The organism is Streptomyces canus, from assembly GCF_030816965.1.
In the GTDB taxonomy this organism is placed as follows: Bacteria; Actinomycetota; Actinomycetes; order Streptomycetales; family Streptomycetaceae; genus Streptomyces; species Streptomyces canus_E.
The window spans coordinates 7,705,774-7,763,444 of the sequence record NZ_JAUSYQ010000002.1 but is presented as its reverse complement, the minus strand read 5'-3'; the positions used below and the strand labels follow the sequence as shown (position 1 = coordinate 7,763,444).

The 57,671-nt window shown below is 71.7% G+C and carries 46 protein-coding genes and 5 pseudogenes (2 of these 51 only partly in view); 29 read left to right on the top strand and 22 right to left on the bottom strand.

Annotation, left to right across the window (positions count from 1 at the left end; all coding sequences use genetic code 11):
• Positions 1-416, top strand: the 3' portion of a protein-coding gene (locus QF027_RS36625) for a DUF6114 domain-containing protein (protein WP_307079440.1). It extends 130 nt beyond the left edge of the window; the window shows 416 of its 546 coding nt (coding positions 131-546); its start codon lies off the left edge, out of view; the stop codon is at positions 414-416.
• Positions 417-511: 95 nt separating this feature from the next.
• Here the strand turns inward: QF027_RS36625 and QF027_RS36620 are convergent, their stop codons facing one another.
• Complete coding sequence (locus QF027_RS36620; RefSeq protein WP_307079438.1) at positions 512-1,243, bottom strand: Type 1 glutamine amidotransferase-like domain-containing protein; 732 nt, start codon at positions 1,241-1,243, stop codon at positions 512-514.
• 103 nt (positions 1,244-1,346) lie between these two features.
• Between QF027_RS36620 and QF027_RS36615 the strand changes: the two genes are divergently transcribed.
• A complete protein-coding gene (locus tag QF027_RS36615) occupies positions 1,347-1,499 on the top strand; it encodes an AsnC family protein (protein ID WP_373432453.1) in 153 nt (50 codons plus the stop codon).
• On the opposite strand, the gene QF027_RS36610 is transcribed toward QF027_RS36615, so the two are convergent.
• A complete protein-coding gene (locus QF027_RS36610) occupies positions 1,462-1,680 on the bottom strand; it encodes a hypothetical protein (protein ID WP_307079436.1) in 219 nt (72 codons plus the stop codon). The two genes, QF027_RS36615 and QF027_RS36610, sit on opposite strands and share 38 nt — an antisense overlap.
• Positions 1,681-1,713: 33 nt before the next feature.
• Between QF027_RS36610 and QF027_RS36605 the strand changes: the two are divergent.
• The 6 genes and pseudogenes from QF027_RS36605 to QF027_RS36580 form a co-directional block, all read left to right on the top strand.
• A pseudogene (locus QF027_RS36605) lies at positions 1,714-1,890 on the top strand (SAM-dependent methyltransferase); the annotation flags it as partial.
• A 253-nt stretch (positions 1,891-2,143) separates the two neighbouring features.
• Positions 2,144-3,160 carry a substrate-binding domain-containing protein gene (locus QF027_RS36600; RefSeq protein WP_306974996.1) on the top strand — a complete coding sequence of 339 codons (1,017 nt, stop codon included), beginning with the start codon at positions 2,144-2,146 and terminating at the stop codon, positions 3,158-3,160.
• 69 nt (positions 3,161-3,229) lie between these two features.
• Positions 3,230-5,395, top strand: a pseudogene (locus QF027_RS49750) (nitrate- and nitrite sensing domain-containing protein); the annotation flags it as partial.
• A 1,195-nt stretch (positions 5,396-6,590) separates the two neighbouring features.
• Positions 6,591-7,013: a roadblock/LC7 domain-containing protein gene (locus QF027_RS36590; RefSeq protein WP_030313681.1), complete on the top strand. Its 423-nt coding sequence runs from the start codon at positions 6,591-6,593 to the stop codon at positions 7,011-7,013.
• A gap of 1 nt (position 7,014) precedes the next feature.
• Positions 7,015-7,374, top strand: coding sequence for a DUF742 domain-containing protein (locus QF027_RS36585; protein WP_307079433.1), 360 nt, complete (start codon positions 7,015-7,017; stop codon positions 7,372-7,374).
• The gene (locus tag QF027_RS36580) at positions 7,361-7,954 is read left to right on the top strand and encodes a GTP-binding protein (protein ID WP_306975005.1); all 594 of its coding nucleotides are present in this window, start codon (positions 7,361-7,363) and stop codon (positions 7,952-7,954) included. The genes QF027_RS36585 and QF027_RS36580 overlap by 14 nt, the downstream gene beginning before the upstream one ends.
• Before the next feature lie 7 nt (positions 7,955-7,961).
• On the opposite strand, the gene QF027_RS36575 is transcribed toward QF027_RS36580, so the two are convergent.
• Together QF027_RS36575 and QF027_RS36570 are read right to left on the bottom strand one after the other, a co-directional pair.
• Complete coding sequence (locus QF027_RS36575; protein WP_307079431.1) at positions 7,962-9,470, bottom strand: M81 family metallopeptidase; 1,509 nt, start codon at positions 9,468-9,470, stop codon at positions 7,962-7,964.
• Positions 9,471-9,522: 52 nt separating this feature from the next.
• Entirely contained in the window at positions 9,523-10,716 is a 1,194-nt protein-coding gene (locus QF027_RS36570) for an ROK family transcriptional regulator (RefSeq protein ID WP_307079429.1), read from the bottom strand.
• A gap of 181 nt (positions 10,717-10,897) precedes the next feature.
• Between QF027_RS36570 and QF027_RS36565 the strand changes: the two genes are divergently transcribed.
• Genes QF027_RS36565 through QF027_RS36545 form a run of 5 tightly spaced genes read left to right on the top strand, consistent with a single transcriptional unit; the run spans position 10,898 to position 16,998 of the window.
• Positions 10,898-12,643: a peptide ABC transporter substrate-binding protein gene (locus QF027_RS36565; protein ID WP_307079427.1), complete on the top strand. Its 1,746-nt coding sequence runs from the start codon at positions 10,898-10,900 to the stop codon at positions 12,641-12,643.
• Positions 12,643-13,602, top strand: coding sequence for an ABC transporter permease (locus QF027_RS36560; RefSeq protein WP_307079425.1), 960 nt, complete (start codon positions 12,643-12,645; stop codon positions 13,600-13,602). Before QF027_RS36565 ends, QF027_RS36560 begins: the two co-directional genes overlap by 1 nt.
• Before the next feature lie 11 nt (positions 13,603-13,613).
• Positions 13,614-14,483, top strand: coding sequence for an ABC transporter permease (locus tag QF027_RS36555; RefSeq protein ID WP_306986493.1), 870 nt, complete (start codon positions 13,614-13,616; stop codon positions 14,481-14,483).
• Positions 14,480-16,099 (top strand): dipeptide ABC transporter ATP-binding protein, encoded by a 1,620-nt coding sequence (locus QF027_RS36550; RefSeq protein WP_307079423.1) that lies wholly within the window; start codon positions 14,480-14,482, stop codon positions 16,097-16,099. The genes QF027_RS36555 and QF027_RS36550 overlap by 4 nt, the downstream gene beginning before the upstream one ends.
• Positions 16,096-16,998 (top strand): ROK family protein, encoded by a 903-nt coding sequence (locus QF027_RS36545; protein ID WP_307079421.1) that lies wholly within the window; start codon positions 16,096-16,098, stop codon positions 16,996-16,998. The genes QF027_RS36550 and QF027_RS36545 overlap by 4 nt, the downstream gene beginning before the upstream one ends.
• A gap of 133 nt (positions 16,999-17,131) precedes the next feature.
• Here QF027_RS36545 and QF027_RS36540 read toward each other — a convergent pair whose 3' ends face one another.
• A complete protein-coding gene (locus tag QF027_RS36540; RefSeq protein WP_307079419.1) occupies positions 17,132-18,097 on the bottom strand; it encodes an ABC transporter substrate-binding protein in 966 nt (321 codons plus the stop codon).
• Positions 18,098-18,463: 366 nt separating this feature from the next.
• Here QF027_RS36540 and QF027_RS36535 point away from each other — a divergent pair, with 366 nt between their 5' ends.
• The 4 genes from QF027_RS36535 to QF027_RS36520 are packed head-to-tail and all read left to right on the top strand — an operon-like array spanning position 18,464 to position 22,727.
• Positions 18,464-21,229, top strand: a complete 2,766-nt coding sequence (locus QF027_RS36535; RefSeq protein ID WP_307079416.1) for an ATP-binding protein — start codon at positions 18,464-18,466, stop codon at positions 21,227-21,229.
• Complete coding sequence (locus tag QF027_RS36530; protein ID WP_057611113.1) at positions 21,226-21,702, top strand: roadblock/LC7 domain-containing protein; 477 nt, start codon at positions 21,226-21,228, stop codon at positions 21,700-21,702. Before QF027_RS36535 ends, QF027_RS36530 begins: the two co-directional genes overlap by 4 nt.
• A 19-nt stretch (positions 21,703-21,721) precedes the next feature.
• A complete protein-coding gene (locus QF027_RS36525) occupies positions 21,722-22,138 on the top strand; it encodes a DUF742 domain-containing protein (RefSeq protein ID WP_306975023.1) in 417 nt (138 codons plus the stop codon).
• Positions 22,125-22,727 (top strand): GTP-binding protein, encoded by a 603-nt coding sequence (locus tag QF027_RS36520; protein ID WP_306975025.1) that lies wholly within the window; start codon positions 22,125-22,127, stop codon positions 22,725-22,727. Before QF027_RS36525 ends, QF027_RS36520 begins: the two co-directional genes overlap by 14 nt.
• A gap of 37 nt (positions 22,728-22,764) precedes the next feature.
• Here QF027_RS36520 and QF027_RS36515 read toward each other — a convergent pair whose 3' ends face one another.
• The 4 genes from QF027_RS36515 to QF027_RS36500 form a co-directional block, all read right to left on the bottom strand.
• A complete protein-coding gene (locus QF027_RS36515; protein ID WP_306975027.1) occupies positions 22,765-23,433 on the bottom strand; it encodes an ABC transporter permease in 669 nt (222 codons plus the stop codon).
• A complete protein-coding gene (locus QF027_RS36510) occupies positions 23,430-24,119 on the bottom strand; it encodes an ABC transporter permease (protein ID WP_306975029.1) in 690 nt (229 codons plus the stop codon). Before QF027_RS36510 ends, QF027_RS36515 begins: the two co-directional genes overlap by 4 nt.
• Positions 24,119-25,261, bottom strand: coding sequence for an ABC transporter ATP-binding protein (locus tag QF027_RS36505; protein ID WP_306975031.1), 1,143 nt, complete (start codon positions 25,259-25,261; stop codon positions 24,119-24,121). Before QF027_RS36505 ends, QF027_RS36510 begins: the two co-directional genes overlap by 1 nt.
• 86 nt (positions 25,262-25,347) lie before the next feature.
• On the bottom strand, positions 25,348-25,752 hold the full coding sequence (locus QF027_RS36500; protein ID WP_307079414.1) for a hypothetical protein: 405 nt from the start codon (positions 25,750-25,752) through the stop codon (positions 25,348-25,350).
• 230 nt (positions 25,753-25,982) lie between these two features.
• On the opposite strand from QF027_RS36500, the gene QF027_RS36495 reads away from it, so the two are divergent.
• Positions 25,983-28,061 (top strand): ArnT family glycosyltransferase, encoded by a 2,079-nt coding sequence (locus QF027_RS36495; protein ID WP_307079412.1) that lies wholly within the window; start codon positions 25,983-25,985, stop codon positions 28,059-28,061.
• A 72-nt stretch (positions 28,062-28,133) separates the two neighbouring features.
• Here QF027_RS36495 and QF027_RS36490 read toward each other — a convergent pair whose 3' ends face one another.
• Genes QF027_RS36490 through QF027_RS36480 form a run of 3 tightly spaced genes read right to left on the bottom strand, consistent with a single transcriptional unit; the run spans position 28,134 to position 30,925 of the window.
• Positions 28,134-28,859, bottom strand: a complete 726-nt coding sequence (locus QF027_RS36490) for an FAD:protein FMN transferase (RefSeq protein WP_307079410.1) — start codon at positions 28,857-28,859, stop codon at positions 28,134-28,136.
• Between the two features lie 10 nt (positions 28,860-28,869).
• On the bottom strand, positions 28,870-29,574 hold the full coding sequence (locus tag QF027_RS36485) for an FMN-binding protein (RefSeq protein ID WP_307079408.1): 705 nt from the start codon (positions 29,572-29,574) through the stop codon (positions 28,870-28,872).
• A gap of 10 nt (positions 29,575-29,584) precedes the next feature.
• Complete coding sequence (locus QF027_RS36480) at positions 29,585-30,925, bottom strand: ferredoxin reductase family protein (protein WP_307079405.1); 1,341 nt, start codon at positions 30,923-30,925, stop codon at positions 29,585-29,587.
• Between the two features lie 153 nt (positions 30,926-31,078).
• On the opposite strand from QF027_RS36480, the gene QF027_RS36475 reads away from it, so the two are divergent.
• The 3 genes from QF027_RS36475 (at position 31,079) to QF027_RS36465 (ending at position 34,294) form a co-directional block, all read left to right on the top strand.
• Entirely contained in the window at positions 31,079-31,768 is a 690-nt protein-coding gene (locus QF027_RS36475) for a response regulator transcription factor (RefSeq protein WP_307079403.1), read from the top strand.
• Positions 31,765-33,222, top strand: a complete 1,458-nt coding sequence (locus QF027_RS36470; protein ID WP_307079401.1) for a sensor histidine kinase — start codon at positions 31,765-31,767, stop codon at positions 33,220-33,222. Before QF027_RS36475 ends, QF027_RS36470 begins: the two co-directional genes overlap by 4 nt.
• Before the next feature lie 70 nt (positions 33,223-33,292).
• A complete protein-coding gene (locus QF027_RS36465; RefSeq protein ID WP_306975047.1) occupies positions 33,293-34,294 on the top strand; it encodes an NAD-dependent epimerase/dehydratase family protein in 1,002 nt (333 codons plus the stop codon).
• 92 nt (positions 34,295-34,386) lie between these two features.
• Here QF027_RS36465 and QF027_RS36460 read toward each other — a convergent pair whose 3' ends face one another.
• Together QF027_RS36460 and QF027_RS36455 are read right to left on the bottom strand one after the other, a co-directional pair.
• Complete coding sequence (locus tag QF027_RS36460; RefSeq protein ID WP_306975049.1) at positions 34,387-35,499, bottom strand: sensor histidine kinase; 1,113 nt, start codon at positions 35,497-35,499, stop codon at positions 34,387-34,389.
• Between the two features lie 3 nt (positions 35,500-35,502).
• Complete coding sequence (locus QF027_RS36455; RefSeq protein WP_307079399.1) at positions 35,503-36,216, bottom strand: response regulator transcription factor; 714 nt, start codon at positions 36,214-36,216, stop codon at positions 35,503-35,505.
• A gap of 103 nt (positions 36,217-36,319) precedes the next feature.
• Here QF027_RS36455 and QF027_RS36450 point away from each other — a divergent pair, with 103 nt between their 5' ends.
• The 3 genes and pseudogenes from QF027_RS36450 to QF027_RS36440 form a co-directional block, all read left to right on the top strand.
• Positions 36,320-37,030: a glycosyltransferase family 2 protein gene (locus tag QF027_RS36450; RefSeq protein ID WP_306975054.1), complete on the top strand. Its 711-nt coding sequence runs from the start codon at positions 36,320-36,322 to the stop codon at positions 37,028-37,030.
• Positions 37,027-37,635 (top strand): TIGR04282 family arsenosugar biosynthesis glycosyltransferase, encoded by a 609-nt coding sequence (locus QF027_RS36445; RefSeq protein ID WP_307079397.1) that lies wholly within the window; start codon positions 37,027-37,029, stop codon positions 37,633-37,635. Before QF027_RS36450 ends, QF027_RS36445 begins: the two co-directional genes overlap by 4 nt.
• A pseudogene (locus QF027_RS36440) lies at positions 37,632-38,471 on the top strand (methyltransferase domain-containing protein); the annotation flags it as partial. The gene QF027_RS36445 and the pseudogene QF027_RS36440, both read left to right, overlap by 4 nt.
• A 176-nt stretch (positions 38,472-38,647) precedes the next feature.
• On the opposite strand, the gene QF027_RS36435 reads toward QF027_RS36440, so the two are convergent.
• Together QF027_RS36435 and QF027_RS36430 are read right to left on the bottom strand one after the other, a co-directional pair.
• Positions 38,648-39,085, bottom strand: a complete 438-nt coding sequence (locus QF027_RS36435; protein WP_307079395.1) for a hypothetical protein — start codon at positions 39,083-39,085, stop codon at positions 38,648-38,650.
• Positions 39,085-40,311, bottom strand: coding sequence for a molybdopterin-dependent oxidoreductase (locus QF027_RS36430; protein WP_307079393.1), 1,227 nt, complete (start codon positions 40,309-40,311; stop codon positions 39,085-39,087). The genes QF027_RS36435 and QF027_RS36430 overlap by 1 nt, the downstream gene beginning before the upstream one ends.
• 114 nt (positions 40,312-40,425) lie before the next feature.
• Between QF027_RS36430 and QF027_RS36425 the strand changes: the two genes are divergently transcribed.
• The gene (locus QF027_RS36425) at positions 40,426-41,748 is read left to right on the top strand and encodes a hypothetical protein (protein ID WP_307079391.1); all 1,323 of its coding nucleotides are present in this window, start codon (positions 40,426-40,428) and stop codon (positions 41,746-41,748) included.
• Here QF027_RS36425 and QF027_RS36420 read toward each other — a convergent pair.
• The 5 genes and pseudogenes from QF027_RS36420 to QF027_RS36400 all read right to left on the bottom strand — a co-directional run bounded on the left by QF027_RS36420 (position 41,735) and on the right by QF027_RS36400 (position 50,741).
• Positions 41,735-44,617 (bottom strand): SpoIIE family protein phosphatase, encoded by a 2,883-nt coding sequence (locus QF027_RS36420; protein ID WP_307079389.1) that lies wholly within the window; start codon positions 44,615-44,617, stop codon positions 41,735-41,737. The genes QF027_RS36425 and QF027_RS36420 overlap by 14 nt on opposite strands.
• Before the next feature lie 200 nt (positions 44,618-44,817).
• Entirely contained in the window at positions 44,818-45,954 is a 1,137-nt protein-coding gene (locus QF027_RS36415; RefSeq protein ID WP_307079387.1) for a C40 family peptidase, read from the bottom strand.
• Positions 45,955-46,078: 124 nt separating this feature from the next.
• A complete protein-coding gene (locus QF027_RS36410; RefSeq protein WP_306975069.1) occupies positions 46,079-46,630 on the bottom strand; it encodes an RNA polymerase sigma factor in 552 nt (183 codons plus the stop codon).
• Between the two features lie 86 nt (positions 46,631-46,716).
• Positions 46,717-47,384, bottom strand: a pseudogene (locus tag QF027_RS36405) (M15 family metallopeptidase).
• A 129-nt stretch (positions 47,385-47,513) separates the two neighbouring features.
• Positions 47,514-50,741, bottom strand: a complete 3,228-nt coding sequence (locus QF027_RS36400) for an AfsR/SARP family transcriptional regulator (protein ID WP_307079383.1) — start codon at positions 50,739-50,741, stop codon at positions 47,514-47,516.
• Between the two features lie 572 nt (positions 50,742-51,313).
• Here QF027_RS36400 and QF027_RS36395 point away from each other — a divergent pair.
• Together QF027_RS36395 and QF027_RS36390 are read left to right on the top strand one after the other, a co-directional pair.
• On the top strand, positions 51,314-52,354 hold the full coding sequence (locus tag QF027_RS36395) for a lysylphosphatidylglycerol synthase transmembrane domain-containing protein (protein ID WP_307079381.1): 1,041 nt from the start codon (positions 51,314-51,316) through the stop codon (positions 52,352-52,354).
• Positions 52,355-52,402: 48 nt separating this feature from the next.
• Positions 52,403-55,462: a beta-N-acetylglucosaminidase domain-containing protein gene (locus QF027_RS36390; RefSeq protein ID WP_307079379.1), complete on the top strand. Its 3,060-nt coding sequence runs from the start codon at positions 52,403-52,405 to the stop codon at positions 55,460-55,462.
• Positions 55,463-55,531: 69 nt separating this feature from the next.
• On the opposite strand, the gene QF027_RS36385 is transcribed toward QF027_RS36390, so the two are convergent.
• Positions 55,532-56,296, bottom strand: coding sequence for an SIS domain-containing protein (locus QF027_RS36385; RefSeq protein WP_306975080.1), 765 nt, complete (start codon positions 56,294-56,296; stop codon positions 55,532-55,534).
• A 119-nt stretch (positions 56,297-56,415) separates the two neighbouring features.
• Here QF027_RS36385 and QF027_RS36380 point away from each other — a divergent pair, with 119 nt between their 5' ends.
• Positions 56,416-57,300, top strand: coding sequence for a MurR/RpiR family transcriptional regulator (locus tag QF027_RS36380; RefSeq protein WP_306975082.1), 885 nt, complete (start codon positions 56,416-56,418; stop codon positions 57,298-57,300).
• A gap of 110 nt (positions 57,301-57,410) precedes the next feature.
• Positions 57,411-57,671, top strand: a pseudogene (locus QF027_RS36375) (NEW3 domain-containing protein); it runs 3,955 nt beyond the window's last position.

Sequence of the window (57,671 nt, the reverse complement as noted above, 5' to 3'; positions counted from 1 at the left end):
GGGCATGGATCCTGCTCACCATGAAGGCCTCGGTGAAGGTCGTCCTGCATGTGGGGATGCAGGGAGTGGCGGGCTACCTCCTGCCGACCCTGATGGTGCTGCTGGGGCTGCTGATCCTCTTCAGCCCCGACCAGCGCCTGTTCTACTCGATCACCGGCGTCCTGATCTCCATGGGCACCTGGGTCACCTCGAACCTGGGCGGCTTCATGGTCGGCCTCCTGCTGGGGGTCGCGGGGAGCGTCCTGACCTTCGGCTGGCTGCCCGACCAGGACCCGCGGGTGAGCCGCCGCGAGCGGCGCGAGCGGGGCCGGGAGGCGGAGCGGTCCGCTACCGGTACCGACCCGGGGCAGCCCGGTCCCGCGGCAGCCACGGCGCAGGCCGGGATGGTCTCCGGTACACCGCAGGCCACCCAGTAGCCGGGTGCGCACAGACCGCGCCCGTCCGTGGGATCAGGCACCTCCGCGGGAACGCACCCGCCCTCCCGGGGCCCGGACCGTGCAGGAACCGCCCGTCAGACGCCGGGCAGCCTGCGCGGTTCGACGCGTTCCTCGACCGCCGTCCCGCCGTCGCGACGTACGACGTAGGCGCCCTTTCCGGGCACCTCGGTGACGGCCTCGACGAGTTCGGTGCCGCGGTAGACCAGTCCCACGCCGTCGTCCGTGCAGTGGGTGGTGGGCAGGGTGCCGTCCGCGACGAGCCGGTGGACCAGGGGGCGACGGCCCGGGTCGCTGTCGTAGTGCACGCCGTTCCCGTACGGCAGGAAGCCCAACGCGTCGGTGAGCGGGCGGAGTTCGGGGCCGTACGAGTCGGTGGTGCCGCCCTCGAACCAGCACAGGGAGCCCGCGCTGACCCCGCTGAGCACCACCCCGGCCTCCCAGGCCCTGCGCAGGACGCGGTCGATCCCGTGCACCCGCCACACGGCGAGCAGGTTCGCCACCGAGCCGCCCATGACCCACACCACGTCCTGCTCCAGGACGGTGCCCTCGGCGTCGTCCAGGTTGGGCATGGGGAAGAGCTGGAGCGGGGTGAGGTCGAAGCCGGCCACCCGGGCCGCCTCGTGCATTCGTGCCGTGAAGTGTTCGGCGTCCCCGATGGCCGTGCCGACGTACATCACGCGCGGCCTGCGGCCGTGGGCGCCCGACAGATCCACGGCGTGGTGCACCAGCGCGTGGAACGACACCATGGTGCGACCACCGGTGCGGTGTCCTCCGGAGGTGGCGACGATGGTCGGTTCTGGGGCCATTCACATGATCATAGCCAGCGCCGCGCGAGGACAGGGGCGAGGACGGGGGCATGCTCGATGACCTCGACCGCGGTCTGATCCACGCGCTGACGTCGACGGGCGAGTGCCGTTCCGTCGGGTCGCCTCGGTGCTGGGCGTCTCGGCACAGACGGTCGCGCGGCGGTACCGGCGGCTGTGCGCGGACTCCGGACTGCGGGTGGTGGGTCGTGGACGAACCCTCACCAGGCGCGTCTCACCCAGTGGTTGGTACGGCTGACGGTGGCCGCCCGGTCGGCCCGGGACATCGAGAAGGCGAGGGTGAAGAGGCCGGCGCCGCAGCCGACGGCGGTCAGCGTGATGGGCAGGGCCCACGGATACGCGCCCGGCGTCGCCGCGTGGTGGACAGCCACGCTCGCGCACAGGCCTGCCAGCAGGACCCCCAGCCCCGCGTGCATCACGCGGCGCCCCCATCGCCGTACCAGATGCGCCCGCGGGGCATGCCGATGCGGCTGCGCACCTTCGCCGAGGCCGCGGAGATCTTCACGGGACTGGACGGCGTGGAGCCGGGCATCGTCCAGGTGCACACGTGGCATCCGGACGGCTCGGGCACCGAGGTGATCCGTGACGCGGACATCGCGATGTACGGGGTGGTGGGGCGCAAGCCGTGAAGCGGGTGACGAGGCGGGGAATGACACGGGGCCGTGAACGCCACCCCGCTACCGCCACCTCCTCCTGCCCGCCAGACGTGAAGATCATTACGATGCGGAACCGAGAAGCCACTACAAGGGGCTGATCACTTGACTACCGGCGGTCACACGCGGTTGGCTCCTGGCCAGTGAAGGTTAAACCGGCCGGCGCACCCGCGTTCCGGCCACCCCTTCGCGATCCGCCTGCTCGGCCGCACAGCGAGGTGCCGCACCCATGAACACTCCTCCCCCACCTCGGACTCCCTCGAGATCCCTGCGCGTGGCCGCCCTGACCTCCGTAGCCCTCCTCCTGCTCGCCGGCTGCTCCGGCGCCGGCGGCGACTCCGCACTCGAGTCGGGCAGGGGCGTGGCCGAGGGGGCGGACGCCGCGGGGCTGAAGGTCGCTCTGATCACCCACGGCGGCGAGGGTGACGCCTACTGGGAGCTCGTACGGAAGGGGGCCGAGGCCGCCGCCGCGAAGGACGGTGTCGATCTGACCTACGCGAACGACTCCGACCCGGTCGGCCAGGCCCAGCTGGTGCGCGACGCGATCAGCGACCGGGTCGACGGCATCGCGGTCACCCTGGCCAAGCCGGCCGCGATGAAGGCACCGGTGGCCGCGGCGCGGGCGGCGGACATCCCGGTGGTGGGCCTCAACTCCGGAATCGACGCCTGGAAGTCGCAGGGGCTGCTGGAGTACTTCGGCCAGGACGAGAGCGTGGCGGGCGCGGCCGTCGGGGACAAGCTGAACGGCCTGAAGGTCAAGCACGCGCTGTGCGTCATCCACGAGCGGGGCAACGTCGCCCTGGAGGCGCGCTGCGCCGGTGTGAAGAAGACGTTCCGCGGCGAGACCGAGAACCTGTACGTGGAGGGCACCGACCCCGAGGCCGTGGACACCGTGCTCACGGCCCGGCTGCGCCAGGACCCCGACATCGACGAAGTCGTCACCCTCGGCGCGCAGTTCGCTCTGGACGCCGTGGGATCGGTGAAGGCGGCCGGCAGCAAGGCCCAGGTCGCCACCTTCGACCTCAACAACGACCTGGTCAAGGCGATCCGCACCGGGGACGTACAGTTCGCGGTGGACCAGCAGCCGTATCTGCAGGGCTACCTCGCCGTGGACTCCCTGTGGCTGTACCGGACCAACGGCAACATCAGCGGGGGCGGTGTGGCTCCCGTCCTCACCGGGCCCGCGTTCGTCACCCGGACGAACGTCGCCGCGGTCGCGAAGTTCGCCGCGGCCGGCACGAGGTGACATCACTTCGGAACGACAACTCGCCTCCGATCACCCCACTCCGCTCTCCCTGACCGCCCAAGGACGACCATGCCCGACCGGAAAGGTACCCGGCGCCGCCTCGGCTCCATACGTCTCTCCCTCATCATGCTGGCGCTGGTGCCCAGCGTCACCCTCGCCGCCATGTGGGGCGTGACGACCACGCAGGTGTTCTCGGAGGGCCTACGGCTGCGCTCGCAGACCGATCTCAGCCGGTCGACCGGCGCGATGGGTACCGAGGCCACGCTCGCGCTGCAGGGGGAACGAGCGTTGTCCGCCGCCTGGCTGGCCAAGGTGCCCGGTTCCCGGGCCGCCCTGGACGAGAAGCGCGCAGCCACGGACGCGGCGGTCGCCAAGCTCGTCCGGCGGTCCGACGAGATCCAGCGGGCGCCCGCGCGCATCGCCGACCAGCTGTACTCGGTCCTCGGCTCGGTGGGCAGCCTGGAGTACTACCGCGACCAGGTGGACCACCCCACCGACATCACCGCCCAGCAGGCGCTCGACCAGTACACGTCGATCATCGACGACCAGATACACGCCTTCCAGCAGCTCTCGCAGGTCGACGACGGCGACCTCACCTCGCAGGCCGGGCCGCTCGTCGCCATCGAACACGCGGCCGAGCTGACCTCGCAGGAGGATGTGGCGCTCACCCTGGCCTGGCCGTCCGGGCATCTCGACGAACAGGCCTGGGAGCAGTTCGTCCAGCTGGTGAACACGCGCCGGTGGCTCGTCGAGGACCAGATCGTGCCCGCGCTGAGCGGCTCCGCGAAGACGCAGACCGAGCGGATCCTGGCGAGCGCGGACTGGCGGGCCCTGACCGCCGTCGAGGACCAGGTGCTCGCCGCGCGTCCGGCCGCCGGGACGGGGCAGGTGGCCCTGCCGGACCTGCGGAAGCGGTGGACGCCGGCGATGGACAAGGTGTCCGTCCGCTACACCGCGCTGATCCGGCAGCAGACGTCCGGGCTGCTCTCCCGCAGCGCGGACAAGGCGCACGAGCAGCTGCTGACGGCGGCCTCGCTCAGTGCCGGCGGGCTCATCGCGCTGCTGCTGTGCCTCGTCATGTCCTGGCGGATCACCCGTTCGCTGTCCCGGCGGCTGCGCGGCCTGCGGGAGGCCACACTGAGCCTGGCCCAGGAGCGGCTGCCGGACGTGGTCGCACGGCTGGACCGGGGCGAGAAAGTCGATGTGGACCGGGCCGCACCGGAGTTGGACTACGGCTCGGACGAACTGGGGCAGGTGGCCAAGGCGTTCAACGCGGCGCAGCGTACGGCCGTGGTGACCGCCGTCGAACTCGCCGACACCCGGCGTGGATTCCAGAAGGTGATCCTCGGGATCGCGCGGCAGAGCCAGAACCTGGTCAACCTCCAGCTCAGCCGGCTGGACACGCTGGAGCGCGAGCACCAGGACCCGGACGTGCTGTCGGGGCTGTACGAACTGGACTCCACGGCCAGCCAGTTGCGGCGGTACGAGGAGAACCTGGTCATCATCAGCGGCGGGCAGCCGCGGCGCAGCTGGACCGAGCCGGTCGCGCTGATCGACATCCTGCGCAGTGCGGTGGGTGAGGTCGCCGAGTACCAGCGGGTGGAGGTGCACACGGAGGAGGAGGTCTGTCTGGCCCCGCCCGCGGTCGCGGACGTGATCCACCTCCTGGCCGAGCTCATCGAGAACGCCACGCTGTACTCCCCCGCGCCGAGTCTCGTCTCGGTACGGGCGGGGATGGTCGCCAAGGGCCTTGCCGTCGAGGTCGAGGACCGGGGCCTTGGTATGTCGGAGGATGAGTACGCCTCCCTCAACGCCCACTTGGCCGAAGCCCCCAAGTTCGACGTCGTCGCCCTCGCCGACGACCTCCGCCTGGGCATGTTCGTCATCGCCCGCCTCGCCAACCGCCACGGCGTCCAGGTGACGCTGCGGTCCTCGCCGTACGGCGGAACGACGGCGATCGTGCTGATCCCGCACGAGATCGTCGTACGGGAGGAGAGCGAGCCGGAGAACCTGGTCCGAGCCGTCGCTCCAGCCGCTTCGGGGGCCTGGGCCGGTGTCGGGGCCATGGCGGGGCCGGGCCATGCGGAGAGTCCGTCCGACGGAGACCGACCGAGGGACTCCGGGAACGCCAGGCCCCTGGCACGTACGGGGCTTGGGTCGGATGCAAGGGGGCCGGCGAGCACAGCACGCGCGACGGGGGCGGCGAAGGCGGGAGACCTGGCTGGTGCACCGGGGGCGGCGGGCGCGGGTGACCCGGCCGGTGCTTCGGGGCCGGCTGAAGCGGGAGACCCGACCGGCGCGTCGGGGCCCGCAGAAGCGGGAGACCCAGTTGACGCACCGGGGTCGGCGGACGCGGCAGACCCTGCTCGGGTTCCGGGAGCCGCAGGCGCGGGAGACCCAACCGGTGCGTCGGGGCCCGCAGAAGCGGGAGACCGGGCTCCTGCACCGGGGGCGGCGGACGCCGGAGGCTCGACCGGTGCCTCGGCCACCACGGGCCCGGGAGACCCGACCGGCGTGTCGAGGGCCAGGGACGCGAGAGGTTCGGCTCGTACGACGGGGTCGACGGACGCGGGAGACCCCGTTCGACCAACGGGAGCCGCGGACGCGGAAGACCCGACCCGTGCCTCGGCCGCCACAGGCCCGGGAGACCCGGCCGGCGTGTCGAGGGCCCGGGACGCGAGAGCTTCGGCGGCCGGGGCTGGTGCACAAGACGCTGCCGCCCCGGCGAACACACCAGGACCCACCTCCGCGGGAACTTCCGCGGCCGCGGCCGGCGCACGAGGCGCGGCAGCCCCGGCGAGTTCGTCGGGATCCATGAGTGCGTCGCGTCCGGTGGGCGCCGCCCGCCCGGACGGGCTCGCGCCTCTCCCCCGGCGGGTGCCGCAGACCAGTCTGGCTGTCGAGCTGAGGGAGGACGCCCCGGTCGTCGGCGAGCAGGAGGACGCCGAGGAGTTCACCGCGGACCGCGCGGCCTCCTCGCTCGCCGGATTCCAGCTCGGGACGCTCCGCGCCCGGGACGAGGACGAGGTCCTCGACACCCTGGAGAACACGACCAGGACCGGGACCGACCCGCTCGGCACCCCCGTGGACGGATTTCCCGGCGCTCGGGCGAACTCTGGCCCCGCCGGGGAAACACCCCCCACCGACCGGAACAGTCTGCCCAGTGCTTCCGGCAACCCGGACGCCGCCAAGGACGCTCCCGCCGACGACCCCCTGCGTGGTAGCCCCGAAAAAACGGCCCCCGCCGACCACAACCACCACCCCGCCACCCCAAAGACCCCGGACGCCGCCCAGCACCCCCCCGCCGACGCCCCCCCGCCCGGCACCCCCGAAGAAACGGCCCCCGCCGAGGCCGTACCCACCGGTGCCCCGCAGGACGCGGCCGTCGCCGCTCGTAGTCCCCGTACCGATCGCTCATGAAGGACACGCCATGACACGCCCCACCCCCGCCACGCACACCCAGCTGGACCAGCTGCTGACCGGACTCGTGGAGCGGGTCGCCGACGTGACGCAGGCTGTCGTGCTCTCGGAGGACGGGCTGGTCGTCAGCAAGTCCACCGGGTTCCTGCGCGACGACGCCGAGCGGCTGGCGGCGACCGCGTCCGGTCTGATGAGCCTGAGCAAGGGCGTCAGCATGGACTTCCGGGGCGGCCCGGTGCGCCAGGCCCTCATCGAGATGGCCAACAGTTTCCTGATCCTCACCTCCGCGGGGCCCGGCGCCCACCTCGTCGTGCTCACCGGACCGAACGCCGACGTCGGTGTCGTGGCGTACCAGATGAACATGCTGGTGAAGAAGATCGGCGAGCACCTCAGCGCGGCACCACGGGCCGGCATCGGCCCCACCGGCGGGTGAGGTGACCGACAGCGACGCGGCGGCCAGACTGGTGCGACCGTTCGCCCTGACCGGCGGAAGGACGCGGCCCAGCCGTGCCGATTTCACCCTCATCACCACGGTGACCGCGGTGGATCCGCCACCGGAACTCGCCCCGCGCCCGCAGGCCGAGCAGACCCGCATCCTGCGCCGGTGCGTCCGCCCCGTCGCCGTGGCGGAGCTGGCCGCGCTGCTCGACCTCCCGGTCAGCGTGGTCGTGATCATGCTCTGCGATCTGCTGGAGGCGGGCCTCATCACCGCGCACCCGCCACGTCCCGTCTCGCCCCGCACCCCGGACCTGGACCTGTTGCAGAAAGTGAGGGAAGGCCTTGGTCGGCTCTGACCCGCTCGCCACCGAGACAGCCGGTACTCCCACCGCACCCGACACCGTCAAGATCCTCATCGCCGGGGGCTTCGGAGTCGGCAAGACCACCATGGTCGGGTCGGTCAGCGAGATCGCCCCGCTGCGCACGGAAGAACCCCTCACCGTCGCGGGCCTGGGCGTCGACGACCTCGCCGGGATCGAGCAGAAGCGGGCCACCACCGTGGCCATGGACTTCGGCCGGATCACCATCAGTGACGAACTCGTGCTCTATCTCTTCGGCACCCCGGGCCAGCAGCGGTTCTGGTTCATGTGGAACGACCTCGCCGTCGGCGCCCTGGGCGCGGTCGTCCTCATCGACGTCCGGCGCCCGGAGTCGAGCTTCGCCGCGGTGGACTTCTTCGAACACCGGCGCATCCCCTTCGTCGTCGCCGTGAACGGCTTCGAGGGCCGGCACCCGTACCCGGCCGAGGACATCAGGGAGTCCCTCGCCCTCCCGGAGGGCGTCCCGGTGGTGTTGTGCGATGCGCGGCGACGCGAGTCGTCCCGGGACGTGCTGATCGCCCTCCTGGACCTGCTGATCGCCGCGGCCGTCGAGTAGCGGCAGCTCACTCGTCCGGACCGGTCAACTCCTCGTCCGAGGACGGGATCAGCCGAGCTCTGAGGTCCGGGTCGGGCATCTCGCGGTCGAAGGGGAACATCGGCCGGCGGATACGCCGGTGGCCGAGGCGCGGCAGGTCCTGGTCGACGCCGCCCGGGGTGAGGGCCATCTTCCAGTCGGCGGCCATCGCGAACAGCTCGGGCTCCAGATACCCGATCTTGACGAGGACGAGGTCCGCCTCGCGCGGCGCCAACTCCAGGTCGGTGAAGTCGTGTTCACAGTGGTACGGCTTTCTCAGGCGCGTCAGGATCACATACACGCTTCCCACCCGCAGCACCGCCTCGGTCACCGCGTGCTGGTCACCGTGCCGGATCGCGTGGACCACACCGGTCAGGGTGAGCGGGCCCGCGTGACGGTCGTCGACCTCGGCACCGGCGGTCACGGTGACCGTGGCCCCGACGCCGGCCTGCACGGCCGTGTCGACGGCGGCCGGGCCCGGGAGCGAGGCGTAGATGACCACCGGGCCCGAGGGCTCCTGGAACTCCGGGCGGGCCAATACCTGTTGGAGCCCCCATGTGACGTCACCGGCGCCGCCCGCTGTCGGGTTGTCACCGGTGTCGCTGATGAAGTACGGCCGCTTCCGCGAGGCCAGCGCCGTGTCCAGACACTCCTCGAGCGTGCCGGTCGGGGCGACGAAGTCGAAGTCGTGGCGGGCCTTCCAGAAGCCGCGGGCGAGCCGTTCGGCACCGGTCGTCACCGCGTCCGCGGAGGAGCCCGTGACGACGATCGCGGCCCGGTTGCGGGGCTCGTCCGCCCACGCGTAGCCGACCCAGATCGCCGCGTCCGTCACTCCGTCGGTCCCCTCCACCTCCGCCACGGCGGCGTAGACGCTCTTCGCCGGCTCGATCCGGGTGGAGGTCTGCTCGCCTGCCAGGAGTACGGGGACCGGGATCCAGGCCTTGACCGGGCGGGGAGCGCCGCTCGTGAGGTGGTTCACGAGGTTGCGGGCGGCCCGCTCCTTCGTCTCCGTCGCGTCCTCGTGCGGGGCCATGCGGTAACAGGTGATCAGGTCGGTGCGGTGGGCGAGTTCCCGCGAGACGTTGCCGTGCAGGTCCATGGAGGCCGAGATGATCGTTTCGGGACCGGTGATCTCCCTTATGCGGCGCAGGAGTTCGGCTTCCGCGTCGTCCACGCCCTCCACGGTCATCGCGCCGTGGATGTCGTACCAGAGGCCGTCGATGGGGCCGATCTCCTTCAGCCTGTCCAGGAGTTCGGCGGTGAGGTCGGCGTAGGCGCGGGCCGTCACCGTGCCGCCGGGCAGCGATGTGCCGACGAGGGCGCCTCGCCAGGTGGCGGCCTGGCGCAGTCGCTGACCCGGGGCGAGGAAGGGGTAGCGGGTGAGGATGTCGTCGCCGCGTCGGGGGTGGAAGGCGGGGGCTTCGGTGCGGGCTGGGGAGAACGTCGAGGATTCGATGCCGAGGCCTGCGATGGCAATTACGGGGCGGGATGAAGGCACGGTTGCTCCAGGTCCGTTGTTGTCTGCGAGTTCGTCGTGGCTGGTCGGGCCCCTACAAGCCGCCGGTGACCGTCTGCATCGCCTGCGCCAGTGCCCGCTGCAGCGCGAACTGGCCCGCCCCCGCCAAGCCGGCATCGGCGCCCAACGACGTCCGCTCGATCACCAGGTGCTGGGTCACCAGCGGATGGCAGCCTTCGTACAGCTGGCTTCGCACGGCCGCGACGAACGGCTCCAGCGTGGAGAGGATGCCGCCCAGGTACACGGCGTCGGGGTTGAAGAAGTTGACGTTGGCGGCGAGGACCTGGCCGAGGTAGCGGCCGGCCTGGCGGACCGCGCGGGTCGCTTCGGGGTCGGCGTCGAGAGCGAGGCGTACGACGTCCTCGGTGCTCGCCACCGGCAGGCCCCGTTCCCGCAGGATCCTGACCAGTGCCGCGCCGGAGGCGACCGTCTCCAGGCAGCCCGTGTTGCCGCAGGAGCACGGGGTGTCCTGGGCGGCCTCGACGCGGACGTGGGTGATCTCCCCGGCCCCTCCGGTCGCGCCCCGGTACAGCCGCCCGTCCGCGATGACGCCCGCCCCGATCCCGGAGCCCACCTTCACCATGATCGACTGCCGGTGCTCGACGGGCCGGACACTGTGCTCGCCCACGGCCATGCAGTTGGCGTCGTTCTCGACGGCCACCGGGACGGCGAAGCGCTCCTCGAACCAGTCCCGTACGGGGAAGCGGTTCCAGCCGGGCATGCGCGCCGGAAGGGTGACGAGGCCGGGATCCACGTCGACCGGGCCCGGCAGGCACAGACCGACGCCCCGCAGCTTCTCCCGGCCGTGCCGGTCGATGAGCGTCTGGAGCGTGTCCGCCAGGCCGGGCAGCGCGGCCTCGGGCCCGTCCGCCGTGGCGAACGGCACGGTCGACACGTCGGTGAGGCCGCCCCCGGGGTGCACGACCCCGACATGCGCGTGCTTTCCGCCGAGGTCGGCCGCGACCGCGTATCCGTCGCTGCCGCCGAGCCGCAGCACCTTGCGCGGCCGCCCGCCGGTGGAGGACCGGGTGCCTTCCTCGGCGACCAGGCCGTGCGCCAGCAACTGTCCGACCGCGAAGGACACGGTCGAGGGCGCGGCGCCGAGCAGAGCGGCGAGTTCCGTACGGGTCGACGCCTGCCCGGAGGCGAGGAGTTCGAGGACGCCCTCGGCCAGCGAGGAGAAGCCGGAGCCGTGCCGTCGATGCGGTGGCGGACTTTTTTCAAGCATGGTCGAAGTTACTCCCGAATTCGACGGCCCAGGCGTCGAGCGTAGGCCCGAAAACCCTCTCCGTGCTTTTTCCAGAACAGCAGAAACAGGCTTTTTACAGCGGCAAGCCTATTTCTTCCAACGGAGGGGGCGTTCACTTGCCCCACCCCCGCTTCCATCTCCCTGGTCCCAGGAGCACGCCATGCCCCCTGCCCGCTCGAGACTCCTCGCCGGTGCCGCCGCCCTCAGCGCGGGCACCCTGCTGCTCACCGCCTGTTCGGGGTCGAGCGGCACGTCGTCGTCCGCGCACGACACGATCAACTACGCGCTGCCCGCGAACTTCACCCCGAACTGGATCCTGCCGATCGGCACCGCGGCGCACCTCAACACCAACAACATCTCCATCGCGAACACGCTGTGGGAGCCGCTCATCGCCTACGACGGCTCGACCGGCAAGATCGGCTGGAACAAGGCCGGTTCGGTCGCCACGGACGCCGAGTTCGCCGCGGACAACAAGAGCGTGACGATCACCCTGGGCGACCGGCACTGGAGCGACGGGAAGCCGATCACCTCGGCGGACGTGAAGTTCTGGTTCGACCTCATCAAGGCGAACAAGTCCGAGTGGGCGGGCTACAACCCCGGCAAGGCGCCGGACAACTGGACGTCCTTCAAGACGGTCGACGCCCGGCACTTCACGATCACCTTCGACAGGGCCTACAACCCGCAGTGGATGCTCGCCAACGAGCTGAACTCCATCAACCCGCTCCCGCAGCACGCCTGGGCCGGCGGCCGGGATGCCAAGCAGGCCTGGACGTACCTCAACGACGCGGCGAAGAACATCTCCGGGTACGCCTCGAACCCGCTGTGGAAGACCACCAGCGGCCCGTACTCCGTCAAGTCCTTCTCCACCGCCGGCAAGGTGGTCCTCACCGCCAACAAGAAGTACGACGGCGGCGAGAAGGCGAACATCCCCACGGTGAACCTGCTCCCGTTCACCACCACCGACGCCGAGAAGAACGCCCTGCGCTCGGGCAGCGTCGACTACGGCTACATCGAGGCGACCGACCTCGACCAGAAGGACAGCTTCACCGCGCAGGGCTTCAAGGTGGAGCCGTGGTCGGGCTGGGCGATCACCTACATGCCGTACAACTTCAACAACCCGGCGATGGGCGCCGTGTTCAAGCAGCTCTACGCCCGTCAGGCCATCCAGCACTCCATCGACCAGGCAAGTCTCGCGAAGGTCGTCTTCAACGGGACGGCGGTACCCGGCTACGGTCCCATCCCGCAGGGACAGGCCTCGGACTTCCTGTCGCCGGTGCAGAAGGACAACCCGTACCCCTTCTCGAACGACACCGCCAAGTCCCTGCTGACCAGCCACGGTTGGACCGAGCAGGGCGGGGTCATGACCTGCTCCGAGCCGGCGAAGTGCGGTGAAGGCGTCGCCAAGGGCACGAAGTTCGAGATGCAGGTGCTCTCGCAGTCCGGCTCCGCGGTCACCGACAACATGATGAGCGCGATCCAGTCCTCGCTCGCGAAGACCGGCATCAAGTTCTCCATCAAGACCGCTCCGGTCAACTCGGTGCTCTCGCAGACCCCGCAGTGCACGTCCGGGCAGTCGATCTGCAAGTGGCAGCTGAGTTTCTTCGGCACGGCGGGCAGCTGGTACTTCAACGCCTTCCCGACCGGTGACTCGCTGTTCCAGACCGGCGGCGGTTCCAACTTCGGCAACTACTCGAACGCGGACGTCGACAAGCTCGTCTCCGCCTCCACGACGTCGAGTTCGAACCAGGCCATCCAGGGCTACAGCGCGGCCCTCGCCAAGGACCTGCCCGTCATCTGGCTGCCCGAGCCGGACTACCAGATCTCCGTCGTCAAGAACGGGCTCGGCGGCTTCTCCCAGGACTCGCTGGCCAACTTCCACCCGGCGCAGTGGAAGTGGATCGGCTAGTGGACACAGCCCTCTATCTCGTCCGTCGGCTTCTTCAGGCCCTCGCCGTGATCCTGATCGTCACGGTCGTGGTCTTCTGCCTGCTGCACGCGCTGCCCGGGGGTCCCGCGCGCGGGATCCTCGGACCGCAGGCGACGGCCGGGCAGATCGCCGCGTTCAACCACGAGCAGGGGCTCGATCGGTCCCTGCCCGTGCAGTACGTCCTGTATCTGCGCGAGTTGGTGCGGGGGGATCTCGGCACGTCGTACACGCTGAACGAGGCGGTCTCCCGGCTGATCGAGCAACGGTTGCCGAAGACGCTGGTGTTGACGGTGCTGTCCGCGATGGTCGGGCTGGTGCTGGCTGTGCCGTTGGGTATGTGGCAGGCCGTGCGGCGGAACAAGCCGGCCGACTATGTCATCACCACGCTGAGCTTCGTCGCGTATTCGACGCCGGTGTATTTCCTGGGGCTGCTGCTGATTCTGCTGTTCACGCAGACACTCCGGTGGTTTCCGTCGCAGGCGCCGCAAGGGGACACGCTGGGGCAGGTGCTCGCGGATCCCGCGGGGCTGGTGCTGCCCGTGGTCACCGGTGCCGCGTCCATGGTGGCCGTGTTCAGCCGCTACATGCGCGGCGCGACGCTGGAGAACCTTTCCGAGGACTATGTGCGCACCGCCCGGGCGGGGGGCGCGGGGCAGTACGCGGTGCTCTTCCGGCACGTTTTCCGTAACTCGCTGACGCCGGTGGTGGCGATGCTCGGGTATTACGTTCCGGTGCTGTTCGGGGGCGCGCTGGTGGTGGAGCAGCTGTTCAACTACCCGGGAATGGGGCTCTTGTTCTGGTCCGCGGCCCAGTCGTCGGACTATCCGGTGCTGCTCGGGTGTGTGCTGGTGATCTCGGTGGCGACTGTTGTGGGGACCCTGCTCGCGGATGTGGTGCAGCGGGTTGTCGATCCTCGGGTGAAGGAGGGGCGGGCGTGAGTGGTCGTGTTTTGACTGCCGGCCGGTGGGGGCTTGTCGCGCAGTTCCCCGCGCCCCTGAGAGCGCGCTTCGCGCGCAATCGGCTCGCTGTTGCCGGGGTCGCTGTTGTCGTTCTCTTCCTGCTGTTCTGTTTCGTCGGGCCGCTGGTGTACTCCACCGACCAGACGCATACCGATCTCACGCAGGTCAACCTGGCGCCCAATTCGGCCCATTGGCTCGGTACCGACGCCGTCGGGCATGACCAGCTCGGGCGGCTCATGTACGGCGGGCAGGTGTCACTGCTCGTGGGGCTCGCCGCCGGCGTCCTCGCCACCGTGATCGGGACGCTGTGGGGTGCGGTCGCGGGGTATGCGGGCGGCTGGGTGGACGCCGTGATGATGCGGGTCGTCGACGCCGGCATCGCCATCCCCGCGCTGTTCATCCTGCTCGTCGTGTCCGCCATCACCAGTCCCGGCACGCTCGGACTGATCGTCGTGCTCGGGCTGGTGTCCTGGCTCGTGCCGTCCCGGCTGGTGCGGGCCGAGACGCTCACGCTGAAGAACCGGGACTACGTGCTGACCCTGCGGGCCACCGGCGGCACGCACGGGCGGGCCATCCGCCGGCACATCCTGCCGAACTCGGTGTCCACGATCGTCGTCGCGGCCACGTTCCAGATCGCCGACGCGATCCTGCTCATCGCCTATGTGTCGTATCTCGGGCTCGGCGTGCAGCCGCCGAAGACCGACTGGGGCGGCATGCTGTCGGCCGGGCTGACGGCCGCGTACTCGGGGCGCTGGTGGCTGATTGTTCCGCCGGGCCTCGCGATCATCCTCGTCGTGTGCGCGTTCAACGCGATCGGCGACGGGCTGCGGGACGCCTTCGACGTGAGGGGACGCGCGTGAACATCCTGACCATCGAGGACCTCGGGGTGACCTTCTCCACGGAGACAGGTGACGTACCCGCCGTCCGTGGCGTGTCGCTGCACGTCCGGCCGGGCGAGACACTCGCCCTCGTCGGCGAGTCCGGGTCCGGGAAGTCGACGGTGGCGCTCGCCGCGATGGGGCTGCTGCCGGGCACCGCGCGCACCTCGGGGCGGGTCGCGGTCGACGGTACGGAGATCGTCGGAGCCTCGGAGGCCTCGCTCGCGCGGCTGCGGGGGCGGACCGTCTCCATGGTCTTCCAGGAACCGGCCACCGCCCTCGATCCGCTGACCCGGGTCGGCGCCCAGATCGCGGAAGTCGTACGGAACCACCGGGACGTCTCCCGGTCGGAGGCCGCTCGTGAGGCGGTCGAGCTCCTGCGCCGCGTCGGGATTCCCGAGCCGGAGCAGCGGGCCTCGGCCTTCCCGTTCCAGCTGTCGGGCGGGCAGCGGCAGCGGGTCGTCATCGCCATGGCGATCGCCAACTCGCCCGGTCTGCTGATCGCGGACGAGCCGACCACCGCGCTCGATGTCACCGTGCAGGCCGAGATCCTGGACCTGCTACGGCGGTTGGCGGCCGACTCAGGCACCGGCGTACTGCTGGTCACGCACAACATGGGCGTGGTCGCGGACTTCGCGGACCGGGTCGCCGTGATGCTGCGGGGCGAGGTCGTGGAGACGGGGCCCGTGGCGGAGGTGCTGTTGCGGCCCGGGCACGAGTACACGCGAGGGCTGCTGGCGGCGGTACCGCGGCTGAGGTTCAGCGGCGAGGACGCACCCCCGGCCGAAGAGCCCCCGGTGGTGCAACTCCGGGACGTGTCGGTGCGGTTCGGGCGGGTCCAGGCCCTGGACGGCGTCTTTCTCGACGTCCGTCCCGGAGAAACCGTCGGGCTCGTGGGCGAGTCCGGGTCGGGCAAGTCGACCGCCGCCAGGGTCGCACTCGGGCTCATCGCGCCCGCCTCCGGCTCGGTGTCCCTGTTCGGTGCCGACCTGGGCCGGGTCCGGGGCCGGAAGCGGCGGGCGCTCCTGTCCGGTGTGGGGGTGGTGCTCCAGGACCCGGTGGCCTCGCTGGACGCGCGGATGAGTGTGGCCGAGTGCGTGGCAGAGCCCCTCAGGGTGCACCGCGGGGGGATGTCGGGGGCCGAGCGGCGGGACCGGGTCGCGGAGGTGCTCGAACTCGTACGGCTGCCCCGGGAGTTGGCGGGGCGGGGTCCGCGTGAGCTGTCCGGTGGTCAGCGGCAGCGGGTGAGTCTCGCCCGGGCGCTGGTCCTCGAGCCCCGGTTGCTGGTCGCGGACGAGCCGACGAGCGCGCTGGATGTGAGTGTGCAGCGGACCGTGCTGGAGGTGATCGCCGAGTTGCAGCGGGAGTTGGGGTTCGCCTGTCTCTTCGTCTCCCACGACCTGGCGGTCGTGCAGGAGTTCGCGCAGCGGGTCGTCGTCATGCGGGACGGGCGGGTCGAGGAGCAGGGGCCGACCATGTCGACGCTGCTGCGCCCGGAGACCGAGTACACCCGGCGGCTCATCGCGGCCGTCCCCGTGCCGGATCCGGTGGTGCAGCGGCGGCGGCGCGCCGAGCAGCAGGCCGGGGTCACCGCGTGAAGGCGGTCGCCGGTGTCGACATCGGCGGTACGAGCACACAAGTGGCCCTGTTCGCGGATGACTTGGGGTCGGTCGTCGACCGACTGGAGGTGCCCACGCCCGCGGCCGCCGGCGGGGGCGCGATGGTCGGCGCCGCGCTGGACGCCGTACGTCTGCTGCTCGACCGTACGGACGTACGGCTGCTCGGGGTCGGGGTCGGGGCGGCGGGTGTGGTGGACACGCGGGACGGGCGGATTCTGGTCGCCAGCGATTCCTTCCGGGACTGGGCCGGGTTCGCGGTGACGGCGGCGTTCGAGGAGGCACTCGGTGTGCCGGCGTTCCTCGACAACGACGTCAACGCGTTCCTGCGCGGCGAGGCGACGGCCGGGGCGGTGGCGGGCGAGCGCGATGTGCTCGGGATGACCCTCGGCACCGGGGTCGGCGGGGCGCTGTGGCTGGACGGCGCGCTCTACGGCGGGCCGCACGGCGCGGCGGGCGAGATCGGGCACATCCCGGGCTTCGGCGACCTGCCGTGCACGTGCGGCGGGCGCGGCCATCTGGAGACGCTGGCGTCGGGACGGGCGATCGCGGCGCGGTACGGGGAGCGGACCGGGCGGGCGCTGAGCGCGCGCGAAGTGGCGGAGGCCTCCGACCCGGACGCGCTCGCCGTGTACGAGGACGCGGGCGCCGCCGTCGCTCGCGCGCTCCTCGTCACGGTGGGCCTGCTGGATGTCACCACCGTCGTGATCGGCGGGGGCGTCAGCCGCGCCTGGACGCTCCTCGAACCGTCGATCCTGCGGGCCCTGGCCACCGAACCGCCGGTCAGCGGGCATCCGGTACGCGTGGTGCCCTCGCTGCTCGGCGGGGACGCGGTGGCGGTGGGCGCCGCGGCCCGGGTCCGGGCGGAACTCGGAGTCTGACCTGCGCGCCGACCGGAGGTCCGTGCGGTCACGACGTCGGGGCTGAGCATGGCCACGTCGGGACCGGCGCGGGCCCCCTGTGGAGGAGGCCATCCCTACAGGGGAGACCACCCGCGCCGGTTCTCGACCGAGGTCAGCCCAGGCCGTTCGTCTTCAGCCACGCCTTCGCCACGTCCAGCGGGTCCTTGTTCTCCAACTGGACCTGGAGGTCCATGTCGAGGAGCGCCTTGGTGTCCAGCTTGGCCGAGACCGCGTTGAGCGCGGCGACACCCTCCTGGTCGAGACCGGACTTGTAGACCAGCGGAGTCACGTTCGCGAAGCCGAAGAGGTTCTTCGGGTCCTTGAGGACGACGAACTTCTCCTTGGTGATGGTCGGGTCGGTCGTGAAGATGTCCGCGGCCTGCACGGTGTTCTTCTTCAGCGCCGCCTGCGTCAGCGCACCGCCCGCGTCGAGCGCCTTGAACGACTTGAACTTCAGGCCGTACTCGGACTCGAGGCCGAGCAGACCCTGCTGCCGGGTCTGGAACTCGGGCGAGCCGCCGATGACGAGGTCCCCGGCGATGCTCTTGAGGTCGGCGACGGTGGACTCGGCGGTCAGGTTGTACTTCTTCGCGGTTTCCGCGTTGACCGTGACCGAGTCCTTGTCCTCCGCCGGCGCCGAGTCGAGGAGCGTCAGCTTGGAGTCGAGCTTGGCCTTGACCGCGGTGTTCACGGCCTCGGTCGACTCCTGTGCGGCGTTCTTGTCCAGGTAGGCGAGCAGCGAGCCGTTGTACTCGGGCAGGACGGTGACGGAGCCGTTCTTCAGCAGGCCGTAAGTCGTCTCGCGGCTGCCGATGTTGGGCTTGTAGGTGACCTTGATGCCCTTGGCCTTCAGTGCTTCACCGTAGATGTCGGCGAGCAAGGTGCTCTCGGCGAAGTTGTTGGAACCGACAACGACGGTGTCGCCGCTGCCGGCGCCCCCGCTGTTCTCGTTGAGCGGGTCGGAGGTGTCGTCGGAGGACCCACACCCCGCCAGCAGGACCGTGGCGGCGGCGAGCGCGACAGCGGCCACGCCGGGGTTCTTCCTGATGGACCTGCGGTGTGCGGCGGTAGAAGTCACGATTCCCGTTCCGGAACTCAGGGGATGCAAGGTGGTTCAAGGACGTTCGGGGGTGAGCCCTTGCACTGATCCAATCCAGCCTGTTCTCGGTCAGTCAAGACCGGCCTGGTCACAATTGGCACCCACCCATGGTCGGTTGTGAAGGAAGAGCGAAACCGGCACGCGGGGTGCAGCGCGGGTTGTAACGGATTCTTGACTCAGGGCGGCGGCAAGCGCTGTCCGAAGAGGCTGTAGTCTCGCCGAAGTTGGCGCCGGTCACACAGGCGTGCAGGAGCCACTCAGGTGTCCCTACGCACCGTCCCGTAGCGATCAGTATCGGTCCGTTGCGTTCTCACGCTCGGCCGAGACACCCACGAAGGAGGGCTGGTGTCCACGAACGAGGTGGGCGCGTCCACCCGGTCGGCACCGTCGCCGTCCCGGGGCAGCACACGTGGCAGGGGTATCCGGGGCATACGGGACTTCGCCGAGCGCTGGCCGTTCCGGCGCAAGCTGAACATCCTGGTGGGTGTGCCTCTCGCGGTGGTCGCCGTGCTGCTGACCTATCTCTTCGCCGACCAGGTCGGCCAGTCCCAGGACGCGTCGGACGCTGCCCAGCTGGTGCGGGACAGCGCCGAGGTGGCCAAGCTCGTCGGGCAGTTGGAGGCCGAGCACCAGCAGGCCGTCCTGCTCTCCGTGCGCCACCAGGCCACCTGGGACGGCGCCACCCCCTCGCAGTCCGCCTACCGCGAGGCCCAGATCCGCGTGGACAACCAGGTCGAGAAGGTCCACGCGACCTTCGGCGGCCGGCTGCCGGACGAGGAGGCCCAGGCCCTGCGCGAGGTCAACGGCCTGGAGGACCTGCGCAACACCATCGAGAAGGCCTACCTGCCGGCCGACAACATCGACCCGGCCTACAGCGACGCCGCCAAGGGCCTGATCGACGGTCTCGGGCTCGACCGCAACCCGGCCCTGGCCGCCACCTTCACCGGCAACCTGCTCGACTCGTTGCTGCGCGCCGACGCCGCCCACGGCGCCTTCGAGACCGGTGTGTTCTCCGCGACGACCGGCGACTCCAACGCCCTCATCGAGCTGATCGGCGCGATCGGCTCCTACGACGAGTACACCCACCAGGTCGAGCGCTTCGGCCGGTTCGCCACCGCGGAGCAGGCCGAGGAACTCGGCGACATCGAGCACAACACGGCCCAGGCGGCGATCGCCCGGCAGTACGCCGAGCTGCAGATCGACCCGGGCTCGCTCCAGGCGGACACCCCGTCCGAGATCAAGAACGCCTTCCAGACGGCCCTCGACTCCTACCCGGACTACCGCGCCCAGGCCCGGACCCGGCTGAAGACGACGACCTCGCTCATCGACCAGATCGCCGACCGCGCCGACACCGCCTCCCGGGACGCGCGCTCGAACGCCGCCTGGCTGCTCGGGTCGGCTCTCCTCGGCTTCGTGCTCTGGCTCGCCTTCTCGGTCGCCGTACGACGCTCGGTGGTGCGCCCGGTGCAGGCGCTCACCGGTGCCGCCAAGCAGGTCGCCGAGGTGGCGGGCCGTGAGCTCGCCCGCGTGGCCGACGACGACACCGAGGACACCGGAACGCCGCGGCTCCAGGAGATGCCGGTCACCGCGAAGGACGAGATCGGTGATCTCGCCGACGTGTTCAACCAGGTGCAGACCACCTCGGTCGCGCTCCTGGAACGCCAGGTGCTCAGCCGCCGCAACGTCGCCGAGATGTTCGGCAACGTGGGCCGCCGGGTCAGCAACCTGACCACCCGGCAACTGGCCCTGATCGACGCGGTCGAACGCGGCGAGACCGACCCGGCGCTCCTGGAACGCCTCTACAGCATCGACCACATCGCGGTCCGCCTGCGCCGCAACGCCGACAGTCTGATGCTGCTCGCCGGCATCCGCGAGACCGTCCTCGACTCCGGGCCGCTCGCCCTCACCAACGTCGTCCGCGCCGCGCTCGGCCAGATCGAGGGCTTCCAGCGGGTCTCCCTCCAGGCCGGCACGGAGGTCATGGTCGAGCCCGACATCATCGGCGACCTCACGCTGATGGTGGCCGAACTCGTCGAGAACGCCGTGTCCTTCTCGCCCGCCGGCAGCCCCGTCGAGGTGATCGTCAAGGACAGTCACGAGGGCGCGCTGGTCGTGATCTCCGACCACGGTCTGGGCATGAGCGCCGAACGCCTGGAGGAGGAGAACGCCCGCCTCATCCGCCGTGAGCGCCTCGACCTCGTCCCGACGAAGGTGCTCGGCCTGTTCGTGGTCGGCACGCTGGCGCGCCGCTGGGATGTGGGCGTCACCCTCACCCGCACGCCCGGCGGCGGTGTCACGGCCGAGGTGACGATCCCGTCGTCCCTGCTGCTGACGATGAGCCCGCTGGCGGTTGCCTCCGGCGGTGCGGCGGCGACGGCGGGTACGGCGGCGGAGTCCCGTACGGCACCGACGACGGGCGCGTCCGCCACCGCCACCGGAACGCTCCCGAACTCGACCGCGACCCCGCACACGGCAGCGCCCGTAGTGGGCGCGCGACCTGCGACCACCACCGGAACACTCCCGGAGACGGCACGGGACCCCCGTACGAGCCGGTCGGCGGGTGCGGTACCGGCAGCGCGGGCGGAATCCACTGTGGGCGGAACGGCGAAGGCCGGGTCCGGCCAGGGTGACGCGACGCCCGCCGAAGCCGGCGTCCGGGGAGGCGGCCCCAGCGCATCGAACGGGTCCCCCGCTTCCGCCACCGGCGAGCCCGCCCCGCTCCCCCGCCGTATCCCCCACCGCGACATCCCCTCCAGCACAGCCCCGTTGATCCCGCAGGCCCGCTCAGGCGAGGCGACCACCGCCGGAGCGACCGGGAACGGCGACGGAGGCGACGGCGCCCGCCCCCTGCGTCGCCGCGTCCGTGGCGCCACGCTGCGCACCACCCTCGGTGCCGACGCCGTGCCCAAGGCCGCCCCGCCCCGGCCCGCGGACGCCGAGGCCGTGCGTGACGCGCTCGACGAGTTCGAGGCGGCCGTGGAGCGCGCCCACCGGGACAGCGAGACCGGCAGCCACACCAGACCGGTGTTCGAGGACGACGTGGAAACCCACAGGACCGCATCCGACCCCCCGCACGACCAGAACCACTCCCCGGAAGGAGCGGAGCAGTGAGCACGTCCACAGGTGACACGCCTACGGAAGGCACCACGCCCGCCGACCTGCAGGCCGCCGCAGCCGACTTCACCTGGCTGCTGAACCGTTTCGCGACGGAGACGGCGGGTGTCGTCGACGCCATCGCCGTGTCCTCGGACGGGCTGCTCATCGCCGTGTCGGAGCTGCGTGAGCACGCGGACTCCGAGCGCCTCGCCGCGATCGTCTCCGGCATCACGAGCCTGGCCGCCGGTGCCTCCGGCAACTACGGCCTCGGCGGCCTCAACAAGGTCATCATCGACCTGGAGGGCGGCCATGTCCTGGTCTCCGCGATCGGCAGCGGCGCCGTGCTCGGCGTCGTCACCGACAAGGAGGCCAAGCTCGGCAACATCGCGTACGAGATGACGCTGTTCGCGAACCGTGCCGGCAGCGCGCTCAGCCCCCAGCTCGTGCTCGAACTGAAGAACAGCGTCGGCGCGGCGTCGAAGCGCTGACCGAGGAGGAAGCGCAGTCATGGCGGACGGCAGCACGCCTCCGAGTCCGGAGCCGGGCGGTCCCGTGCCCGCCGTACGGCCGTTCCTCGTCACCGCGGGCCGGGTGGCACCCGATCCGTCGGGCCGGACGATGCCCGTCGAGACCCAGGTGGTGGCCACCGCCGAGGGACTCGCCGTGCTCGACCGGCTCGCCTTCGAACAGCACGACATCGTCGCCGCGTGCCGGATACCGCAGTCGATCGCGGAGATCGCGGCCCGGCTGCGGCTGCACCTGAACGTGGTGCGGATCCTCGCCGAGGACCTGCGTACGGCCGGGCAGCTGACGGTGCACGTGCCCGACACCGACGTCACCCACGACGCCTCCGTCCTGCGCAGGCTCATCGACGGCCTGCGCGCCATCCCCGACTCCCGAGGGGTACTCCGTGACACCGACTGAACCGGCCCCCCGGCCCTCGGCCGCGCCCTCCGCCGCCGTACGACCGCCGCTGCCGGTCAAAATGGTGATCGCGGGTGGCTTCGGGGTGGGCAAGACCACCGCGGTCGGCTCGATCTCCGAGATCGAGCCGCTGACCACCGAGGCCGCCATCACCGAGGTCGCCGCGGGCGTGGACGACCTCAGCCACACCCCGCGCAAGACCACGACCACGGTCGCGATGGACTTCGGCTGCATCACCGTCGACCCGACCCTGAAGCTGTACCTGTTCGGCACGCCGGGGCAGGAGCGCTTCGGCTTCATGTGGGACGACATCGTCGAGGGCGCGCTCGGCGGCCTGGTCATCGTCGACACCCGCCGCCTCGACGACTGCTATGCCGCGGTCGACTACTTCGAGCACCGGCAGATCCCGTTCGCGGTCGCCGTCAACGCCTTCGACGGCAGGGTCGAACACACCCTGGACGAGGTCCGCTGGGCCCTGGACGTCAACGACCGCGTCCCGGTGATCGTCTTCGACGCGAGGGAGCGCGGTTCGGTCCGCGACGCGCTGCTGGTCGTACTGGAACAGGCGTTGGCGCGCACCGAGGCTTGACGGGGCCGGGGGAATCGGAACTCCCCCGGCGCTTCGCCTAGTTGCTCCTGAGCACCCCGCGCGAGACCGTGAGCCGGGTGATCCCCCAGAACACCGCCAGCGTGGCCAGCGCCATCAGGGCGACCAGGGCGGCGCCGCCCACGACCTTCTCGTAGTTGCGCTGGTACAGGCCGTCGACGATGTACCGGCCGAGCCCACCGAGAGACACGTACGCGGCAATCGTGGCCGTCGACACGATCTGGATGGCCGCCGACCGCAGTCCGCCGAGAATCAGCGGAAGGGCGACCGGAAGCTCGACCCGGAAGAGCACCTCCACGTCGTGCATGCCCATCCCCCGGGCCGCGTCCACCGGTGCGGGGTCGACCGACCGCATCGCCTCGTAGGTGGTGACCAGGATCGGCGGCACGGCGAGCACGACCAGCGGGATCATCACGTTGATCAGCCCGAACCCGAGCGACAGGGTCATCAGCACCAGCAGACCGAAGGTGGGCAGAGCCCGCCCGGCGACGGCGATGAGGGCCAGCGCGTTGCCGCCCCGCCCGTAGTGCCCGGTGACGAGTCCCACCGGCAGTCCGATCGCCGCGGCGATGGCGAGGGCCTCCAGCGTGTACTGGACGTGCTCCCCCAGCCTCGTGGGAATCCCGTCGTAGCCCTGCCAGTGCGCGCTGTCGCTGAAGAAGGCGTTGATGAAGTTGAGGACGTTCACCGGGCGGCGACCTCCGGTTCGGGCCGCTCCGCGCGCCGCGCCCGCGCGCCGCTCGGCATCCACGGCGTCAGAAGCATTCGTACGACGACCAGCAGCCCGTCGGCGAGGATCGCGAGGGCCGCCATGGTGATGACGGCGTTCACGGCGAGTTCGGGCCGGTTGTAGATGTTCGCGTCGTTGACGAGGTTGCCGAGCGCCCCCTGGTTGCCGATGAGCGCGCCGACGCTGACGAGGGAGATGCTCGACACGGTCGCCACCCGCAGCCCCGCGATGATGGCGGGCACGGCGATCGGCAACTGGACCTGGACGTAACGGCGTACGGGTCCGAAGCCCATGGCCGTCGCGGCGGCGATGGTCTCCTGCGGCACCGAACGGACTCCGTCGACGATCGCCGGTACCAGGATGACGAGCGTGTAGACGGTGAGCGGGATCATCACCGTGAGCTCGGTCTGACCGGTGTAGTCGATGAGGACCACGAAGAAGGCCAGCGACGGGATGGCGTACAGCACGGTCGTCACCCACAGCACCGGCGGGTACAGCCACCGGAAGCGCACGCACAGCTGGGCAAGCGGCAGGGAGATCAGCAGCCCGGCGAGGACCGGCAGCATGGCCTCCCGGACGTGCAGTCCGACGAGACCGAGCCAGCTGTGCTGGAGGTCGCTGGGGATGTCGAAGAAGCCGTCCATCAGCCGACCTTGGAGTCCGGGACGGGGGCGTCCGTACGGCCCTGCGCGTGCGCCCCGCGGATCGCCTCGCCGATGGCCTGCTGGGAGACCACCCCGGCCACCCGCCCCTCGGCGTCGACACCGACGGCCCACCCGGTGGGCGAGAGCACGGCACAGTCCAGTGCGGCCCGCAGGGAGTCCGTACCGGCGACGAACGGCCGCCCGTACGGCAACAGTTGCCCGACGTCGATGCTCCCGGCGGTCAGCTGTCGCGGCTCGCTCCAGCCAAGGGGCTTGCCGTCCACGTCGGTGACGAGGAGATAGGGGGCCTCGGCCGTCTCCCGCGCGGCGATCTGCTCCGCGGTGGCGTCGACCGCGACGACCGGTCCGGTGAGCAGTCGCAGGCCCGCGGAAGGGAAGAAGGAGAGCCGCCGGATGCCGCGGTCGGTGCCGAGGAAGTCCTCGACGAACGCGTCGGCGGGGCTGGAGAGCAGTTCGGCGGGCGGCGCGTACTGGGCGAGCTTGCCGCCGGTGCGCATCACGGCGACCATCGTGCCGATCTTGACGGCCTCGTCGATGTCATGGGTGACGAAGACGATGGTCTTGCCCAACTCGTCCTGGATGCGCAGGAGTTCGTCCTGGAGACCCTTGCGGACGACGGGGTCGACGGCCGAGAACGGCTCGTCCATCAGCAGCACCGGCGGATCGGCGGCGAGCGCCCGCGCCACCCCGACGCGCTGCTGCTGTCCGCCGGACAACTGGTAGGGGTACCGCTTGGCGAGCGAGCCGTCGAGCCCGACCCGCTCCATCAGCTCTCGCGCCCGGGCCCGCGCCTTCTCCTTGCCCCAGCCCAGCATCCGGGGCACGGTGGCGATGTTGTCGACGATCGTGCGGTGCTGGAAGAGACCGGCGTTCTGGATGACGTAGCCCATGGACCGGCGCAGCGTGTTGACCGGCTGCTGCCGGCTGTCCTTGCCGTCGATCAGGATGGTCCCCTCGCTGGGCTCGACCATCCGGTTGATCATGCGCAGCGTCGTCGTCTTGCCGCAGCCCGAGGGACCGACGAGGACGGTGATCGAACGGTCGGGAATCTCCAACGAGAGCCGGTCGACCGCCACCGTGCCGTCCGGGTACCGCTTGGTGACTGAATCTATCCGTATCAAAGCGCCGAATACCCTTCGGGTCTGGCAGAAGTTGTCCGCATTCGGCCAGTCCGGCAGGCCGTCCGGCAGAGTCTAGACGGCTTGTGTTACGTGACTGCGGTTGAGGTCGTGCACCCCTTCCGACCCTTTGATGAGTCGCAGCGTGCCCTCACCCTTCGCGGCTTCCGGCTCCGGACACCCTCGACGTTCAGCTCGGTGGACTGGCGGAAGTGGTCGGTCAGGTACTGGGCCGGCCGGCGGTCACGGTGCTTGCGGCCGTCGTGGAAGACCGGCCTGCTGAGGTCCTTGGCGAGGTCCTGGAGGAAGACGAGGGAGTCGTGGCGGGCGGCCGGGTTCGGCTGGCCGTCCAGAAAGCTTCTGAGGCTGTCGGCGACCGTGTCGAGATCCTGTGCAAGACCGGGCGCCGCCGATGACTCCGCGCCGAGGTCGCGCCAGGTCTCGAACGAGGAGAACAGCCCGTGGACGAAGACGATCGCGGCCGTGCCCTCCATGCTTCCCCCGTCGCCATGTCCCCCGCCCCGGGCGGCCCGTCCCAGTTCCCAGGAACACAACCGTCCCGGTGCCACGCCGACCGTCGTTCCTGGGTGCCGCATCCGGCCCCACTGTGTCCTTCCTGTGAATCCCCTGATTCTCATGCTTCGTTCAGCGAAGGCACAGCGATCGCCCAGCCCAGGGCCCGAGGGTCGTCACAACCACCGCTCGGAGACCTGGAGTACGTGCCATGACGACCCTCGCCCCACCGCCCGCGCCGACCACCCAGGACGGCCGGCACCGGGCCGCGCCGCCCGCCGCGCGCAGCCGGCTGCGCGGACTGTTCACCGGTCCCCCGGACGATCCGCGCTGGGCCCGCCCCGCTCTGTGGGCGATCCTCGTGCTGGCCACGGCGCTGTACGCCTGGAACATGTCGTCCGTCAGCGGCAACACCTTCTACAACGCGGCCGTCTACTCCGGCACCAAGAGCTGGAAGGCGTTCTTCTTCGGCGCCCTGGACGCGGGCAGCTTCATCACGGTCGACAAACCGCCCTTCGCCCTGTGGGTGATGGGCCTCTCGGCCCGCGTCTTCGGCTACGGCACCTGGCAGTTGATGCTGCCGATGGTCGCGCTCGGCACCGGCTCGGTGGCCCTGCTGTACCGCATGGTCAAGCGGGACTTCGGCGCCGTCGCGGCCACGATCGCGGCGCTCGCGCTCACCCTCACGCCGATCACCGTCGCCATCACCCGGGACACCAACCCCGACCCGGTCCTGGTCTTCCTGATGCTGCTCGGCGCGGCCGCGCTGATGAAGGCCGTGCGCACCGGGCGGCTGCTGCCGCTGGTGTGGTCCGGGGTGGCGATCGGCTTCGCCTTCAACACCAAGATGATGCAGGCCTACGTCGTCCTGCCGGTCTTCTTCCTCGTCTACCTCTGGGCCGCTCAGCTCGGCCTGGGCAGGCGGATCCGTAATCTCGCCGTCGGCACGGTGGCGCTGGTCGTCTCCAGCGCCTGGTGGATGGTGGTCGTCGACCTCATTCCGGCGTCCTCCCGGCCGTACATCGGCGGCTCCACCGACAACACGGTGTGGGACCTGGTCATCGGCTACAACGGCTTCGGCCGCATCTTCGGGGCGAGTTCCTCGGTGGGCTCGCAGGGCAACGGCGCCAGTTTCGGCGGTGATGCGGGGGTGTACCGGCTGTTCAACAGCATCATGGGCGGCCAGATCTCCTGGCTGATCCCCTTCGCGCTCGTTGCCCTGATCGGCGGTGTGGTGCTGCGCGGCCGGGCCCCTCGTACGGACGCCAAGCGGGCGGCGCTGCTGCTGTGGGGCGGCTGGTTCGTCCTGCACTACCTGACCTTCGCGCTCGCCGAGGGCACCTTCCACCCGTACTACGTCACCGCCATGGCGCCCGGTGTCGCGGCTCTGGCCGGGATCGGCGGCGTGATGCTGTACAGGGCCTTCCGGGAGGGTTCGGCGGCGGTGGGGGTCCCCCCGCGCAAGCGAGTTCGAGCGTGGGCGAGGGGATGGGTGCTGCCGGTGGCGATCGCGGGCAGCACGGTGTGGGCGGTCGTCCTGCTCCAGCGGGTCTCCGGCTCCGGGACGCTGTACACGGTCGCCGAGGTCGTGGCCGGGGTCGCGGGTGCGGTCGCCGTGATCGGGCTGCTGCTCGGCCGGTTCACGGGGCGGCAGCGGCTGACGGGCATCGCGGCCCTCGCGGCGGTCGTCGCCCTGCTCGCCGGTCCCGCCGCGTACTCGGCGTCGGCTGCCACCTCCAGCACCAACGGCACCAACCCGACGGCCGGTCCGAGCACCGGCGGCATAGGCGGGGGTGGCGGCATGGGAGGGGGCCAACGGCCCAGTGGGAGCGGCGGCCCGGGCGGCGGCACGGGCACGAGCAACAGCGGCAGCGCACCCAGCGGCTCCAGTAGCTCCAGCAGCTCCAGCTCCAGCTCCACCTCCAGTAGCCAGTCCGCGTCCGGCCGTACCGCAGGAGGCATGGGCGACACCCAGGTCTCCGCCGCGATGATCTCGTACCTGAAGAAGAACCAGGACGGCGCCACCTGGCTGGTCGCGGTCGCCACCGACCAGACCGCCTCCTCGATCATCCTGGAGTCCGGTGAGCCGGTGATCTCCATGGGCGGCTGGTCGGGCTCCGACGACGCCATGACCCTCGCCAAGCTGAAGAGCCTCGTGAAGTCCGGCGAGCTGCACTACATCGTCGTCGGCGACAGCGGCCAGGGCTCCTCGAACTCCGAGATCTCCACCTGGGTCAAGAAGAACGGCACGGCGGTCTCCGCCTACAGCGGCTTGTACCGTCTCGGCTGACCAGCACGTGGTCACGCAGAGGGCGGGCCGCAGGTGAACGAAACCGGCGGCCCGCCCTCGTGCCGTGCCCTGTCAGGACACGGCCGGAAAGCCCGGCGTACGCAGCACCCGGCGCTCCGCGTCCACCGCGAAGACCTCGCAGCCCTCCAGGGAGGCGGCCCAGTCGACCCCCTCGGGGCCCATGGCGAAGGCCGCCGTGGCGACCGAGTCGGCCTCCGTGAGGGTCGGGGCCACGACGGTGAGACTGAGGAGGCCCGTCGCCGCACGTCCGGTCCGGCCGTCGATGATGTGGTCGCCCCGCTCGTAGCGCGCGGAAGTCGCGACCGCCCCGCCCTCGAGCGAGAGGACCGTGCACAGTTTGTCGGCATCGTCGGGATGCCGTACGCCCACCCGCCAGGGGCCGCCGCCGCTGACCACGTCACCGCCGGCGTTGAGGACGAACCGCGTCGTGCCGGCCGCTGTCAGCAACTCCGCCGCCCGCTGCACCGACCAGCCCTTGACCACCGCGCAGGGGTCGAGACGGCGACCGGGCAGCCGTACGTCGAAGGCGCCGCCGGTGGCCTTCCGGTAGTGCTCGCACAGGTCGAGGATCTCCCGCAGGTCCGCGCTCAGCCCGTCCGCGGACAGCTCGCCCCGGTCGTACCGCGAGACCTCGCTGTCCTCCTTGAACGGGCTGAACCGGGCGTCGGCCTCGCGCAGCCAGGCGAAGACGGTGTCCGCCGCCGACTCGAGGACGTCCTCGTCGTCGACCCGCAGCGAGACCGGGAACCCCATGACGTGTTCGACGCGGTGCAACATGGTCGGTATCTCAGCCCTTCGCGTCGATCGCGGCCTGGAGGGACTCCTTGTAGGCCTCACTGGTGATGGTCGCACCGGACACCGTGTCGATGTCCGCGCTCTGCGCCTCCAGAGTCTCCGCGATCAGCTTCGGCACAGCGGCCGTGGTCTGCGGGTGGTTCGGCTGCTGAAGCATCTTCACGGCGGTGATCTTCGTACCGGAGAAAGTCACCTGGACCTGTACGGGGCCCTTCTCCGTGGTGAGGGCCGAACCGTCGACGGTCCGGGAAGACGCCTCGGAAGCGGACGCCGAGGGCGAGGCCGCCGCCGTCTTCGCGTTGTCGTCGATCGTGGCCTGAAGGGACTTCTTGTAGGCCTCGCTGGTGATGGTCGCACCGGACACCGTGTCGATGTCCGCGCTCTGCGCCTCCAGAGTCTCCGCGATCAGCTTCGGCACAGCGGCCGTGGTCTGCGGGTGGTTCGGCTGCTGAAGCATCTTCACGGCGGTGATCTTCGTACCGTCGAAGGTCACCTGGAGCTGCACGGGGCCCTTCTCCGTGGTGATCGTCGAGCTCGTGACGACGTTCGCGCCGGAGGTTCCCGAGGATGAAGAGGACGAGGTGGAAGGCGCCGGCGTGACGGCCTGGACGGTGGAGGACCCGGCCGACGGCTGGTAGAGCCAGACGGGGACCAGGCCCGCGATGCTGAGGACGACGACAGGTATGGCTCGTTTCACGGTCTGTTCCTCATCCCGCCAGGCTGAAGCGCTCGAAGTGGATCTGCGGCTTGGGCACGTCCAGCTCGCGCAGGCTGCCCAGGACCGCGTTCATCATCGGGGGTGGTCCGCACAGGAAGACGTCCCGCTCGGCGATGTCGGGCACGAGACGCGCCAGTTCGCCCGCCGCCAGCTTGTCGGGCACCGGCGGGCCGGTGACCAGGTGGAGTTCGGCACCCTTGGCGATCGCGAGGTCGCGCAGCTCGTCGTAGAGGACGGCGTCCCGGTCGGAGCCGACCCGGTAGATGACGACGGCGTGGCCGTGCACCTCCTCCAGGAGGGCCCGGATCGGCGTGACGCCGACGCCGCCGGCGATGAGCACGGACTCGGGCCGCGTGCGGTGCAGGGCGGTGAAGGCGCCGTAGGGGCCCTCGGCGAAGACGCGGGTGCCGACCTTGATGTGCCGCAGGGCGGCGCTGCCCTCGCCGGCCGCCTTGGCGGTCAGCCGCAGTGTCCTGCCGTCGGGGGCGGCGGAGAGGGAGAAGGGGTTGGCCTGCCACCAGCGGTCGGCGGTCAGAAAGCGCCACAGGAAGAACTGTCCGGCGCGGGCGGGCAGTTGGTCGAGGTCCTTGCCGCTGATGTAGATCGAGACGACGCTGTCGTTCTCGGGCACGACGGCCGTGACCCGGAACTGGTGACGCCCGTTCCGCCACAGCGGAAGCACCGCGCGGCCCAGCACGACCGAGCCGAGGGCCACGCCCCACACGCCGTACCAGTACCCGGTGGCGACGGAGGAGGACGTGAAGGTCGTGCCGACGGCGACCTGGTGGGTGAAGGCCAGCACCACGGCGACGTACGTGTACAGGTGGACGAAGTGCCAGGTCTCGTAGGCGAGACGGCGCCGGGCGTACCGGGCGGAGACCGCGCCGACCACGATGATCAGGCAGAACGCGACGACCGCGCGCAGCACGCCCTCGGTGGTCTCGGCGAGGTCGACGATCTCGCCGATCGGGCCCACGTCGGTGCCCTCTGCGTAGCCGAAGCTGATGAAGACGACGTGCGCGAGGAGCGTCCACAGGATGCCGAAGCCGGTCCAGCGGTGCCAGGAGGTCAGCCGGTCCATGCCGATGCGGCGGTCGAGCCACGGCAGCCGGGCCACCAGGACCAGCTGGAAGGCCATGATGAGCGCGGCGTACAGACCGGTGAGGCGGCCGAGCACGATGAGCGCGTTCGAGGCGAAGCCGGCCTGGGCGAAGAACCAGGCGACCACGGCCGCGTTGGCGGCCAGCACGGCGTAGAGCCCGGTGCGGGCCACCACCCTGGGGCGTTGTATCGCCGTGGGGGGCGCAGGGGGCGATTGGACGGTCGTCACGGGTCGTAGCTCCTTGATCGGGGCCTCTGGATGTCCGAGCTTCTCCGGCGGGAGCTGTCGATTCGCTGTCGTACAACTTTCAAGAGGTTATCGATGTGGCCGGGGCGCCCACCCGGGGATGGCTTTCCGGCCGCTGTGAAGCACTATGAGCAGGTGGAAAAAGTACGACTCCTCGTCGTGGACGACGACCCGCCGATCGCCGATCTCGTGGCGACGGTCGCCCGCTACGAGGGCTGGGAGGCGGTCACCGCGAACTCCGGTGAGGAGGCGCTGAGCCGCGCCGCGGACTTCCGTCCCGACATCGTGGTGCTCGACCTCATGCTGCCCGACATCGACGGCTTCGGCGTCCTGGAGCGGCTGCGGCGCTCGGGCACGATGGTGCCCGTGGTGTTCCTCACGGCGCGGGACGCGGTCGCCGACCGGGTGGCCGGGCTGACCCGGGGCGGGGACGACTACCTGGTCAAGCCGTTCGCGGTGGAGGAGCTGATGGCCCGGCTGCGGACCGTGCTGCGGCGCAGCTCCGGGCCCGGCTTCCAGCGCTCGGTGCTCGGGGTCGCGGATCTCACGATGGACGAGGACACCCGCGAGGTGCGCCGCGGCGACAAGCTGCTGACCCTCACCCCGACCGAGTACGAGGTCCTCAGGTACCTGATGCGCAAGTCGCCGACCGTGCTGACCAAGGCGCAGATCCTCGACCACGTGTGGGAGTACGGCTTCGGCGGCCGCTCCAACGTCGTGGAGCTGGTCGTCAGCCGGCTGCGCCGCAAGCTGGACGACACGGGCGAGCCCCTGATCCACACCGTGCGGGGCTTCGGATACGTCATCCGGCAGGCGGCCGAATGAGATCCTTTTTCGGCCGCCTGCGTTCGGCGTACCGGAGGATGCGGCTCGGTACCCGCCTCGCGCTGGGACTCGGGGCGCTGGCCCTGGTGGTGTTCGCGGTGGTGGGCACCGCGCTGACCACGTACATGCGGGACTATCTGTCGGCCCAGCTCAACGAGCAGCTGTCGCTCGCCCAGGTCGCCCAGTCGAAGAGCATCGCCGAGTCCGGCACGCTCGCGGGCAAGAAGTACTGGGCCTGGTACTACGCGGTGTACGACGTCAAGGACGGCACCCCGCGGCTGCGCAAGCCCGAGGACCCCTCCGACCTGCCGGAGGACGTCGAGGAGTTGACCGTCGTCGCGAAGACGCAGACCGTCGCGCACACCGAGGTCCTGGCCACCGAGTACCTGAGGGGCCAGGGCGAGTACCGGCTGCGCGCCTGCGAGGTCGAGCCCGGTGTGGTCCTGGTCAGCGCGGCTCCCATGGACGACATCGACGCCACGGTACGGCGGCTGATCACGGTCCAGGTCGTCGCCTTCGGGCTCGCGCTGCTGGCGCTCGTGGTGGTCGGCCGCAAGCTGCTGCGCCGGGGCCTGAAGCCGCTGAGCGACATGGCGCACACCGCGCACGGCATCGCCTCGCACGACCTGACCGAGTCGGCGGCCCGGCTGCCGCTGCGAGCCGACAAGCGGGGCGGCGGTCCGGAGGTCGAGGAGCTGCGGACGGCGTTCAACACCATGCTGGAGCACATCGACGACTCGCTCGCGGTCCGCGCGGAGGCCGAGCAGCGGCTGCGCCGGTTCGTCGCGGACGCCTCGCACGAGCTGCGCACCCCTTTGATGTCCGTACGGGGCTACGCGGACCTCTTCCAGTACGCCGCCGCGAACGCCCCCGAGGAGCGCGACAAGCACCTGGCCCGGCTGCGCGCCGAGGCCGCCCGCATGGGTTTTCTCCTGGACGACCTGCTGCTGCTCGCCCGCCTGGACGCGGCGGAGGTGGAGACCCCGCTCAGGCCCGTCGAGGTGGACCTGGTGGAGCTGATGGAGCACGCGGTCGACGCCTTCCGCGCGAGCCACCCCGACCGTCCGCTGACGGTGACGCCGGGCCCCCGGTCCCTGAAGCTGCGGCTCGATCCGCAACGCGTCCGGCAGGTGCTCGACAACCTCCTCACCAACGCGGCCGTGCACACTCCGCCGGGCACGGCGGTCTCCGTCGGGGTGCGTGTCCGGGACGGCCGGGCGCAGGTGCGGATCGCGGACGCGGGTCCCGGCATTCCGGCCGCCGACCAGGAGCGGGTCTTCGACCGCTTCTACCGCGTCGACAAGGCCCGCAGCCGGGACCGGGGCGGCAGCGGCCTGGGCCTCGCGGTGGCGAGGTCCCTGGTCCGGGCGCACGGCGGCACGATCGAGCTGGCCACCGAGCCCGGCTCGACGGTGTTCACGGTGGCGCTCCCGCTGAGCCTCCCGCGGCCGTGAGTCTTACGAAGCCGTGACGTGACGGGCGCGGTCCGGCCGTCCGGGCAGCTCACGGCCCTAGCGTGAGGGCATGCGCGTACTGGTCACCGGCGGTGCCGGTTTCATCGGGTCCCAGATCGTCGAGGCGCTCGTGGCACACGGTCACGAGCCCGTCCTCTACGACGTCCGGGCCGACCCGGCGTCCGACGTACGGGACCCCGACGCCGTCCGCCGCGCCCTGACCGGCGTGGACGCGGTGTGCCATCAGGCGGCGATGGTCGGCCTGGGCGTGGACTTCGCCGACGCCCCGGAGTACGTCTCCCACAACGACCTCGGCACGGCGGTGCTGCTCGCCGCGATGGCCGGGGCGGGGGTACGGCGGCTCGTGCTGGCCGGGTCGATGGTGGTGTACGGCGAGGGCCGCTACACCTGCGCCCGGCACGGGACCGTACGGCCGGGCCCGCGAGCCGTCGCCGACCTCGACGCGGGGCGCTTCGAGCCGCCGTGCCCGGTGTGCGGCGCGGACCTCTCGCCCGGCCTGGTCGGCGAGGACGCCCCGGTCGATCCCCGGAACGTGTACGCGACGACCAAGCTCACTCAGGAGCACCTGGCGGCGTCCTGGGCACGGGCCACGGGCGGGTCGGCGGTGGCACTGCGGTACCACAACGTCTACGGACCGGGCATGCCCCGCGACACCCCGTACGCCGGCGTCGCCTCCTTCTTCCGCTCCGCGCTCGCCCGCGGCGAGGCCCCGCGTGTCTTCGAGGACGGCTGTCAGCGCCGGGACTTCGTGCACGTACGGGACGTGGCCGCGGCCAACGTGGCGGCGCTGGAGGCGAGTTCGAGGGACGGCGCGCTCACCTCGTACAACACCGGAAGCGGCGAGCCGCACACGGTGGGCGAGATGGCCCGCGCGCTGGCCGGGGCCCGCGGCGGGCCCGAGCCCGTGGTCACCGGGGAGTACCGCCTCGGGGACGTACGGCACATCACGGCGGACTCGGCGCGGCTGCGGGCGGAGCTGGGGTGGAAGGCGGAGGTCGGATTCGCCGAGGGAATGCGGGAGTTCGCGGGCGCGGGCATGCGGGGCGCCTAGCCTGCGGTGGACCGGTGGTGCCGCCCGCGAAAGAAAGCGGCCGCGGGCGGCACCACCTCTGACCCGGGAAGCGGGCAACAGGGCGTCCTCGGTCAGGAGACGGCTTCGGGCAGCAGCACCTCGAAGCGGCAGCCGCCGGGGACGTTGCGGACCGTGGTGCGGCCCTGGTGGGCTTCGACGATGCCCCGGACGATGGCGAGCCCGAGTCCCGCCCCGGCGGGCGGTGTCCGGGCGTGCGTGCCGCGCCAGCCGGTGTCGAAGACGCGGGGCAGGTCCTCCTCGGGGATGCCGCCGCAGCCGTCCGTGACGGACAGGACTACCCCCTCGGCGCGGTGCTCGGCGGCCACCGCGACCGTCCCGTCGGCGGGTGTGCGGCGGATGGCGTTGACGAGGAGGTTGCCCAGCACGCGGCTCATCTCCTTGCCGTCCACCTCGACCGGCACGGCCGCCACCCGGTCGCCGACCAGCCGTACACCGTGCTCGCGCGCCAGCGGGTCGGCGCCCGCGAGGGCGTCGGAGACGAGGTCGTACAGGGAGATCCGGCTGGGGCTCAGCGCCAGTGTCCCCGCGTGGATGCGGGAGAGTTCGAAGAGGTCGCCGACCATGCCGTTGAGGCGTTCGACCTCGGTGCGGATCTGCCTCAGGTAGCGGGCGGGGTCGGCGGCGACACCGTCCTCCAGTGCCTCGGACATCGCGCGCAGGCCGGCCAGAGGGGTGCGCAGGTCGTGGGAGATCCAGGCGACGAGTTCACGCCGGGAGGACTCCAGGGCACGTTCCCGCTCCCGGGACTCGGCGAGCTTGGCGCTGGTGGCCTCCAACTCCCGGCTGAGTTCGGTGAGTTCGGCGGTCGTGGGCCCGCCGGGTGAGGTGAAGTCACCGCCGTCGCCGAAGGAGCGGGCGGCGAGCGCGAGGGCCCGGCTGCGGGCGGCCACCCAGCGGCCGAGCAGCAGGGCGGTGGCCAGGGAGACCACGGCGGCCATCAGGACGACGGTCGTGACGACGCTCAGGTCGTGCCCGGACAGGAACATGGCCTGGGCGACCGCGAGGGTGCCGGCCAGCATCGCGGTGACGCCGACGGCGGCGACCACGGTGAGGTGCAGGGAGAGCGAGCGCCGCCGGATCAGCAGCAGCACGCACGCGCCGAGGACTCCGGCCGTGACGGCGCCGAGGAAGGCGTAGAGGGCGATGAGGAGCGTGTCGCGCACGGGTCACACCTCCGCTGGTGAGCCGTCGAAACGGTAGCCGACGCCCCACACGGTCTGGATCAGGCGGGGCCTGGCCGGGTCGTCCTCGACCTTGCCCCTGAGCCGGCGCACATGGACGGTGACGGTCGACAGGTCGCCGAAGTCCCAGCCCCACACCTCGCGCATCAGGTCCTCGCGGCTGAAGACCCGGCCCGGGTGCCGCAGGAAGAAGGCGAGGAGGTCGAACTCCCGGATGGTGAGGGCGAGTTCGGTTCCGTTCTTGAGGGCGCGGCGGGCCGCCGGGTCCATCGAGAGTCCGGCGGCACCCAGGTGGCCGGACGGCTGGGAGGGCCGGGAGCGGCGCAGCACGGACTCGACGCGCAGGACCAGTTCGCGGGGGCTGAACGGCTTGGTGACGTAGTCGTCGGCGCCGACCTCCAGGCCCAGGATCCGGTCGTCCTCGTCGCCGCGCGCGGTGAGCATGATGACCGGGACAGGCCCGCGCCCCCGCATCCGGCGGCACACCTCCAGGCCGTCCATGCCGGGCAGCATCAGGTCGAGGACCACGAGGTCCGGGCGGTTGGCGGCGGCGCGGGCGAGTGCGTCGGGGCCGTCGGCGGCCCGGTCCACGAGGTATCCGGCCCGGTCGAGATAGCCGGCGACCACCTCGGCGACGGTGGGATCGTCGTCGACGACGAGGACCCGGGGCCGGGTCTGTGGGTACTGCTGCTGCTCCATGCCGCAAGCCTCGCACCGCGCGTGCGCATGTGCCGCCGACGGGCGCCGACGTCCTTGTTTCGTAAGGAGCCGGAGTCGGGTTCGTCCGTTTTGCGCTCGTAGGGTGAACGTCGTGACGACCCCTTCCGCAAACGAACCGGCGACGTCCGTGGACGTCGTGCTGCCCTGTCTCGACGAGGCCCGGGCCCTGCCGTGGGTGCTGGAACGCATCCCGCCCGGCTGGCGCGCGCTCGTCGTCGACAACGGCTCCACGGACGGCTCGGCCCGCATCGCCCGGGCCCTCGGCGCGACCGTCGTCCGCGAGGAGCGGCGCGGCTTCGGCGCCGCCTGCCATGCGGGGCTGACCGCGGCCACGGCCGACATCGTGTGCTTCTGCGACTGCGACGCCTCCCTTGACCCTTCGGAGCTGGTGCCGTTCGTGGGCGAGGTGCTGGCCGGCGAGGCGGACCTCGTGCTCGGCCGGCGCCGTCCACAGGCCCGTGGTGCCTGGCCGCCGCACGCCCGGGCGGGCAACCTCGCGCTCGCCCGGCTGCTGCGCCGCCGCACCGGTCTGCGCCTGCACGACCTGGGCCCACTGCGGGCCGCCCGGCGCGAGCCGCTGCTCGCCCTCGGCCTCACGGACCGGCGCAGCGGCTACCCGCTGCAGATGGTGGTGCGGGCGGCCGACGCGGGCTGGCGGATCGCCGAGCACGACGTCCCGTACCGACCGCGTACCGGTGCCTCCAAGGTGACGGGCACCTGGCGGGGCACGTGGCAGGCGGTGCGGGACATGAGCCAGGTCCTGTCCGAGTCCGGGACGGGGGTGCGGGCGTGACCACGCTGCTCGTCATCGCCAAGGAACCGCGGCCGGGGCGGGTCAAGACCCGGCTCACCCCGCCGTTCACCCCCGAGGAGGCGGCCGCGCTGGCCGAGGCGTCCCTCGCGGACACCCTCGACGTGGTGGCCCGCACCCCGGCCCGCCGCCGGGTCCTGGTCCTGGAGGGCGCGCCGGGCCCCTGGCTGCCGCCGGGTTTCGATGTCGTACGGCAGTGCGCGGGCGGCCTCGACGAACGGCTGGCCGCGGCCTTCGCGGGCTGCGACGGCCCGGCCCTCCTCATCGGCATGGACACGCCCCAGGTGACTCCGGAACTGCTCACGGTGGACTTCGCCGACTGCGAGGCGTACTTCGGGCCGGCCGAGGACGGCGGCTTCTGGGCACTGGGTCTGGCACGACCGGATCCGGCCCGGCTGCGCGGGGTGCCGATGTCGACACCCGAGACCGGAGCGGCCCAGCGCGCCCGCCTGACCGGCCTGCGGGTACGGCAGCTGCCGCCGCTGCGGGACGTGGACACGGCGTACGACGCGGAGCTGGTGGCGAAGGCGGCCCCGGGCGGACGGTTCGCGACGGAGCTGGAACGACTCACGGGGGCGGGGCGATGAGGGGGCCGGGGGCAGACGTCGCGGCACGGATCACGGAGGTGGGGCGCCTGCGGGCGGACTGCGAGAGCGGCGCCGGCCCCGAGTCGCGCGGCGAGGCCGGCAGCCCGCGGCGCGGCGGGATCGGCCGACAGCGAGACGCCGACCGAGCACCGGGAGAACCGAACCTGCCCCCCACGCCCGACACCCGGCCGCCCGGCACCGGCACGCAAGCCCCAGCGGACAGCACCGAGCAACGCCGAAAGCCGGGCACGGCCGCCGCGACCGACGCACCGCCCGGGGCCCGGCCGCCCGGCACCGCAGCCCAAGCCGACACCCCACGGCCGCAGACGAACAGCACCGAGCAGAGGCGCAAGCCCGCCACGGCCGCCGCGACCGACACACGACCCGGAGCCTGGCCGCACGCCGCGGGCGGCCCGTCCAACGACGGCACCTGGTCCGCCGACCCCTATGCCCAGGCCCTCCGCACCGGTCAGGGCCCCCTGTTCCTGCGCCGCTCCGACGGATGGCTGCTCCTGCTCGAGCTGGAACGGTGGTGTGCGGCCGCGGATGCCGCGGACCTGGAGGTGTTGCGCCGCTGCGAGGGCGCGGTGCTGGACGTCGGCTGTGGTCCGGGGCGGCTCGTCGCCGCGCTCGGTGCCGACGGCCGACGGGTGCTCGGCATCGACGTGAGCGAGGCGGCCGTCGCACGGACCCTCGCGCTCGGCGGGCGGGCCCTTCGGCGGTCCGTCTTCGAGTCCTTGCCGGGCGAGGGCCGCTGGGGCACCGCGCTGCTGATCGACGGCAACGTCGGCATCGGCGGCGACCCACCGGCCCTGCTCGACCGGATGTCCCAACTCCTCACCTCTGGCGGCCTGTTGATCGTGGAGACGGTCACCGACCCGGACATCGACGAGCGGGTGCAGGTGCGTGTCACCGATGCCCGGGGCGCCACCGGCAACCCGTTCCCGTGGGCCCGGCTGGGCAGCCTGGCCCTGCTGCGGCACGCGGCCCGCACCGGCTGGGCGCCCGTGGATCAGTGGACGGCGGGCGGCCGTTCCTTCGTCTCCCTGCGCCGCCGTACGACGAAGACCACCGCCGAACCACCGAACAGCACGGCCGTCACCAGCAGCCAGCGGGCCAGGAAGCCGTCCGGGGACAGGCCGGTCGCGGAGGCGTAACGGTCCGCGACCTGCCCGCTGATCAGCGGGAACCACACGAGCAGGAGCAGGAGAGAGAGGGCGGCGGGGACCCGCACGTACATCACGTGCTGCCCCGCCGTCCTCACGAGCGCCCGGTCGGCCGCCGCGTACAGCGGCAGCAGCACCACGTCGTGGACCACGGCCGCCCCCACGAACCACAGCGCGACCCCGAACCAGTCCCCCGCCAGCAGCCGCACCCCCGCGTACCCCGCGAGGGCGAACGAGCAGACGAGCAGGAGGAGTTGGAGAGTGTTGCCGAGAGGGATCCGCATCACAGGTCTCCGAACGTCAGCCGGGCCACCCACTTGGTGTTGAGCACACCGGGCGCCGCGGGCACGATGATCCGGGCCGGGTGGCCGTGGTCGGGGGTCAGGTCCTCGCCGTTGACGGACAGGGCCAGCAGGGACCGCGGATCGGCGACCTGGTTGGCGCGCAGGGCGGCCCGCCGGAAGGCACCGTGCCGTTGCAGCGACTCCACGAAGACGTCCGGCGGATCGTCCTCGTACCCGACGAGCGCCGCGAGGTCCCGCAGCCGCACCCCGCGCCACCACTGGTCGGAGGTGGACCAGCCCTCCACACAGGCGATGGGCAACGCCGAGCTGTACAAGGGAAGTCGGAGGAGTTCCGCGCGGCCGAGACGGACGGTGCGCCCCGCACGCCCCACGATGACGAGCCGCCAGGCTTCCTCGCTCGTCTCACCCGGATCGATCCCCGCGTACGCGGCGGTCTTGTTGATCTGGAACCCTCCGGGCCCGGAGCCGGGTTCGGCGCCTCCGTGCGGGGCGAGCAGGGCGGTTCTGCGGAGCACGCCGTCGAAGTTCTGCCCGGCCGTGGTGACGAACAACAGCAGCGAGCCGCTCCCGACGAACCAGAGGGCACCGCGCCGGGACACGGTCGGCCGGGCGGGGTTCGGCGACACCAACTCGGTCTTCTCCTCACGGAGTGTGCGCAGATTCCGCCAGGCGAGCGGCGTCTTCAGGACGGCATGGGCGACGAAGGCGGTGAAGAACACCCACGCCCCGTAGAAGTGCAGGGGATAGAAGGAGCCCGGGAAGACGTAGTCCAACTGGACGTTGAGCACGCCGGTCACGAACTCGAACAGGGCACCGCCGACCAGCAGCAGGAGCGAGATCCGTTCCAGGGCGTGCGCGAGCGACCGCGCGGGCGGCAGCGTGAACAGCTTCGGTACGACCGACCACAGCTTGGCCAGCAGGACGGGGATCAGGGTGATGCCGAGGGTGACGTGGACGCCCTGGTTCAGCCGGTACAGCCAGCGCGGGTCGGTCGGCCAGGAGAAGAGGTAGAAGCCGAGGACGCCCTTGTCCGGGGTCTTGTCGTTCACCGGCGAGAGGTCCGGGTTGTAGGCGGCGTACGACAGCAGCCCCGTCACGAACAGCAGCGTGATCCCGCCGAGGAGCACGACCCCGAGGACAGAGGTGAGCCAGGGGCCGCGCAGCGGACTGCGCCAGAAGGAGGGTGCGAAGGGAGACCGTGCCATGCCCCGACGGTAGGCCCGCGCCACCGTGGAAACGGGCCCGCGAACCATGACGAAACTCTGACGTCCTCGCATGTCAGCCGTCCGGGGGAGGTCGTGCGGCCTAGCGTCGTCCGCGTGAACCGGGACCTCCTTCGCGACCTGTACGCGGCCGTGTGCGCCGCGCTCCTCGTGCTGACCGCCGCACTGGTCGGCACGGCGATCCAGCACCGGGACGGCTCGCTCCGCGTCGGCCGGCCGCCCCTGCTGGCGAGTTGGGACCCGCATGTCGGCCCCGGTACCCCGGCCGCGGTCGTCGTCGCGGCCGCCGTGGTGGCGTACGGCCCCTCGCTCGCCGCCCGGCTCCCCTGGCGCCCGCTGCTGCTCGCCGGCTGGGGCACGGGGATGGTCTGGACGTGGTCCCTGGCCCTCGTGGACGGCTGGCACCGGGGCGTCGCCGAGCAGCTGACCACCAGGAACGAGTACCTCCCGGCCGTCGGTCGCTTCCACGACATCCCGGCGGCCCTGCGGGACTTCACCCGGCACATCCTGATCGACTCGCCGGACAACTGGGGCGCCCATGTCGCGGGGCATCCCCCGGGCGCCACCCTCACCTTCGTCCTGCTCGACCGGATCGGGCTGGGCGGCGGGGGCTGGGCGGGGACCTGGTGCATCACGGTCGGCACGACCGCGGCGGTCGCGGTCCTGGTCGCCGTACGGGCCCTCGCCGACGAGTCGCTCGCCCGCCGCGCCGCGCCCTTCCTGGTCCTGGCCCCGGCCGCGGTCTGGGTGGGCACGTCGGCCGACGGGTACTTCGCGGCGGTGGCCGCGTGGGCGGTGGCACTGCTCGCCCTTGCGGTGCGGGGGGTCCGGCCGGGGCTGAACGGCTTCTGCTCGGGGTTGCTGTTCGGGGTGACCGTCTATCTGTCGTACGGCCTGACGCTGATGGTCGTCGTCGCGGGGGCGGTGGTGTGCGTGGGGTCCTCCCGTCGGCCCCTGTTGTTCGCCCTGGCCGGTTTCGTGGTCATGCCGGCGATCTTCACCGCGCTGGGGTTCGAGTGGTGGGAGGGGTATCGGATTCTCGTCACCCGCTACTACCAGGGGGCGGGCGGAGTGCGGCCGTACGGGTACTGGGTGTGGGCGAATCTGGCGTGCACGGTGCTGATCGTGGGGCCGGCGACGGTGGCGGGGGTGCGGCGGGTCGTCGTTCGGCTGCGGCCGGGTGGGGGCTGGTCGCGCAGTTCCCCGCGCCCCTTGGCGGTGTTGGTGCTCGCCGCCGTGCTGGCCCTGCTCATCGCCGATCTCTCCGGGATGAGCAAGGCGGAGACGGAACGTATCTGGTTGCCGTTCGCCGCATGGCTGTTGCCCGCGTGTGCGTTTCTGACGGGGGTGCGGGGCTGGCTGGTCGGGCAGGCCGTACTCGCACTGCTCCTGAACCATCTGCTGCTCACGGGGTGGTGAGCCCTCGCGGCAGCGGCATTTCGGTCCAGATGATCTTGCCGTCGGGGGTGTAGCGGGTTCCCCAGCGCTCGGTGAGCTGGGCGACGAGGAAGAGGCCGCGGCCGCCCTCGTCCTCGGTGCGGGCGCGGCGCAGCCGGGGTGAGGTGCCGCTGCCGTCGGACACCTCGCAGATCAGGGCGCGGTCGCGGAGCAGCCGTAGCTGGACCGGGCCCGTGGCGTGGCGGATGGCGTTGGTGACCAGTTCGCTGGCGACGAGTTCGACGGTGAACGACAGTTCGTCCAGGCCCCAGGCGGCGAGCTGTTCGGTGACCGCGGCGCGGGAGCGGGAGACGACCGCCGGGTCGCTCGGCAGCTCCCACTGGGCGACCCGCTCGGGGCCGAGGGCGCGGGTGCGGGCGACGAGGAGGGCCACGTCGTCTCTGGGGCGATCCGGGAGCAGCGCGTCCAGCACGGCCTCGCAGGTCTCCTCCGGTGACCGGTCGGCACGGGCCAGGACGGTACGCAGCCGCTCCAGCCCGGCGTCGATGTCCTGGTGCCGGTCCTCGACCAACCCGTCGGTGTAGAGCACCAGTTGGCTTCCCTCGGCGAGTTCCAGCTCCACCGTCTCGAAGGGCATGCCGCCGAGCCCGAGGGGCTGTCCCGAGGGCAGGTCGACGAACTCGACGGTGCCGTCGGGGCCGACGACCGCGGGCAGGGGGTGTCCGGCGCGGGTGAGGGCGCAGCGCCGGGACACCGGGTCGTAGACGGCGTACAGGCAGGTGGCCCCGACGATGCCGGAGTCCGCCTGACTGCTGTCCACCGCCCAGCCCTCACCGCGGTCCAGGCGGCCCACCAGGTCGTCGAGATGGGTGAGGAGTTCGTCGGGCGGCAGGTCCAGGGAGCAGAAGTTGTGCACGGCGGTGCGCAGCCGGCCCATGGTGGCGGCCGCGTGCAGGCCGTGGCCGACGACGTCCCCGACGACCAGCGCCACCCGCGCCCCGGACAGCGGGATGACGTCGAACCAGTCGCCGCCGACACCGGCCTGCGCGGGCAGATAGCGGTAGGCGACCTCGACGGCGCTCTGCTCGGGGCGGCCCTTCGGCAGCAGACTGCGCTGGAGGGCGAGCGCCGTGTTGTGCTCGCGGGTGTAGCGGCGGGCGTTGTCGATGCAGATCGCCGCGCGTCCGGCCAGCTCCTGGGCGAGGGACAGGTCGTCCTCCTCGAAGGGGGCTGGGTGCCCCGAGCGGTAGAAGCTGACCACGCCGAGGGTCGTGCCGCGCGCCCGCAGCGGCACGGTGATCAGGGAGTGGATGCCGGCGGTGAGCACCCGGGAGAGCCGCGCCGGGTCCTGGGCGAGCCAGCCGCCCGCCTCCGCGAGCACCGGTTCGAGCACCGCCCGCCCGGTCTCCAGGCTGCGGGACTGCGGGGTGGAGGGCACGTAACCGACCTGGTCGCCGACGCCGTACAGGTCGGGCTCCTCGCGCACGCTGCCCACGGCCACCCGGCGCAGCGGGATGTCCGCGCCGAGCGGTCCGGGCTCCTCGCCGTGCAGCACCGGGTCCGGGAGATCCACGGCCGCGAAATCGGCGAACCACGGTACGGCCACCTCCGCGAGCTCCTCCGCGGTCCGTGCGACGTCCAGCGTGGTGCCGATCCTGATCCCCGCCTCGTGCAGCAACTCCAGGCGCCTGCGCGCGAGTACGGCGAGCCGGCCCACGCCGGGGTCGCCGAGGAGGAGCAGGCGGTCGTCCATCACGGGCTCGAGGGCGGAGGGCTGCGGGGGCGGGAGGTGAAGCGTGGAGATGGGCGGTGACGTGGGCGAACCAGGCGGGCCGGTGGCCGCCGACCGCTTCTTCGGCGGCGGGGTGATCTTGGGGATCGGCACCGTGACGGTGGCCTCCGTCGCGGACGCGGGCACCGGCACCACCCCGGCCACGGTGGCCGGTCCCGCGAGCCCGACCGGTCCCACATCCGCCCCGCCGAGAATCCGCGCCTCGACCACGACCCCCGTCTCCCCCCGCACCTGGCGGCGCAGCAACAGGGCGCTGCGGCCGCCGGACAGCATCACTTCGTCGAGGGTCCGGTGCGGTGCGGCGATGAGCTCCTCGGCCTTCTCCCGCAGTACGGCCAGATCGATCCGCCCGAGGCGAGCGCCCGCTCCCTCGCCGTTCCGCCCCGACCGCGTGGCCGTGGGCTGCTGCGGCCACCCGTCGGCGGCCCGCCCGGCGCGCCGGTATGCGGCGAGCAGCGCCCGCTCCCGCTGCGTGGCCTGTTCCAGCAGCCGCGCCTCGATGTCCCGGGCGGCCTCGCGGACCAGCCGCAGCATGAGGGGGTCGCCGTCGTCCCGCAGACAGGTGAGATCGAGTACGGCCTCGATGTGCCCGCTGAGCGGGTTGCGCACCGGCGTGCCCGCGCAGGCGAAGGGCTGGAGGCAGTCCGCGAAGTGCTCACGCCCGACGACGTAGACGGGTCCACGCTCGGCCAGCGCGGTGCCGACACCGTTGGTGCCGACGACCTGCTCGGAGGCGTCGAAACCCGGGGCGAACCGCACGTCGTCCAGGCGCCCCTGCAACAGCCGGTCGCCGCCGAGCCGCTGGACCATCCGGCCCTGGCCGTCGCAGAGCGCGATGGTCATGCCGACCTCGGACAGCGAGCCGGTGAGCCGTTGCAGCACCGGCTCGGCGGCCCGCAGGAAGGTGTCGTCCAGGGCCAGATCGGGTGCGTAGGACACCAGCAGCCGGTCCGGCTCGAGACCGCCGGACCTGCACCGCTTCCAGGAGTCGAGCACCGCGCCCCGGACGTCCGCGTCCACGCGGGCACCGGTCAGGAATCGTTCGTGGGCATCGACCAGCCCGCCGATGTCGTCCCAGGTGACGGACAACGGAATCACTTCCCTCACCCGGAGGCGGCCCGGTCGCTCACCGCCACTCGGCTCGCCCCCCGGCGCCCTCCGAGCCCCTACACCGTAGACCCCTTGTGACGCACATCACAACACCTGTCGGGCGCGGACACGCCCATCGATACCGGGTCGTGCCGCGACCGGACCGGCCCACCCGCACGGCCGGTCCGGTCGGGAGGGGAGGGGAGGGGTCAGCAGGTGGCCACGCCGTCCAGCCAGGCCGGGCCCTTGATGTAGATGTTGGTCATCCACGAGCCGTCGGTCAGCTTCGACCAGGCGTCGTTGGTGTAGCCCTCGGCCGTCACCTCCTGGGCGTGCTTCTGGCAGACCACGTTGACCGTGGTCGGCTGCGCGAAGTAGTCGACGACGCCGGCGTTGACGTTCGGCTCGCTGTGGGTGCGCACCCCGGTGCCCCAGGTCTGGAAGGCCTTGCTGCCACCGGACGGCGGCGGGGTGCTGCTGCCGCCGCAGTCCGGGATGCCGGGCAGCCATGCCGGGCCCTTGATGTAGATGTTGGTCACCCACGAGCCGTCGGCGAGCTTGGCCCAGGCGTCGTTGGTGTAGCCCTCGGCGGTCACGGTCTCCGCGTGCTGCTGGCACTGGACGGACACCTGGGTCGGTCCGGGGAAGGTGTCGACGACGGCGGAGCCCACGCTCGGCGTCCTGTGCGTGCGCACGCCGGTGCCCCAGGTCTCGAAGACCGTGCCGCCGTTCGCGGGTGGCGGGACGGGGGAGCCGGAACCGTTGATCCGGATCGCACCCGCGTAGTCGCCGCCGGTGCGCACGGACGTGACCCTGATGTGGGTGCCCGACTCGTACGCCTCGACCATCTGGCCGCCGCCCAGGTACATGGCGACGTGGTGGATGTGCCCGCTGCCCCAGAACATCAGGTCGCCCGGCAGCAGCGGGGCGGTGCCCTGTCCGGCGGAGAACCGGGCGGTGGCCTGCGAGCTGTGGAACTGGTCGTCGGCCGTGCCGTTGAGCAGGTCCTTGCCGGTCGCCCGGTAGTACGCGTACCGCATCAGGCCCGAGCAGTCGAAGCCCTTGCGCTCGCCGTCGTGGAGGCTGTCCGGGTCGGAGCCGTCGTAGTAGCCGTAGCTGGCCCCGGGTGTGGCCGCGTGGCCGCCGCCCCAGCTGTACCAGACGCCGATCTGCGAACAGGCCGCGTCGACGGCGGCCTGCGCGGTGGCCGAGGCGCCGGGCGCCAGGACACCGCAGGTGGCGTCCTGGGCGGCGTGGGCCGGGGCGGAGAAGAAAGCGGTGAGCGCCAGCGCCGAGGCGCCCAGGAGCGCGCCGCTGGTCCGACGGCGCGTACTGATGGTCTTCAAGGGACTCTTCCTTCGTCGAGGTGGCGTCAGCGGGAGGCCGGTGACACCGGTGGGACACGCGGAGACCCGGGTGGCACACCCCACCCCCGTGGGGGAGTGCCACCCGGCCAGGGCCGGTCCGGCCCTAGTTGTGGAGGGCGGCACGCATCTTGGCGAGGCCGCGCAGGCGGTTGCGCTGGACCGTGCCGCGGTGGGCGCCGAGGCGCTCCCCGGCCGTGTCGTGAGTGAGCCCCTCCAGGTCCACGAGGATCACCGCGGCGGCCTCCTTCTCGGAGAGCATGCCGAGCAGCGCGAGCGCCGTCGCGGAGGCCTCGTAGGAGGCGAGTCCGCCGTCCCAGCCGGCTTCCGGCAGCTGGTCCGTGGTGCGCTCGCGGCGGGAGGGATGCTGCCAGGAGTCGCGCAGCAGGTTGAGGGCCACGGCGCAGGTGTAGGCGTACGGATGCCGCTGCCGCGTCAGGCTCTGGGAGCGGGCCCGCCGGGAGAGCCGCAGATAGGTCTCCTGGAGCAGGTCGTCGGCGTCGTGCGGATTGCCCGTCAGTGCCAGCAGCCGTCTCCGCAGACGTGGCATGTCGGCCGTGAAGGACGCGTCGAAGTCTCCCGGGGTCATCCGGTTGTCCGGGCTCGTCCGGCTGTCGGCCTCGCGCGGCGGTGGCGGACAGGTGGCGTGGCTGTGCATTTCATTCCCCCTTGCGGTGATCCTCGCGGTGATCCCTTGCGGTGATCCCCTCGTGGTGTTCTTCGTGCGCTGTCCCGCTCCGGTGGTCAGGCCGGAGAGCGGGGCGGGTCGGCGGGGCCGTAGCGGGCGGCCGGCACGCGGCGCAGCAGGGCCCAGTACCGGTCGCCGTAGGACCAGTGCCACCACTCGGTCGGGTAGTTGACGAACCCGGTCCGGGTGAGCACCCGGCGCAGCAGGGCCCGGTACTCGCGTGCCTCGGCGCCGATGCCGGGCGCGTCGGTGCGGCAGGCGCAGCCGCGCTCTCCTCCGGAGTGGCGTTGACCTCCGTGCCGAGCGGCAGTTCCCGGCCCGTGTCGTCGCACAGGGTCAGGTCGACCGCGCCGCCACTGACGTGCGGGGCGACTTCCGGCGGCGAGATGTACGCGCTCGCCAGCTCACGGATCCGCTCGGGAGCCGCGTCCGGGTGAGCCTGCCGCATGGTCGCCGCATACTGCTCGAAGTACCGGCGCTGGAGGTCCGGCGGCCGGTACCCCTCCACCACCAGAAACCGGATCCCCGCGGGCAGCAGCCGCTGCGCCCGGACGAGCCGCCGCAGCGCGCCGACCCGCAGATGGGCGTAGCTCCCCTCGTCGTCGGCCTGCCGGGCATCGAGCCTCAACTGGCCGTCCTCCCGCAGATCGACGAGCGGTTCCCCGCACTCGTCGTGCGTCACCGCGGCAACCCTGGGATCCGCGAGCGTGATGATGTCTGTCACGAGAAGAGCGTCGCGGGGTCCTCTGCAAATGCTCTGCAGATCGCCTGCAAGCAGCGGACCAAGGGGTCTGCAGCGGCATCGCCGCACCCGCTTCGCTCGCTCAGCGCCCACGTCGCGCCCACTTCGCTCCTACGCCCGCTCCCGCGCCTCCCGAGCCCCCAACTCCCCGAAAACCCCCATCGCTTCGGCTCGTGCCCCCGAAGCCGCCCCCGCCTCCCCGTCGGCCTCCCACACCTCAGCCAGGTCCCAGAGGGTCCGTGCCCGCCACAGCGGCAGCCGCAGCGTCTCCCAGAGCGACAGCGCCCGCTCCAGCGGCCCCCGCGCGCTCCCGGCGTCACCGGAGGCCAGACACCACTCCCCCAGCGTCCGCAGCACCAGTGCCTCGCCGAACCGGTCCTGTCGCTCCCGCGCCAGCTCCAGACACCGCCCGAGCCGTTCGCGCGACTCGTCCAGAAGACCCAGACGCAGCTCCACCTTCGCCAGCGACTGCTCCGCGTACATCACGCCGAACGTGTCGTGGAGGCCGACGAAAACCCGCAACGCGCCCCGCAGCAACCGTTCGGCGTCCTCGTACTCCCCCTCGGCCCGGTGGCACAGGGCCAGCGCGCGCAGGATCAGCGCCTCGCCGTGCCGGTCGTTCTCCGCGCGGTACAGCTCCAGGGCCTGCGCGAAGGCCTCCCGGGCCGCGGAGCCGTCGCCCTGTTCCCGGTACACGTAACCGAGGCCGTACAGCACCCGGGCCCGGGCACCGCGGTCGTCGAGCCCCCTGTACCGCTCCAGCGCAGCGCCGAGCAGCTCCAACGCCTCGGAGTAACGGGCCTGTTCACGCCGGGCCGTTGCCATGCCGAGAAGGGCCTGGGCCGTCCCCTGCGGCCCGTCGCCCTGTGCCTCGAACAGCCTCAGGGCGTCGCGGTAGTAGGCGTACGACTCCTCGAACTCGTCCTGTTCGTAGCGCAGTTGACCCAGCCCCGTGAGCAGCCACGCCTCACCCTCGCCGTCGCCGCTGCGCCGCACCGCCGCCATCGCCGCGGTGTGCGAGCGGGACCATGCGTCGAACTGGTTGTACAGCGCGACCGAGCTCGCGATCAGGGCGCCGGCGAGGTCCCGGGCGGCGCGGTCCATCCCGTGGTCGGCGCAGTACTCCACCGCCGCCAGCAGACCGGCCTGTTCGGCGGCGAACCAGGCCGTGGGGCGGCTGAGCAGATCCTCGTCGGCCTGCGGATCGAGCGGGTCGACGGGCCGTACGGCGGCCGGTTCGGGGAAGTAGCGTGCCGTGCCGCCGGGGCCCCGTGCGGCGGCCTTCTCGGCCAGCCCGAGCCAGCACTCCACCAGGCGCCGTACTGCACCCGCCCGCTCCTCGGCGCTCTCCTCCGACAGGCAGCGTTCGCGGGCGTGCTCACGGGCCAGGTCATGGATGCGGTAGCGGCTGCGGCCGGTGCCGTCCACCCCGATCACGTCGATGAAGTGGCAGTCCACCAGCCGCTCGACGGCCTCCTCGGCCTCCTCCGTGCCGATGTCCAGCAGGGGCGCGGCGATCCAGGCCGCGAAGTCGGGCAGGTCGAGCAGGGCCAGCCGGCGCAGGGCGCGACGCTCCTGCGGATCGAGGTCGGCGTAGCCCAGTTCGAGGCTGGTGCGCAACTCCAGGTCCCCGGCGCGGAGTTCGTTGAGCCGAAGGCGTTCGTCCCGCAGGCGGGCGGCGAGCCGGCCGGGCACCCAGTGCGGCCGGGCCGCGAGCCGCGCTCCGGCGATGCGCACGGCGAGCGGCAGGCGCCCGCACAGGGCGACGATCTCGGCGGTCTGTTCTGGCTCCGCGCGGACACGGTCCGCTCCGGCGACCCGTCTGAGGAGTTCGAGTGCCTCCTCCTCGTCCGGGACGGTCAGATCGAGATGGGCCGCGCCCTCCAGCGCCACCAGTCGGCGCCGGCTCGTGACGAGCACCGCGGAGCCGGGGCCGGGCGGCAGCAGCGGCCGTACGTGCGCCTCGCCGGCGGCGTTGTCCAGGATCAGCAGAATGCGGCGGTGGCCGGTGTACGTGCGGTACAGCCCCGTCAGTTCCTCGACGGAGCTCGGCAGCGTCGCCGGTTCGGCGCCCATGGCCCGCAGCAGCCGGGCGAGGGCGTCGGCCGGTTGCAGCGGGGCGGTGTCGGCGGCCCGCAGGTCCACGAACAGACGGCCGTCCGGGAAGAGTTCCGCGGTGCGATGGCCGACGTGGACGGCGAGGGCGGTCTTGCCCGTTCCGGAGCGTCCGGAGATCACCCCGATCGGCGGGGCGGTACGGCCGGGGTCGTCGACCCGGCCCAGCAGCGAGACGGCCCAGTCGATCTGGTCCGACCGGCCGACGAAGTCGGCTATGTCCGGGGGGAGATGGGACGGGGCGGGTCTCGGGGACGGCGCGTCCGCTCCGGTGCCGACCGCCGTCGTACGGCTCGTGGTCCGCTGCCGGGCCCGGTCGGCAGCGGCGGCCGCTTCCTGTGCCGACGGGCCGGAGCCGGAGCCGAGCGGTGAGGGGTCGTGGGGGCGGTAGCCGGAGCCCGGCGGAGCGGGGTTGTGGGGTCTGGAGCCGGTGCCGAGGAGTGCGGGGTCGTGGGGCCGGGAGCCGGCGCCGAGCAGCGAGGGGTCGTTGGTCAGTACGGCCTTGTGCAGCGCCCGCAGTTCCGGCCCGGCGTCGATGCCCAGCTCCTCGCGCAGGACCTCGCGGCCCTCCTGGTAGGTGCGCAGGGCGTCGGAGACCCGTCCGGTGCGGAACAGCGCGGTCATCAGCTGGCCGCGCGGCCGTTCCCGGAGGGGGTGGGCGGCGACGTGCGCGAGCAGGGGCGCGATGGTGCGGTCCGCGCGGCCGAGCTCCAACTGGAGGCCGAAGGACTCCTCCTGGGCGACCAGCCGCAGTTCGCCCAGCCGGGCCGCCTCGATCCGGGCGAACGACTGGCCCAGTCCTTCCATGGCCTCCTGCCCCCGCCACAGCCCCAATGCCTCGGACAGCAGCTCGGCGGCGTCGTCCGCGCGGCCCCGGGCGGCCTCGGCCCGGCCCGACGTGAGCAGTTCCTCGAAGCGGCGGGCGTCGACCTGGGAGGGGTCGAGGTCGGCGACGTATCCCGGCGGCCGGGTTCGGATCACCTCCGCCTCACCGACGCGGGCGAGCGCGCGTCGTACCGCGGAGACATGGGTGGCGACGAGGGCGCTGGCGGTGGCGGGCGCCTGCTCGTCCCAGACACAGTCCACGAGCCGTTCCGTGGAGAGCACCTCGCCCAGATGGACGACGAGTGCGGACAGCACCGCCAGGGGTCTGACCCCGCCGAGCGGCGCCTGTCGGTTCCCCTCCCACACCTCCACCGGACCGAGAAGACGTACCTGGAGCATCGTTCCCCGATCGCCGTACCGCCCGCCCCACGGATGCGTGTTCGACGATATCGACGGGTGGTGCCGGTGGACGACGAGATCGGGGCGGCCCTGGCCGGATCCGGCCAGGGGGCCGCAGGGCGGCGGTCCCCGAACAGCGGGTTGCGCCCAGTGCGCAGAAGCCGGACGCCTGGCTTCCCCCCGGACGACGGTTGGCTGGATTTCGGCGGTGCCCAGAGATACCCCTCCCCTGAGGGACGGCTGATCGGGGGCGCTCGTATGAGGGCTCTGCGATATTTCTCGCGCCGGAATTCCATGTGCGTCACGTGTCATGAGGACGGGGTGGGCCCGCCCGGCACGGATACGGCACCGACCTGCACCTCGAGCGACAGCGGGAGGCCCTGCGCGGTGGGAACCAGCGGGTCCGCCCCGACGCCCCACCCCGTTTCGCCCGCCTGCCCGCCCCTCTTCGGCTGCCTGACATTTGAACGTCACACCGAGAGGGAACGTTTCCCTCGTCCCCTCTGCATCGCCTTGCCTCCGTCATGCCCCGTGTCCCGCACGGGGCATGACGCGAAAGGACGACGTGCGCCGTGTCCCTGCTTCCGATCGAAGGTCCCCCGGGGCCACTCCCGGCCCCGGCCGGGGCTCCGCGCCCGGTCCGTGTTCCGGCTCCCGCTCCCGCCGGTTCCCGCCGCTCCCTGACCCGTCTCACCCGCCGCCTGCTCACCCTGCTCCCCGTCCTGCTCATCGGCATCTGGGCGGCACTGGACTGGCGTGCCCTGTACGACGGCACCGCGCGGCTGGCCACTGCCGACCCCTGGTGGCTGCTCATCGGGCTCTTCTACACCTGCCTGGGCTGGGTGTCCGCCTCCGTCGTCCGGCAGGGCGCCCTGCCCGAGCGGCTGCCGTCGGGACTGCTGGTCGCCTCGCAGTTCGCCGCCGGCGCGGCCAACCATGTGCTACCGGCGAGTCTCGGCGCACACGCCGTCACCCTGCGCTTCCTCCAGGGGCAGGGCATCCCGCTGGGCCGCGCCACCGCCTCGCTCGCCCTGTACGCGCTGGTCAGGCCGATCGCCAAGACGCTCGTCCTGATCGGCTTCCTGGTCGTCATGCCCGGTCTGCTGCGGCTCGATGAGCTCGTCCCGGACCGGCGCATGCTGTTCCTGCCCCTGGCGGCGGCGGGACTCGGGCTCGCCGGCACGCTCCTGGTGCTGACCCTCGTCCGCCCGCTGCGCAGCCCGGCGGTCACGTTCGTGCGTACCGCCCTGACCGACGCCCGCCGACTGCACACCATGCCCAGCCGGATCCTCGCCCTGTGGGGCGGCGCGGCCGCCGCACCCCTGCTCCAGGCGAGTGTGATCCACGCGGTCGGTGCCTCGCTCGGAGTGACACTGTCCTGGGCACAGGTCGCGTTCGCGTACCTCGCCGCGAGCAGCGCGGTCGGTTCCGTACCCGCGCCGGGCGGCATCGGTCCGGTGGACGCGGCCATGGTCTTCACCCTCGCCGCCTACGGCGTCCCCGTGGCCCTCGGCACGGCGACCCTCATCGGCTACCGCGTCCTGACGGTGTGGCTGCCCCTGCTGCCGGGTGTGCTGTGCATGTCGGCCCTCGTACACCGAAAGGCACTCTGACACACCGGCACCATTGAATGATGCATTCAACACTCCTAGCATTCCCAGGTGGATTCATTCATCAATCTCAGATGTGTGGTCGCCGCCCTGCTGCTGGCCCTGGGCCTCGCGGCGCCGACGGCCCCCGCCTCGGCCGACCCCCGGCAGACGGTGCCGGAGGTATGGCCGACCCCTCAGAAGATCACCGTCGGATCCGGCCGGCTCCCCGTTCCCGACCGGGTGGTCGAGGTCGTCGGCCCCGGTACCGATCCCTCGGCCCGAAAGGTCGTCGAGGCGGCCCTCAAGGCCGCCGGAGCCGACCGCATCACGAGGGTCGACGCCGGCGACCGGCGATCCGCGTCCGACCTGACCGTCTACCTCGGCGGCCCCGGGGAGAACAGCGGCACCGCCCGTGCACTGAAACAGCTCGGCGTCGCCTCCCCGTCCGGTCTCGCCTCCGGCGGTTACGTCCTGGCCTCCGGCCGCAGCCACGGCCAGGCCCTCCTCGCCCTCTCCGGCGTCGACACCACCGGCACCTTCTACGCCGCCCAGACCCTGCGCCAACTCCTGGACGGCAAGCGCCAGTTGCCCGTGATCAAGGTCCGCGACTGGCCGACCGCCGCGCTCCGCGGAGTCATCGAGGGCTTCTACGGCACCCCCTGGACGCACGCCGAGCGACTCGCCCAACTCGACTTCTACGGCCGGACGAAGCAGAACGTCTACGTGTACTCCCCCAAGGACGACGACTACCTGCGCGCCCGCTGGCGGGACGAGTACCCGGCCGCGGCGCTGGACCGGCTGAAGGAACTGGTCGACCGGGCCGACACCGACCACGTCCGCTTCACCTACGCCCTCTCCCCCGGCCTGTCGGTCTGCTATTCGTCGGACGCCGACATCAAGGCGCTCACCGCCAAGTTCGACTCGCTGTACGCCATCGGCGTGCGCTCCTTCGCGATCCCGCTGGACGACATCAGCTACACCAAGTGGAACTGCCCCGAGGACGAGCAGGAGTTCGGCACGGGCGGTGGCGCGGCGGGTGCCGCGCAGGCCCATCTGCTGAACACCGTGTGGAAGCGGTTCTCCGCCGACCACACCGGACTTCAGCCCCTGGAAATGGTCCCCACCGAGTACTCCGACCTCGCCGACTCCCCGTACAAGAAGGCCCTCAGGGAGCAGCTCGATCCGTCCGTGGTCGTCGAGTGGACCGGCGTCGGTGTCATCGCGCCCACCATCACCACCGAGCAGCTGAAGCAGGCCCGCGAGGTCTACGGCCACCCGATCCTGGTCTGGGACAACTACCCGGTCAACGACTACGTCACCAGCCGTCTCCTCCTCGGCCCCTACACGGGCCGGGAACCCGGCGTGGCGAGCGCCGCCACCGGCGTGACCGCCAACCCGATGGTCCAGGGCGAGGCGAGCCGGATCGCCCTGTTCACCTCGGCCGCCTATCTGTGGAACCCGGCCCACTACGACCCACGCAAGGCGTTCGCCGCCTCGGTCCAGGACCTGGCAGGCCCCCACGCCGCCAAGTGGCTGCGGATCTTCGCCGAGAACAACTACTCCTCCCAGCTCGACCCGACCGAGTCCCCCACCCTCACCCGGCTGATCGCCGCCTTCCGCAAGGCCTACGAGCAGGACAGCGGACTCGACCGAGCGGCGACCCGGTTGACGTCCTACTTCGCCGACATGGCCGCCACCCCCGCCCAGTTGCGCGCCCGGCTCGACAACCCCGGGTTCCTCGACGAGACCTCCGCCTGGCTCGACAAGCTCGGCCGCTACGGCGGCGCGGGCGGGACGGCCGTGGATCTGCTGCTGGCCCACAAGCGCGGTGACGCGGACGCGGTCTCCACGTACTGGAAGCGACTCCAGGAAGACCGCAAGGAGTTGGACGCCATTCCGCAGCAGGTCTCGCCGGGCGTGATGGACCAGTTCCTCTACACCACGATGCTGGAGAACGCCCCCGATCCCGGCGTGGACGCCGCCTTCTCGCCCAGCTCCGTGTCGCTCAGGCCCGGAGCCTCCGCCACGGTCACCCTCGACTTCTCCGACGCGCAGGCCAGGACCGTGAGCTGGAAGCTCGACGTGCCCGACGGTGTCACCGCCTCGCCCTCCGAGGGCACGGCCACGACCCCGGACGCCAAGGTCACCGTCACCCTCACCGGGAAGACCGAGGGCGTCCACTCCGTCGTCGTGTCGGGCACCGGCCTCCTGGACCGCGCACTCCCGGTCCGGGTCACCGACGGCACCGGCACACCCCGCGCCCTGACCGCCGACTTCAGCGGCGCGTCGGTGAGTTCCATCGACCTGTCCTCCGGCACGACCAGGAACATCGCCGTCGGCAACAACCCCGGCGAGGTCGTCGTGAGTGCGGACGGGCGTACCGCGTACGCCGCCAACCAGGGCTCCGACACGGTCAGCGTGATCGACGTGGCGAGCGGCGCGGTCACCGCCACGGTCGCCGTCGGCAAGGTCCCCGCCGGACTCGCGCTCACCCCGGACGGCGGCACCCTCTGGGTCGCCAACTACACGGACGGCACAGTGCAGTCGATCGACACGGGCACCCTGAGGACCGGCACTCCGGTCCCGGTCGGCGACGGCCCCGAGAACATGGCGATCACGCCCGACGGCAGAACCCTGTACGTGGCCGACATCCACGACAACACGGTGAGCCCGGTCGACCTCACCACCGGCACGGCGGGCGCGCCGATCCCGGTCGGCCCCAGCCCCTTCAACGTGGTGGCGGCCCCCGACGGCAGGACGGTGTACGTCTCCAACTCCGGAGGCTCGACGGTGACCCCGATCGACACGACGACGAACGAGACCGAACCGACCTTCCTGGTCTCCGGCCAGGCGTACGGCCTGGGCCTGTCACCGGACGGCCGGACCCTGTGGGTCAGTCCCAGCAACGGGGACACGATCACCCCGGTCGACACGGTGACCGGCGCCCCGGGCAAGCAGGTGACCGTCGGAAAGTCGGCGTTCGACGTGGCCCTGAACTGGAACGGCAGCACGGCGTACGTGACGACAGCCGACGGAAACGCCCTGGTACCGATCGACGTCACCTCGGGGACAGCAGGGCCCCCCTTCAGCACCGGCGCCTATCCGCTGGCGGTGGCACTGACTCCCTGAAGGGGCGCGGGGAACTGCGCGACCGACCCCCACCGGCCCGCAGCTTCCCCGCAAACCGCCGCCCAAGCACTAACTCGCCGTACGCCGAACCCGCCCCGCGTACCGCTTCTCCAGCTCCAGGTTCCCCTCGAACCCACCGGGCACGTTGGCCGACACGTAGACCGGCGGACGCTGACCCGCGGCGAGCAGCAGCCCCGAAGCCTCGGCCACCGCCATCTGCACCAGCATCACCCCGGTCAGAGTGGACAGCGCCCCCACCGCCCCACCCCCCGGCAACGACAGCAACGCGTCCCCGACCGGCGCCGCGTTGTCCAGCACCACATCCGCCAGGTCCACGAGCTTCTTCCCGCTCGCGTGCCCGGCCGGCACGGCCGCGGTGTGGGTGAGGGAGGTGATCGCGAGGATCTTGTGCCCCTGTTGCCTGGCATGCAGCGCCATCTCCACGATGACGTTGTTGACGCCGGAGTTGGAGATGATGACGAACAGGTCCCGGGCCTGCGGCGCGGCCAGGTCGTAGAGGCGGACGGCCACCCCCGGCTCACGCTCCAGCAGCGGGTCGTCGAGGACGCTCGGGTCGTCGCCGCCGTAGAGGACGAGGTCGGAAATCTGGAGCCGGTTCGTGGGCACGAGACCGCCCGCGCGGCCCGCGACCTCCAGGACCATCGCCTGGGAGTGACCGGTGCCGAAGGCATGGATCACACCGTCGGCGCGGATGCAGTCGGCGATCAGCTCGGCGGCGCGGCGCACGTCCTCGCGGGCGGACTCGGTGACGTGACGGAGGACGTCCAGGCTCTGTTCGGCGAAGCCCTGGGCGCTGACTGACTCGACGGACACGCAACACTCCCCACTGATGGATTGAACCACCATACAATCACCCATCGATGAATCAATAAACCACAGCGCGGTCCTGGTATTCAATCAGTGGCCCTAAGGGTGGCTGATACCTTCTTTCCATGCCTCCGACCGACGTCACCACCCTGATCCGCACCGAGCTGCCCCGGCTGGCCGGTTCCCTGCGGAAGGTGGGCGAGCTGATCCTGGAGGATCCGGCCGCCGTCACCCACTGCTCGGCCGCCGAGCTGGGCCGCCGCACCGGGACCTCGCAGGCCACGGTGACCCGGTTCTGCCGCGCCATCGGACTCGACTCCTACCAGCATCTGCTGATCGAACTGGCCCAGGAGCGCGGCCGCGGCGAGGTCTCCGACTGGGGTTCGGCCGAGATCGGCCCCGACATCTCGCCGGACGACAGCCTGGAGCGGGTCGTCCAGGTGGTGGGCAGCGCGGATCTGCGCGCCATTCAGCAGACCATCGAGCGCATCGACTTCGACGCCCTGGAGCGCGCCGCCCAGGCGCTGGCCAAGGCGCGCCGTATCGACGTGTACGGCGTCGGCGGCAGTGGCGCGGTCGCCCAGGAGACCGAGACCCGGCTGTTCCGCATCGGCTGCCAGGTCCGCGGCTGGACCGAGGTGCACGGCGCGGCCACCTCCGCGGCCCTGCTCACCCCCGCCGACGTGGCCATAGGCATCTCCCACTCCGGCGCCACCCGCGAGACCCTCGAGCCCTTCGAGATGGCCAAGGAGCGGGGCGCGACCACCATCGCCATCACCACCGACCCGCGCTCCCCCCTGGCCAAGGCCGCCGACATCCGGCTCATCTCGGCGACCTCGGAGACCAGCTTCCGCACCGGCAGCATCGGTGGCCGGCACTCCGTCCTGATGATCGTCGACTGCCTCTACGTCCGCGTCGGCCAGGTCGCCTACCAGCGGGCCAGTGCCTCCCTCGCGCTCACCGACCACATCACCCCGCAGCACGCGGTGAAGGCACGCCGTACGCGTTGACCCTGACCGATCATGCATGGATGAACCACCGAGATAACGCAAAGATGGTTGTTTGAATCATCCTCTCAGTGCCAGGATGGTGCTCCCCCGAGTCATCTCGTAGGAGCCCCATGCGTGTCACCGCTGTTGAGTCGACCGAGTTGTTCGTCGGTACACCCGAGCGGCCGCTCCAGGTGGTGGCCGTCGGCATCGAGCACCTTCCGGGTCGCTCGGTCCACGTCACCGTCGAGGGACGCGGCGTCGGAGCGTCGGTCGTCACCGTCGGCGAGAACGGCACCGTGCGCGCCGAGATACCCGTGACCGGCGACGGCGGGCCGATCACGGTCACCGCGACGGACGGCGCCGAGAGCGCGCACGGCACCGGGGAGTTC

Bases quoted from the DNA above. Each gene is read 5' to 3' on its own strand.
- QF027_RS36620 (WP_307079438.1), bottom strand. From the start codon at position 1,243: ATGGCCCCAGAACCGACCATCGTCGCCACCTCCGGAGGACACCGCACC.
- QF027_RS36600 (WP_306974996.1), top strand. From the start codon at position 2,144: ATGAACACTCCTCCCCCACCTCGGACTCCCTCGAGATCCCTGCGCGTG.
- QF027_RS36590 (WP_030313681.1), top strand. From the start codon at position 6,591: ATGACACGCCCCACCCCCGCCACGCACACCCAGCTGGACCAGCTGCTG.
- QF027_RS36570 (WP_307079429.1), bottom strand. From the start codon at position 10,716: ATGCTTGAAAAAAGTCCGCCACCGCATCGACGGCACGGCTCCGGCTTC.
- QF027_RS36565 (WP_307079427.1), top strand. From the start codon at position 10,898: ATGCCCCCTGCCCGCTCGAGACTCCTCGCCGGTGCCGCCGCCCTCAGC.
- QF027_RS36525 (WP_306975023.1), top strand. From the start codon at position 21,722: ATGGCGGACGGCAGCACGCCTCCGAGTCCGGAGCCGGGCGGTCCCGTG.
- QF027_RS36510 (WP_306975029.1), bottom strand. From the start codon at position 24,119: ATGGACGGCTTCTTCGACATCCCCAGCGACCTCCAGCACAGCTGGCTC.
- QF027_RS36500 (WP_307079414.1), bottom strand. From the start codon at position 25,752: ATGGAGGGCACGGCCGCGATCGTCTTCGTCCACGGGCTGTTCTCCTCG.
- QF027_RS36495 (WP_307079412.1), top strand. From the start codon at position 25,983: ATGACGACCCTCGCCCCACCGCCCGCGCCGACCACCCAGGACGGCCGG.
- QF027_RS36490 (WP_307079410.1), bottom strand. From the start codon at position 28,859: ATGTTGCACCGCGTCGAACACGTCATGGGGTTCCCGGTCTCGCTGCGG.
- QF027_RS36470 (WP_307079401.1), top strand. From the start codon at position 31,765: ATGAGATCCTTTTTCGGCCGCCTGCGTTCGGCGTACCGGAGGATGCGG.
- QF027_RS36465 (WP_306975047.1), top strand. From the start codon at position 33,293: ATGCGCGTACTGGTCACCGGCGGTGCCGGTTTCATCGGGTCCCAGATC.
- QF027_RS36455 (WP_307079399.1), bottom strand. From the start codon at position 36,216: ATGGAGCAGCAGCAGTACCCACAGACCCGGCCCCGGGTCCTCGTCGTC.
- QF027_RS36435 (WP_307079395.1), bottom strand. From the start codon at position 39,085: ATGCGGATCCCTCTCGGCAACACTCTCCAACTCCTCCTGCTCGTCTGC.
- QF027_RS36430 (WP_307079393.1), bottom strand. From the start codon at position 40,311: ATGGCACGGTCTCCCTTCGCACCCTCCTTCTGGCGCAGTCCGCTGCGC.
- QF027_RS36410 (WP_306975069.1), bottom strand. From the start codon at position 46,630: ATGCACAGCCACGCCACCTGTCCGCCACCGCCGCGCGAGGCCGACAGC.
- QF027_RS36400 (WP_307079383.1), bottom strand. From the start codon at position 50,741: ATGCTCCAGGTACGTCTTCTCGGTCCGGTGGAGGTGTGGGAGGGGAAC.
- QF027_RS36380 (WP_306975082.1), top strand. From the start codon at position 56,416: ATGCCTCCGACCGACGTCACCACCCTGATCCGCACCGAGCTGCCCCGG.